General features: G+C 63.3%; 48 protein-coding genes (2 of these 48 running past the window's edge). 25 read left to right on the top strand and 23 right to left on the bottom strand.

The window, feature by feature from the left end; translation table 11 throughout:
* The 3 genes in view from LDZ27_RS21345 to tssK are tightly spaced (each overlapping or abutting the next) and all read right to left on the bottom strand, a layout consistent with a single transcriptional unit that may run on beyond the window.
* Positions 1-1,503, bottom strand: the 5' portion of a protein-coding gene (locus LDZ27_RS21345; RefSeq protein ID WP_244817789.1) for an OmpA family protein. The gene continues 177 nt to the left of window position 1, outside the view; the window shows 1,503 of its 1,680 coding nt (coding positions 1-1,503); its start codon is at positions 1,501-1,503; its stop codon lies off the left edge, out of view.
* Positions 1,503-2,240 carry a DotU family type IV/VI secretion system protein gene (locus tag LDZ27_RS21340; protein ID WP_244817788.1) on the bottom strand — a complete coding sequence of 246 codons (738 nt, stop codon included), beginning with the start codon at positions 2,238-2,240 and terminating at the stop codon, positions 1,503-1,505. Before LDZ27_RS21340 ends, LDZ27_RS21345 begins: the two co-directional genes overlap by 1 nt.
* Complete coding sequence (gene tssK, locus LDZ27_RS21335; protein WP_244817787.1) at positions 2,237-3,589, bottom strand: type VI secretion system baseplate subunit TssK; 1,353 nt, start codon at positions 3,587-3,589, stop codon at positions 2,237-2,239. The genes LDZ27_RS21340 and tssK overlap by 4 nt, the downstream gene beginning before the upstream one ends.
* 480 nt (positions 3,590-4,069) lie before the next feature.
* Here tssK and tssB point away from each other — a divergent pair, with 480 nt between their 5' ends.
* Positions 4,070-4,582 carry a type VI secretion system contractile sheath small subunit gene (tssB, locus tag LDZ27_RS21330; RefSeq protein ID WP_244817786.1) on the top strand — a complete coding sequence of 171 codons (513 nt, stop codon included), beginning with the start codon at positions 4,070-4,072 and terminating at the stop codon, positions 4,580-4,582.
* A gap of 38 nt (positions 4,583-4,620) precedes the next feature.
* A complete protein-coding gene (gene tssC, locus LDZ27_RS21325; protein ID WP_244817785.1) occupies positions 4,621-6,168 on the top strand; it encodes a type VI secretion system contractile sheath large subunit in 1,548 nt (515 codons plus the stop codon).
* A 114-nt stretch (positions 6,169-6,282) separates the two neighbouring features.
* On the opposite strand, the gene LDZ27_RS21320 is transcribed toward tssC, so the two are convergent.
* Together LDZ27_RS21320 and LDZ27_RS21315 are read right to left on the bottom strand one after the other, a co-directional pair.
* Positions 6,283-7,353, bottom strand: a complete 1,071-nt coding sequence (locus tag LDZ27_RS21320) for an EpsG family protein (protein ID WP_244817784.1) — start codon at positions 7,351-7,353, stop codon at positions 6,283-6,285.
* Between the two features lie 459 nt (positions 7,354-7,812).
* Positions 7,813-8,922 carry a glycosyltransferase gene (locus LDZ27_RS21315; protein WP_244817783.1) on the bottom strand — a complete coding sequence of 370 codons (1,110 nt, stop codon included), beginning with the start codon at positions 8,920-8,922 and terminating at the stop codon, positions 7,813-7,815.
* Positions 8,923-9,511: 589 nt separating this feature from the next.
* On the opposite strand from LDZ27_RS21315, the gene LDZ27_RS21310 reads away from it, so the two are divergent.
* From LDZ27_RS21310 to LDZ27_RS21290, 5 genes are all read left to right on the top strand, one after another.
* Entirely contained in the window at positions 9,512-11,752 is a 2,241-nt protein-coding gene (locus LDZ27_RS21310; protein ID WP_244817782.1) for a polysaccharide biosynthesis tyrosine autokinase, read from the top strand.
* 25 nt (positions 11,753-11,777) lie between these two features.
* A complete protein-coding gene (locus LDZ27_RS21305; protein WP_244817781.1) occupies positions 11,778-12,962 on the top strand; it encodes a glycosyltransferase family 4 protein in 1,185 nt (394 codons plus the stop codon).
* Between the two features lie 56 nt (positions 12,963-13,018).
* Complete coding sequence (locus tag LDZ27_RS21300; protein WP_244817780.1) at positions 13,019-13,825, top strand: class I SAM-dependent methyltransferase; 807 nt, start codon at positions 13,019-13,021, stop codon at positions 13,823-13,825.
* 69 nt (positions 13,826-13,894) lie between these two features.
* Positions 13,895-15,034, top strand: coding sequence for a glycosyltransferase family 4 protein (locus LDZ27_RS21295; protein WP_244817779.1), 1,140 nt, complete (start codon positions 13,895-13,897; stop codon positions 15,032-15,034).
* Positions 15,035-15,096: 62 nt separating this feature from the next.
* Positions 15,097-15,762: a YdcF family protein gene (locus LDZ27_RS21290; RefSeq protein WP_244817778.1), complete on the top strand. Its 666-nt coding sequence runs from the start codon at positions 15,097-15,099 to the stop codon at positions 15,760-15,762.
* Between the two features lie 118 nt (positions 15,763-15,880).
* On the opposite strand, the gene LDZ27_RS21285 is transcribed toward LDZ27_RS21290, so the two are convergent.
* From LDZ27_RS21285 to LDZ27_RS21275, 3 genes are all read right to left on the bottom strand, one after another.
* Positions 15,881-17,080 carry a right-handed parallel beta-helix repeat-containing protein gene (locus tag LDZ27_RS21285; protein ID WP_244817777.1) on the bottom strand — a complete coding sequence of 400 codons (1,200 nt, stop codon included), beginning with the start codon at positions 17,078-17,080 and terminating at the stop codon, positions 15,881-15,883.
* Positions 17,081-17,964: 884 nt separating this feature from the next.
* On the bottom strand, positions 17,965-19,149 hold the full coding sequence (locus LDZ27_RS21280) for a glycosyltransferase family 2 protein (RefSeq protein ID WP_244817776.1): 1,185 nt from the start codon (positions 19,147-19,149) through the stop codon (positions 17,965-17,967).
* 67 nt (positions 19,150-19,216) lie between these two features.
* Entirely contained in the window at positions 19,217-20,557 is a 1,341-nt protein-coding gene (locus LDZ27_RS21275; protein ID WP_244817775.1) for a lipid II flippase MurJ, read from the bottom strand.
* Positions 20,558-20,918: 361 nt separating this feature from the next.
* Between LDZ27_RS21275 and LDZ27_RS21270 the strand changes: the two genes are divergently transcribed.
* Both LDZ27_RS21270 and LDZ27_RS21265 read left to right on the top strand, forming a co-directional pair.
* A complete protein-coding gene (locus tag LDZ27_RS21270; protein ID WP_244817774.1) occupies positions 20,919-21,887 on the top strand; it encodes a glycoside hydrolase family 55 protein in 969 nt (322 codons plus the stop codon).
* Between the two features lie 78 nt (positions 21,888-21,965).
* Entirely contained in the window at positions 21,966-23,111 is a 1,146-nt protein-coding gene (locus LDZ27_RS21265; RefSeq protein WP_244817773.1) for a GNAT family N-acetyltransferase, read from the top strand.
* 54 nt (positions 23,112-23,165) lie between these two features.
* Here LDZ27_RS21265 and LDZ27_RS21260 read toward each other — a convergent pair whose 3' ends face one another.
* The 3 genes from LDZ27_RS21260 to tviB form a co-directional block, all read right to left on the bottom strand.
* Positions 23,166-24,371 carry a glycosyltransferase family 4 protein gene (locus LDZ27_RS21260; RefSeq protein WP_244817772.1) on the bottom strand — a complete coding sequence of 402 codons (1,206 nt, stop codon included), beginning with the start codon at positions 24,369-24,371 and terminating at the stop codon, positions 23,166-23,168.
* A 97-nt stretch (positions 24,372-24,468) separates the two neighbouring features.
* Positions 24,469-25,530, bottom strand: coding sequence for an SDR family oxidoreductase (locus LDZ27_RS21255; protein WP_244817771.1), 1,062 nt, complete (start codon positions 25,528-25,530; stop codon positions 24,469-24,471).
* Between the two features lie 36 nt (positions 25,531-25,566).
* A complete protein-coding gene (gene tviB, locus LDZ27_RS21250) occupies positions 25,567-26,844 on the bottom strand; it encodes a Vi polysaccharide biosynthesis UDP-N-acetylglucosamine C-6 dehydrogenase TviB (RefSeq protein ID WP_244817770.1) in 1,278 nt (425 codons plus the stop codon).
* Between the two features lie 566 nt (positions 26,845-27,410).
* On the opposite strand from tviB, the gene LDZ27_RS21245 reads away from it, so the two are divergent.
* From LDZ27_RS21245 to LDZ27_RS21235, 3 genes are all read left to right on the top strand, one after another.
* Positions 27,411-28,604 (top strand): glycosyltransferase, encoded by a 1,194-nt coding sequence (locus tag LDZ27_RS21245; RefSeq protein WP_244817769.1) that lies wholly within the window; start codon positions 27,411-27,413, stop codon positions 28,602-28,604.
* A complete protein-coding gene (gene asnB, locus LDZ27_RS21240) occupies positions 28,580-30,568 on the top strand; it encodes an asparagine synthase (glutamine-hydrolyzing) (RefSeq protein WP_244817768.1) in 1,989 nt (662 codons plus the stop codon). The genes LDZ27_RS21245 and asnB overlap by 25 nt, the downstream gene beginning before the upstream one ends.
* A 484-nt stretch (positions 30,569-31,052) precedes the next feature.
* The gene (locus LDZ27_RS21235; RefSeq protein ID WP_244817767.1) at positions 31,053-31,256 is read left to right on the top strand and encodes a hypothetical protein; all 204 of its coding nucleotides are present in this window, start codon (positions 31,053-31,055) and stop codon (positions 31,254-31,256) included.
* Between the two features lie 39 nt (positions 31,257-31,295).
* Here LDZ27_RS21235 and LDZ27_RS21230 read toward each other — a convergent pair whose 3' ends face one another.
* From LDZ27_RS21230 to LDZ27_RS21215, 4 genes are all read right to left on the bottom strand, one after another.
* On the bottom strand, positions 31,296-32,702 hold the full coding sequence (locus tag LDZ27_RS21230; RefSeq protein ID WP_244817766.1) for a hypothetical protein: 1,407 nt from the start codon (positions 32,700-32,702) through the stop codon (positions 31,296-31,298).
* Positions 32,699-34,081, bottom strand: coding sequence for a murein biosynthesis integral membrane protein MurJ (gene murJ, locus LDZ27_RS21225; RefSeq protein ID WP_244817765.1), 1,383 nt, complete (start codon positions 34,079-34,081; stop codon positions 32,699-32,701). The genes LDZ27_RS21230 and murJ overlap by 4 nt, the downstream gene beginning before the upstream one ends.
* Before the next feature lie 578 nt (positions 34,082-34,659).
* Positions 34,660-34,935, bottom strand: a complete 276-nt coding sequence (locus tag LDZ27_RS21220) for a cytochrome c (RefSeq protein ID WP_244817997.1) — start codon at positions 34,933-34,935, stop codon at positions 34,660-34,662.
* A gap of 38 nt (positions 34,936-34,973) precedes the next feature.
* On the bottom strand, positions 34,974-36,242 hold the full coding sequence (locus LDZ27_RS21215) for a sorbosone dehydrogenase family protein (RefSeq protein WP_244817764.1): 1,269 nt from the start codon (positions 36,240-36,242) through the stop codon (positions 34,974-34,976).
* A gap of 223 nt (positions 36,243-36,465) precedes the next feature.
* Here LDZ27_RS21215 and LDZ27_RS21210 point away from each other — a divergent pair, with 223 nt between their 5' ends.
* Both LDZ27_RS21210 and LDZ27_RS21205 read left to right on the top strand, forming a co-directional pair.
* Positions 36,466-37,710, top strand: a complete 1,245-nt coding sequence (locus LDZ27_RS21210; protein ID WP_370653474.1) for a polysaccharide pyruvyl transferase family protein — start codon at positions 36,466-36,468, stop codon at positions 37,708-37,710.
* A 134-nt stretch (positions 37,711-37,844) separates the two neighbouring features.
* Positions 37,845-38,531: an SDR family NAD(P)-dependent oxidoreductase gene (locus LDZ27_RS21205; protein ID WP_244817763.1), complete on the top strand. Its 687-nt coding sequence runs from the start codon at positions 37,845-37,847 to the stop codon at positions 38,529-38,531.
* A gap of 27 nt (positions 38,532-38,558) precedes the next feature.
* Here the strand turns inward: LDZ27_RS21205 and LDZ27_RS21200 are convergent, their stop codons facing one another.
* Positions 38,559-39,002, bottom strand: coding sequence for an SET domain-containing protein (locus LDZ27_RS21200; RefSeq protein ID WP_244817762.1), 444 nt, complete (start codon positions 39,000-39,002; stop codon positions 38,559-38,561).
* A 132-nt stretch (positions 39,003-39,134) separates the two neighbouring features.
* On the opposite strand from LDZ27_RS21200, the gene LDZ27_RS21195 reads away from it, so the two are divergent.
* From LDZ27_RS21195 to LDZ27_RS21170, 6 genes are all read left to right on the top strand, one after another.
* On the top strand, positions 39,135-39,305 hold the full coding sequence (locus tag LDZ27_RS21195) for a hypothetical protein (RefSeq protein WP_244817761.1): 171 nt from the start codon (positions 39,135-39,137) through the stop codon (positions 39,303-39,305).
* Between the two features lie 83 nt (positions 39,306-39,388).
* Complete coding sequence (locus LDZ27_RS21190) at positions 39,389-39,676, top strand: hypothetical protein (RefSeq protein WP_244817760.1); 288 nt, start codon at positions 39,389-39,391, stop codon at positions 39,674-39,676.
* Positions 39,677-39,769: 93 nt separating this feature from the next.
* Complete coding sequence (locus LDZ27_RS21185) at positions 39,770-40,117, top strand: cupin domain-containing protein (protein ID WP_244817759.1); 348 nt, start codon at positions 39,770-39,772, stop codon at positions 40,115-40,117.
* A gap of 130 nt (positions 40,118-40,247) precedes the next feature.
* Entirely contained in the window at positions 40,248-41,327 is a 1,080-nt protein-coding gene (locus LDZ27_RS21180) for an MBL fold metallo-hydrolase (RefSeq protein ID WP_244817758.1), read from the top strand.
* A 214-nt stretch (positions 41,328-41,541) separates the two neighbouring features.
* Complete coding sequence (locus LDZ27_RS21175; protein ID WP_244817757.1) at positions 41,542-41,865, top strand: DUF6723 family protein; 324 nt, start codon at positions 41,542-41,544, stop codon at positions 41,863-41,865.
* 140 nt (positions 41,866-42,005) lie between these two features.
* The gene (locus LDZ27_RS21170; protein ID WP_244817756.1) at positions 42,006-42,395 is read left to right on the top strand and encodes a hypothetical protein; all 390 of its coding nucleotides are present in this window, start codon (positions 42,006-42,008) and stop codon (positions 42,393-42,395) included.
* A gap of 36 nt (positions 42,396-42,431) precedes the next feature.
* Here the strand turns inward: LDZ27_RS21170 and LDZ27_RS21165 are convergent, their stop codons facing one another.
* A complete protein-coding gene (locus LDZ27_RS21165) occupies positions 42,432-42,734 on the bottom strand; it encodes a hypothetical protein (RefSeq protein WP_244817755.1) in 303 nt (100 codons plus the stop codon).
* A 453-nt stretch (positions 42,735-43,187) separates the two neighbouring features.
* Between LDZ27_RS21165 and LDZ27_RS21160 the strand changes: the two genes are divergently transcribed.
* Positions 43,188-44,999: an ATP-dependent DNA helicase RecQ gene (locus LDZ27_RS21160; RefSeq protein ID WP_244817754.1), complete on the top strand. Its 1,812-nt coding sequence runs from the start codon at positions 43,188-43,190 to the stop codon at positions 44,997-44,999.
* A 16-nt stretch (positions 45,000-45,015) separates the two neighbouring features.
* Here LDZ27_RS21160 and LDZ27_RS21155 read toward each other — a convergent pair whose 3' ends face one another.
* Positions 45,016-45,219 (bottom strand): CsbD family protein, encoded by a 204-nt coding sequence (locus LDZ27_RS21155; RefSeq protein ID WP_244817753.1) that lies wholly within the window; start codon positions 45,217-45,219, stop codon positions 45,016-45,018.
* A 122-nt stretch (positions 45,220-45,341) separates the two neighbouring features.
* Here LDZ27_RS21155 and LDZ27_RS21150 point away from each other — a divergent pair, with 122 nt between their 5' ends.
* Together LDZ27_RS21150 and LDZ27_RS21145 are read left to right on the top strand one after the other, a co-directional pair.
* Positions 45,342-46,550 (top strand): zinc-dependent alcohol dehydrogenase, encoded by a 1,209-nt coding sequence (locus LDZ27_RS21150; protein ID WP_244817752.1) that lies wholly within the window; start codon positions 45,342-45,344, stop codon positions 46,548-46,550.
* Between the two features lie 414 nt (positions 46,551-46,964).
* Positions 46,965-48,116 (top strand): porin, encoded by a 1,152-nt coding sequence (locus LDZ27_RS21145; protein WP_244817751.1) that lies wholly within the window; start codon positions 46,965-46,967, stop codon positions 48,114-48,116.
* A gap of 386 nt (positions 48,117-48,502) precedes the next feature.
* Here the strand turns inward: LDZ27_RS21145 and LDZ27_RS21140 are convergent, their stop codons facing one another.
* The 4 genes from LDZ27_RS21140 to LDZ27_RS21125 all read right to left on the bottom strand — a co-directional run bounded on the left by LDZ27_RS21140 (position 48,503) and on the right by LDZ27_RS21125 (position 53,756).
* Positions 48,503-48,880 (bottom strand): hypothetical protein, encoded by a 378-nt coding sequence (locus LDZ27_RS21140; RefSeq protein ID WP_244817750.1) that lies wholly within the window; start codon positions 48,878-48,880, stop codon positions 48,503-48,505.
* A gap of 8 nt (positions 48,881-48,888) precedes the next feature.
* Positions 48,889-49,806, bottom strand: a complete 918-nt coding sequence (locus tag LDZ27_RS21135) for a hypothetical protein (protein ID WP_244817749.1) — start codon at positions 49,804-49,806, stop codon at positions 48,889-48,891.
* Positions 49,807-50,305: 499 nt separating this feature from the next.
* Positions 50,306-52,696: an ATP-binding protein gene (locus LDZ27_RS21130; RefSeq protein ID WP_244817748.1), complete on the bottom strand. Its 2,391-nt coding sequence runs from the start codon at positions 52,694-52,696 to the stop codon at positions 50,306-50,308.
* Between the two features lie 190 nt (positions 52,697-52,886).
* Positions 52,887-53,756, bottom strand: a complete 870-nt coding sequence (locus LDZ27_RS21125) for a manganese catalase family protein (RefSeq protein WP_244817747.1) — start codon at positions 53,754-53,756, stop codon at positions 52,887-52,889.
* A gap of 296 nt (positions 53,757-54,052) precedes the next feature.
* Here LDZ27_RS21125 and LDZ27_RS21120 point away from each other — a divergent pair, with 296 nt between their 5' ends.
* Positions 54,053-55,222, top strand: coding sequence for a zinc-dependent alcohol dehydrogenase (locus tag LDZ27_RS21120; protein WP_244817746.1), 1,170 nt, complete (start codon positions 54,053-54,055; stop codon positions 55,220-55,222).
* 131 nt (positions 55,223-55,353) lie between these two features.
* Positions 55,354-57,132, top strand: coding sequence for a ShlB/FhaC/HecB family hemolysin secretion/activation protein (locus LDZ27_RS21115; RefSeq protein ID WP_370653473.1), 1,779 nt, complete (start codon positions 55,354-55,356; stop codon positions 57,130-57,132).
* A 13-nt stretch (positions 57,133-57,145) separates the two neighbouring features.
* Here the strand turns inward: LDZ27_RS21115 and LDZ27_RS21110 are convergent, their stop codons facing one another.
* Positions 57,146-57,671 carry the final stretch of a filamentous hemagglutinin N-terminal domain-containing protein gene (locus tag LDZ27_RS21110; RefSeq protein ID WP_244817745.1) on the bottom strand. The gene runs 1,820 nt beyond the window's last position, so the window shows 526 of its 2,346 coding nt (coding positions 1,821-2,346); its start codon lies beyond the right edge, outside the window; its stop codon occupies positions 57,146-57,148.

The following is a 57,671-nucleotide window of genomic DNA, read 5'->3' as shown; positions in this document are numbered from 1 at the left end:
GGACAGCGCCCGATTGCTCGCAGGATTGCCCGCGTTGTCCGTATAGCCGGCCACGAGGATGCGCTTGCCGGGGTGGGCCTTGATCATCTCGAGCGCACCGACGAGCGCCCGGTTGGAACCGGTCTTGAGTTGCGCCTTGCCGCTGTCGAACAGCGACATGCTGTCGAGCGTGATCACGGCGGGAGGCGGCGGTGGCGGCTGATAGCTGGCGATCGTGCGATCGAGGGCGGGCATGAGCGGCGCGCCGTGGTACAGACCGAACGACAGGCGCAGGGGCACGCCGGTGCGCGAGTACCGGTCGAGTTCGTCGCGGTCGGCGACCAGCGCGTTCAACGCATCGCGGCGCGCGGCATCGTGATCGGCGGGAATGGCCCCGTATCGTTCGATATCGCCGTCGACGCGCGCGAGCAGCGCCGTGTTGTTGCGCGCGGCACCCCAACATGCGACGGCCAGCGTAAGCGCTGCGATGCCGATGGCATGCGCGAACGCGGCTACGCGCGGTGAAACGCGAACGCGGCGCGGCGCCGGCTCGATCAGCGCTTGCGGCAGTGGCCAGGGCGCGGGCGATGCGGCGACGTCGCCGGGTGCGATCCGCGTTTGCAGCTGGACTTCGCGCTCCCACGGCTTTTTCGCGTTGCTCGCCGGGCCGCAATCGATCCAGCCTGCGCCATGAAGCGGCCACGCGGCGGCGGGCTGGCGCGGGTCGGTCAGCGTGCGCAAGACGACGCGTTCGGTCCAGCCGACGATGGAGGCAAGGCCCGCCGCGTGCGCTGCCGCATGCGGGTCGGCGGCGCAGCGCCTGGCGTCGGCTTCGGCGTTTTCTATCACGGCTGCGAAGCGATGCACGTCGATGGGCGACGTGCCGGACGATGCGCCGTACCATTGCGGGCCCGCCGCTGCGTCCCGAGGCGCAACACGCGTGAGCCGCTGATAGACGGCGATGTACGCAGGCAGTCGCGCGCCTGTCATGCGAGACGCATCCGCGAGCGCCTGACGCGCGATGCGCAAGGTTTGCGCGAGTGCGTCCTCGTCGTCATGGAGGGCGGGCGCAACGCTCAGGACGACGCCGTCGGGCGCCTGTCCGTCGCGCCATTGCATCATCGCGAGCGCCACGCGCGGCAGATCGGGCGCGCGATCGACCCGCACCCACAGCGCGCCATCGCCGATGAAAACGAGACGTTGCTTGCCGTCGGCGTGATTGAAGAGCGCGGCGAGCGCATCGCCTGTCACGAGCACCAGCGGCATGCGGGTGCGCAGTTCCACCGGCACATCGGCGGTCGCTGCGCCAAGGGCGTCGAGTACCCGAGCGCTGTGCGCGCGCGTCTTGGCGAGGCTATGCGTGCGCCATCCGATCGTCAGCATCGCAGCGAGCGCGATAAGCACCGTCAAGGACCACGCCGACGCGGGCGCGAGAGGGACGACGAGCCAGAGCGCAGCCAGGGCCAGCGCGGCGGCGAGCGCGACGACGATGCGAAGCGGATAGCCTGATCGCTGCACGGCCATCACGGCTTGACGGCCTTGGGGACGATCGCGGCGAGTTGCGCGTCGAGCGCGATGTGCCATGCGAGCCACACGGCGAGCGCCACGGCGGCGCCGATACCCGCAATCACCCAGGGCGAAAGCCGCCGGAACCAGTCACTCATGCGGGCGCCGTCATGCTCGATCAGAAACGTCGGCTGACGTTCCGGACGAAGGCGCTCGATGAGTGCCGTCAGTTCGGAGATCACTACGTCGCGCTTTTCCTTGCCCTCGATCGCGTATCGTCCCATGAAGCCTAGACCGAGCACGGCGGCATAGCATTCCAGCAAATCGACCTGAGGCGACGCTTCGCGCATGCGTGCTTGCAGGCGCTCGAAGACATATTCGCCGGCATTGTGATGTTTGAGCCGCTCCACCTGAAGCGGCTGGGTGACCCACTGCGCCTTGCTGTGGTCATCCAGGTAGCGAAGCGCGGTCTCGTCCAGAAGCGCGCATTGGGCGACGATCGCATCGTCGATGACGTCGCGTGTAAAGCCGCGCTGAGTCAGCCCCGCCTCGAACCGCGCGATGAGTTCGCCGCACCGACTGCGCAGCGCTTCATAGTCGCCGGCGCTGCCGCCCGTCGAGAGCGTGGATACGAGCAGTGCGGTATCGCGCAGCAGGTCGCGCATGCCGATGCCGGCGGCGCCCGGGGTGCCGTCCGTTGCGGACGCACGGGTTACGGGTTCCGCGCGTTCGCGTGAGTAAGCCAGTGTGGTCATGAGCGTAGCACCGCGTACAGTTCAAGCGTCGCATCGGGGATGGATGCGGGCAGATAGATCTTGCATGCGCGAGCTGCCAGCATGCGGGCATAGGCGGGACTCGCGGCGTCGAGCGCAAAGTAGTGGTTGTCCAGTCGCACAGGCATGGCGGACGGCACGCGCTGCACGGACTTGAGCCCGATGCCGGTGAGCGCGGAATTGACGATGTGCTCGACATCATCCGGCGCTCCGATCTTGCACAGCCGCGGAATGCGTTCGACGAGTTCGAACGCCGGCATCGACGCATTGACCGACAGATACCAGTCGGCCGCGTCGTCCACGATGCGATCGTCGAGTATCTGACCGGACCATGTGGAGGCATCCGCGTGCGTGAGTCCAATGGACACGACCCGCGATGGAATGATTGCGTCCAGCAGGCGACGAATCAGCGCTTCGAGTTCGCTCAGGACTTCGTCGGCGCGCGCGTGGTCGTACAGTGGAATATCGGTAAGTTGCGAGCCGGTGGAAAACGTCATGAGCGCACTGACGAGTTCCGCGAGGACGTTGTAGAGGCGCTCGGGCGGCTGGTCTGCATGCGACGCCAGAAACCGCAGCTTGGGCCACGCCGCATGAATGCAATGCAGCAGCCAGAAGAGCTGGACGTCCGCGACGCCGTATTCGGCGACCTGCTCGATGCGCTCGCTGCGGCGCGCGCCCAGCGCGAGACTTTTGGCGAGCAGAATGTCGCAGAGACGGTTGATGCGCTCGACATGCAATGCGTGACCGCTCAGGCTCAGGCATGGCGGGACGTAGCGCGAATCGAGCGCGAAGTGTCCGCTGGTCGAACGCGTGAGCCGGGCGATGGCGCACACCGTATCGTCCGCATGCGGCTCGAAGTCGAACAACAGGCGAAGCGCGTGGCGCTCGGCGGCAATCTCGACCTCGTCGCTTCCATTCATATCGACGACTTTCACGAACTCCCGATACGAGCGTCGAGGGCGCGTCGACGCGTTCTCGCCCATGCGGCAGTTGTTGCCGTTGGCATCGGGCAACGCCAGCGCCGCCAGCACCGTGACGCTCTGGACGTCGACGGGAATACCTTGCGTCAGATCGCGCGCGGGCGGAAGCGCGTGGGCCACGGTGGTGTCGATCGGCGTGCCATCGGGAAAGCGCAACTTCAGGCGCGTGAGCTTCACGCGGCCCGACGCGAGGGCGTCCTCGTCGATTTCCACGCCGAGCGTTCCCCAGGGCTGCGCGAGTGCCGCGCATGAAAGCTGTCGAAGTGCGAACTCGTTCCAACGCTCCTGCTGCTGGAAATGCTGCTGCGTCAGAATGAGGCCTTCGTGCCAAAGCGGTTTTTCGATCCGCATGTGTACTCGCGTTTTGCTTATTGTCGAATGAGGCGCGAGATTCTATCGCTCAAGCATTCGTTCGTATAGCTATCCATCCGAACGCGTTCGAATGATTTATCTCGTATGCGTTACGCGACGGGTCCTGCGTACCGGTCGATGTCAAATGATGTGGCAGGTTTGTGCTTCAAGTCTCGGAAAACCATCGCGACCGGCACCGGCGTCGGAGCAATAAGTCGTTGAAGATCAACAGCGTTGTTCGCAAGCGCAGCCGTTGATCGACGTTCACGCGCCGCTTCAGGCCGCGGTTGTCAGTCTTGCGCGAGAACTGTTCTAATAGCTCCCCATTAACACGAGAAGAAGTCGGCAGGCATCGATGCGTTCACGGGGAAAGGCGGTTTCTTTCGAAAGACAGGCGCGGTTTCATTCGCCCTTGTTAGGAATTCGTCGATGGTCCGGCTCAATTCGAGAACGCCTGCATTTATTTAGTGAGGACTATTAATGGACAGCTTTCAAAGGGAAATTCCCAAGAGCCGGGTATCGATCACCCTGGATCTCCACACCGGCGGCGCGCAGAAGAAAGTCGAGTTGCCGCTCAAGCTCCTCGTGGCGGGCGATTTCAGCGCCGGCCGTGAGCAGGCGCCGTTGTCGGAGCGCAAGAAGGTGAACATCGACAAGAACAACTTCGATGCGGTGCTGGCCGATTACGCGCCCGATCTGAAGTTCGCGGCCGACAACACGCTTGCCAGCGACGGCTCGGAATTGCCGGTGAATCTGTCGTTCCGCTCGATGAAGGACTTCGAACCGGAACAGGTCGCACGTCAGATTCCGGAACTGCAGGCGCTTCTCGCGGTGCGCAATCTGCTGCGCGACCTCAAGTCGAATTTGCTGGACAACGCCACGTTCCGCCGCGAGTTCGAGAAAATTCTAAAAAGCAAGGAGCTGTCGGAGAAGCTGCGCGGCGAACTGTCGCAGATCGCCACAGCCGCGACGCAGCCTGAAGGGCACGCGTAAGCGCGCACATCCGAGAAGCATTGCAGACAGGACTACACATGAGCAAGAACCCCTCTACCCGGCAAAGCGCGGCGGCGCAAACCGTCGTACTCGACGCATCGCAGGACACGAGCGTCTATGCGTCGCTGTGCGACAAGATCAATCTTCACCCGGTCGCGCAAGCGCGTCCGCTCGAAGCGTTCCGTGACAACGACATGCTGTCGGAAGCATCCGCTGACGAGCGTCTCGCGCGCGGCATGGGCGCGTTCCTCGATCTGGTCGCGCAGAGCAGCAAGCCGGTGGATCGGCTGGACAAATCCCTGCTGGATTTCTTCATCGGCCAACTGGATCGCCAGATTAGCAGCCAGCTCGACGCGGTCATGCACAACCCCGAGTTTCAGGCACTCGAAGGCCGCTGGCGCGGTCTGAAGATGCTCGTGAGCCGCACCGATTTCCGCAAGAACGCGCGCATCGAAGTGCTGGATGTGTCCAAGGACGCGCTCACTCGCGACTTCGAAGACGCGCCGGAACTGATTCAGAGCGGGCTGTATCGCCTGACTTACATCGAAGAGTACGACACGCCGGGCGGCCAGCCGATTAGCGCGCTCGTCAGCGACTTCGAGTTCGCCAATTCGCCGCAAGACGTGGCGCTTCTGCGCAACATCTCGAAGGTGGCGGCGGCGGCGCATATGCCGTTCATCGGGTCGGTGGGGGCCGCTTTCTTCGGCAAGAAGTCGATGGAAGAGGTCGCGGCCATTCAGGACATCGGCAACTACTTCGACCGCGCGGAATACATCAAGTGGAAGAGCTTCCGCGATACGGACGACGCCCGCTACGTCGGTCTCGTGATGCCGCGCGTTCTGGGCCGTCTGCCCTACGGCAAGGACACCACGCCGGTGCGCGCCTTCAACTACGAAGAGCAGGTCAAAGGCCCTGACCATGACCGCTATCTGTGGGTGAACGCCTCGTTCGCGTTCGCGGCCAATATGACGCGCAGCTTCGTCAACAATGGCTGGTGCGTGCAGATTCGCGGTCCGCAAGCGGGCGGCAAGGTCGAAGACTTGCCGGTGCATCTGTACGATCTGGGCACCGGCGTGCAGCCGAAGATTCCGACCGAAGTGCTGATTCCGGAGACGCGCGAGTTCGAATTCGCGAACCTCGGCTTCATCCCGCTCTCGTTCTACAAGAATCACGACTTCGCATGCTTCTTCTCCGCGAATTCGACGCAGAAGCCTGCGCTGTACGAGACCAAGGAAGCGACGGCCAATAGCCGTATCAATGCGCGCCTGCCTTATATCTTTCTGCTCTCGCGCATCGCACACTATCTGAAGCTGATTCAGCGCGAGAACATCGGCACGACGAAGGACCGCCGGCTGCTCGAACTGGAGCTGAACAACTGGATCAAGAGCCTCGTCACCGAGATGAAAGATCCGGGCGACGAACTCCAGGCGTCGCACCCGCTGCGCGAGGCGAAGGTGATGGTCGAGGACATCGAGGACAATCCGGGCTTCTTCCGCATCAAGCTCTTCATCGTGCCGCACTTCCAGGTGGAAGGCATGGATATCGGCTTGTCGCTCGTTTCGCAGATGCCGAAAGCAAAGAGCTGATTCGACGTAGCCAGAAGGCGTCCGATTCAGCGACCGGGACGGATCACGAAGCCGTCCCGGTGTCGCTTAGCACGCGGTGTGTCGAAGGACTGCCTTGCATCACCGCTCCCGCCACTACCTCAAGAAATACCAATACACGCCCTTCTGCGACGCGAGATACACGTCCGCCGCCATCATGCAGAAAAGCACCGTCGTCATCCACAGCGTAACCCCGTCCTTCACGCGAATCTCCTGCATCAGGAACGGCAGCAACAGCGAAATGTAGTAGAACACGCGGTCCTTGCCGAGCGGAAAGAAGACGAACGCGCAAACGAGATAGGCGAGCAGACCGAGGTGCATCAGCGCGAGATCACGCAGTGGCGCGCGCAGGCGCACGGCGCGCATGTACGGAAGCGACGCGATCACCAGCACGGATGCGAGCCCATAAGACAGCAGCAGCACGAGCAGGTTGACGGAAAACTCCGCCGCGTAATTCGCGTAGTCGTCCAGACGCCGGCCACCGAAGGTATCGAACAGCGTCTGCGCACTCGCGGCCAGCACCGTGCCCGCCACGACGACGACGGGAATCGCGATCCGGTTATCCGAGCCGCTTTGCCGCGCCACGGTGATCAGCAAGGCGGGGATGACGAACGTCGTGTGAATGGTGCTTGCGATCCACATGCCGAGCACCGGGCGGCGCAGCCCGATGGCGAACAGCATCGCCACGCCGAAGCCGAAGCCCTGGCGCAACTGGAAAAGTCCGATCGTAAAGAGCGCCGCCGGGACGACCGTCCACACCAACAGGCCGAGCAGCGGACGACGCAAGCGCGCAAGGGCGCAGAACACGAGGATGTTGGACAGCGCGACCGTCAGCCGGATGGCCGACTCCGGCGTGAAGCCGAACGAATTGACGAAGATGATCCACAGCCGCCAGCCGATCTCGTCCGTGATGATGTGCGGGATCAGGCCAAGACCCGTGCCCGTGTGCTGGAAATAGGCCTTGAGCCACGCCCAGTCGGTGTACTTGAAGTAGAGAAGATACGCATCCTGGTCCGCGACGGTATAAATCGATCGTTCGGACGTCGTAAGAAACCATATGATGTAGAACGACAGCAGCAAAAAAGCCCAACCCGCAGGCGTCGCGAAATAGGAACGATCGTCGCGCCGTACCTGATTCACATCCAGCAAACCGGCGCTTTTACGCAAGGCTAAATTCTTCATGGTCGTGGGTGATACGCGCGGACGCGTCGTCTATCATCATTATTGGAAGCTGTTGTAATTGGGTTCGTTTCCCATTCAGGAACCCGTACCCGATGATTCCGTCAAAGAAAAAGCAGAAACATGTAAAGCCTTTAAAATCCCGCGCGGTGTCAATAAACATAAATATCGAAATCTGATTAAAAACGTGCGGTGACGCACATATAAGTAATTCGACTTGTAGTAACCGCGAGGTTTTTACGATCCGCTAAATGCGAAACCGGCGGTCGGGGTTTTTCCCAACCGCCGGTTTGGCGCATGACGTATCGGCAAGAGACGGCGAATCACAAAGAGTCGTTTCGGTTAGATTCTGGACCCTGCTGCACTGCGGCAAACTCCCTGTTCAAGCGCTGGTGTTCGAGGTTTCCATCGCTGTTTCGGCACGGTAGTGCGAAAGGAATATCCTCATTAGCGCAGGCGATCGGGCGCAGCCGGCCGCCTTTCGGCGCGCGAGCCATGCCTGAGCATCCACACCGGAAGCGTCATCCAGAAGGGCGTTCTGAACCTCACCACAGCCGCATAAATCCAGAGATAGACGCCCGCGAAAGCCAGCGCGGCGATGCCGAGCACATACGGCGAATTCCAGAAGAACGTCGCCGGAACGATCGGAATGAGGCTCAGCATCCACAGATAGACCGAACTGACCGAGTTGCGGCGCGTGCACTGCTGCGGATCGCTGAAGGAGATGCCTTTGCGAGCAACGCGCTTGTAGATGAGCGTATGCAGGTGAAGCGCGTCGGGCGCATCGACGGCGCGCCCGCGCACGTAGCGGCGCCGGTAGATGGAGAAGATGGTCTCGAACGCCGGATACATCGCCACGATCGCGTAGAAGGCGCTGACGTTCGGGTGCCGCGCGATCAGCAGCACGACGAGTTCCGCCATCATGAATCCGATGAAGTAAGCGCCGCCGTCGCCCATGAAAACCAGCGCGGACGGGTAGTTCCAGACGACGAAGCCGCCGATGGCGCCGATCATCGCAAACGCCACGCTCGCCACGAGCCAGTCGTTGACGGAAACGGCCACATAGCCGATGGACGCGAAGATGAGAATGGCGACGACCGACGCGAGGCCGTTCAGACCGTCCACGATGTTCATCGCGTTCGTCACGCCCGCCACGGCAACCATCGTGAAGGCAATGCCGATCGGCGTGAAGCGCAGCAGGAAATCGACGGCGGGCAGATCGACGCGGTCGATCACGGCGTGCAAGGCGAAGCAGCAGGCGAGCGCCGCCACGAGCGCGCACAGAAGACGCACGCGCGGCGTCACGCGCTTGGTCAGGTCTTCCGCGAGGCCGCCGATGAACGCGGGCGTCGCGCAGCTCAGTAAAAGGAACGCTTCATACGTCGGCGAGGTATGAAAAACGGTGGACGTGGCGAAGGTGATGGCGGTGCCGCAGAAGATGGCGAGGCCGCCGACCCGCGGCACGGCCGTGTAGTGATTCCGCTGGACCGCGCGCAGGTCGAAGTCGAGTGAGAAGCGCGCACAGGTTCCCGCATACTTGACAACCAGCCAAGTCATCAAAAACGCACTTGCAAAGCCAACTGTCAAGTTAACCATTTGCTTCTCCGGGGGCTTTCGAAAGCGGCATGGTGCGCTGCGAAAGATTACACGTTGTCCTTCCTATCCGGCCATGCGGTTGATGCTGCTGTGACGCGCGGATTAACCGAAAAAACAAATAGGCGTTCAGTAATTGGCGAATTGGATTCGATGATCGATCCGACATCCGAAACGTATCGTAAACAACATCGCATTGCCATTCCAGAGTTTTTTTGCGCAACTCATACAGGATATCCCTAGTGAACAGCATCTCGAATGTTCAGAGGAACCAACTAAATGCATAAACCGTGTTGCCGTTTCCGACAGGCCCGGTATACGATACGGAGCACCGCACAATTAATTAGCGCGCTATGCAGTACGGCAGCTATGCAAAAGGTGGCCAGAATTATTACCGGGTCGTGTCCGAAAATTGGCAGCGCTATTAAGTCAGATAATTAGGGCGCCTAGCGGACATCGTCATCAGCAAACGGCAAGGGTTCCGGTTCTCGCGGGTGAGCCGGGCCATCGCGACTCCCCGTCGACAAGAAACGTCAGCTCTGAGGGAAAGACCATGGCCGAGTACATCGACCAACGTAACGCTGAGGTGAGCGGGCAGCCGCTTCGTTTCGATTTGGTCAGCGTCATCGATAGCATCTATTCGCACCGCTGGCTCATCATCACCGCTTTCGTCTTAATATTCGGCACGGGTTTTCTTTATGCCGTCATCGCCCCGCCGGTGTATCAGGCGCGAATCGTCGTTCAGCTGGAAGACGCCGGCGAGGGCTCGTCGCGTGCGTCGTCCAATGAATATGTCGGCGATGTGTCGTCCATCGTCGGCACGCGATCGAACGCGGACGGCGAAATCCAGATTCTCAGTTCGAAGCTCGTGATCGGCGAAGCCGTCGATTCGCTGAACCTTGCCGTCAGCGCGCAGCCGGTCTACTTCCCGATCATCGGAAAGGTCGTCGCGCGTTATGCGCAAGGTCTGTCGTCGCCCGGCATCTTCGGGCTGGGCGGCTACGCGTGGGGCAACGAGTCGATCGATGTGCGCGCGTTCGACGTGCCCAAGCGCGACACCGGCCGCGCGTATCGCCTGAAGACGCTTGCCGGCGGCATGTACGAGCTGTCCGGCCCCGATCTCGAAGCGCCCGTGACCGGCAAGGTCGGCGAACTCGCGACGTTCGACACGGGCAAGGGCCTCATCAAGCTGCGTGTCGCGTCGATCAATGCGGAGCCGGGCATCGAGTTCGCGGTGCGGCGCTCGTCGCGCCCGTCCGCGATCGAGGCGGTCAGCCGCGCGTTGCAAGTGGACGAGCAGGGCAACAAGTCCGAAGTGCTGGCCGCGACGCTTTCGGGCGCGGACCCGGTCGCGGTGGCCTCCACGATCAACGCCATCGGCCAGGCCTACGAGCGGCAGAACGCCGAGCGCAAGGCGGTGCGCGCGCAGGCATCGCTCCAATTTCTGAACTCACAGCTTCCCGCGTTGAAGCAGCAGGTCGAGCAGGCCGAGCAGCGCTACAACGCGTATCGCAACCAGCATGCGTCGGTCGATATCAGCGAACAGGCGCGCGTGCTTCTACAGCAGTCGTCGGCGGCGGAAGCCTCTTACTATCAGTTGATGCAGCGGCGGCAGGAAATCTCAACGCGCTTTGCGCCCACGCATCCGGAACTGATACAGCTCGACAAGCAGATCGAGACGACGCGCCGTTATCGCGACTCGCTCACCGAGCGCGTGCGCGAGCTTCCCACCGACGAGCAGAGCACCGTGCGCCTGATGCGCGAAGTGCGCGTCGCGACGGATGTCTATTCGACCATGCGCTCGAACATGGAGCAGTTGCAGCTCGTGCGCGCCGGCAAGATCAGTTCGGTGCGGATCGTGGACAACGCCGACGTGCCCGAAATGCCGAGCAAGCCCAACCGCACGGTGATCGTCGCGGTGTCCGCGGTCGCCGCACTCTTCGCGGGCCTGGGTCTTGCGTTCGGCTGGGACTTTCTGAAGAAGGGCGTCGTCGATCCGGGCGAACTCAGCGGCACGGGCTTGCAGTTATACGCAGCCATTCCGATGAGCACGGACGAAGCGCGTCTCGCCAAGAACCGCAATCCGACGGTGCCCGAGCGCCTGCTTGCCGCGAAGTGTCCGCAGGATCCGGCCGTCGAAGGCTTGCGCGTGCTGCGCACGGCCGTTCAGGTCGCGATGATCGGCGCGCGCAACAACGTGGTCATGCTGAGCGGCCCGATGCCGCGCAGCGGCAAGTCGTTCACATCGACGAACTTCGCGGCGGTGCTGGCGGCTGCGGGCAAGCGCGTGCTGCTCGTCGATGCGGACCTTCGGCGCGGCCATATCCATCGCATTCTCGGCGTGCCGTGGGGACCCGGCCTGACCGAAGTGATGCAAGGCACGCTGCGCATTCACGACGCCATTCGCCGCGACGTCGTGCCGAACCTCGATTTCCTGGGCGTCGGAAGGTATCCCGAGAACGCGTCCGAGCTTCTGCTGCGCGGCAACTTCCAGCGCGCGCTGGAAGAAGTCGACGACGACTACGACATTGTCGTCGTGGATGCCGCCGCCGTGCTCGCGGTATCGGATGTCGGCATCATCGCGCCGGCGGCCGGGACGATTCTTCTGCTCGCGCGCTATGGCGTCACGCGCGCGACGGAAGTGACTACGGCCATCCAGCGCCTGAACCAGGCGGGCTGCAAGGTGAACGGTCTCGTGCTCAACGCGGTGCCGGACGGCGCGGGCGGCTATGCCTATTCGCGACGCTACGGCGGCGGCGCGTACCGGGCGTACTACCAGGAAATGGACACATGACGCATCGACCGTTCACGACGCATCCATGAAGATAGTCCTGCTGGTGAGCTCGATGGGAACGGGCGGCGCGGAGCGCGTTGCGGCGACGCTCGTCAACGCGTGGGCCGCGCGCGGCGACGACGTGACGCTCGTACCGACGTTTGCCGGCGAGCGCGAGGTGTTCTATCCGCTCGACGAGCGCGTGCGCGTGGTGCATCTGGCGGATCTCGTCGCGCGCGGTGCACGCGGGCCGTTGCGTTACCTCGCGCGCGTCACGGCCTTGCGCCGGCTGATTCGCAAGACGCAACCGGACGTGCTCATCTCGTTCCTGCCGAACGTGAGCGTGATGACGTTGCTTGCGTCGCGCGGCTTGCGCGTTCCGGTGATCGCGTGCGAGCACAACAATCCATCGGTCGATGGACGTTCGCCGCTATGGACTCTGCTGTGCCGCGTGTTCTATCCCGGTGCGCGCGTCGTCACGGTGCTGACCGAAGGCGTCGTCGAGCCGTTTCGCAAGATGGTGCCGGGTGCGAAGAGCATCGTCGTCATGCCGAATCCTTTGCCGGATGAAGTGTTCGAGCGCGCGCTCGCGCGCCAGCCGTTTTCGGGGCGCAAGAAGATCGTATCGGTCGGGCGCCTCACCGGACAAAAACAGTTCGATGTCCTGATCGACGCGTTCGCAGCCATAGCGAGAGAACGCGACGATGTCGATCTTTGCATCTTCGGCGAAGGCGCTGACCGCGCGAGCCTCGAAGCGCAGATCGCGCGGCTCGGCATGAAGGAGCGGATTGCGCTTGCGGGCACGACCGACGCGCTGTGGGACGAACTCGCGACGGCGCGCGCATTCGCGATGTCGTCGCGCTACGAAGGCTTGCCGATGGCCCTGATGGAAAGTCTCGCGCTCGGCGTGCCGTGCGTCGCGTCCGACTGCCCGAGCGGGCCGAAAGAACTGACATGCGACGGGCGGTTTGGCTTGCTCGTGCCCGTCGGCGATCGCGAAGCGCTGACGCACGCGTTGCGCCGCGTGATCGACGACGACGGCCTGTGCCGCGAGATGGGCCGGCAGGCGTCGGAATCCATGCGCGAACGCTATGGAATGCAGGCGATTCTGCCGATGTGGGACCGCCTGTTTGCGCGCGTGGGCGCGGCGTCATCGAACGAATCAATGCGAACCAAGGCAGCGACGCCTTTGAGCGCGAGCAGGAATGCGGGTGCAGGTGCAAGCGACTGAACGGTCCTGTGCGTCATCCGATGTTCGGCATTTCCAACACAACCGGATTGCAAAGCATGAATCACGACGCCCTGAATCTGAAAGCCTATTCCAGCAAGAGCATCGTTCACGACTTCGAGAGCTATCAAGTCCTGCAAAAGGCGGAGGAAGCGATATTCGCGCGGCTCGCGCCGCAAGTCGCGGGCGGCGCCATTCTCGACATCGGCGTGGGCTGCGGCAGGACCACGCCCGCGTTGCTTGCGATGAGCGGCAACTACACCGGCATCGACTATTCGGAGAGCATGATCGACGTCTGCAAGGAGCGCTTTCCCGAGCAACGCTTCATCACGATGGACGCGCGCAAGCTCGACGGCCATTTCTCGCGCGACTACTTCGATCTTGTCGTGTTCTCCTTCAACGGCATCGACAACGTCGGACATGAGGATCGGCTCACGATCATGTCGAAGATTCATCAGGTGCTCAAGCCCGGCGGGTACTTCGTGTTCTCGAGCCACAATCGCGATTTCGTGAAGTTCGAGGACTTTCTCAACAGCCGCCCGAGCATCGCGCTGAGCCTCAATCCGATCACGACGCTGCGCAATCTCTCGCTCTTTCCGCTGCAATACGTTCGATACAGCAAGAACTCGCGGCAGAACGTGATCGAGCCGGACTATGCCGTGGTCAACGAGCCGGCAGCCGACTATCGCATGCTGCAGTACTACATCTCGATGGATTCGCAGCGGCGCCAGTTGCACGCGCTGGGCTTCGACGAGCGCGTCGATGCATACGGCTTCGACGGCCTGCTCACGGAACACGATCGCGAAAGCGGTTGGCTTTACTACGTGGCGACCAAACCCCTGCATGCGCGCGCGAACCTTGCGTGACGCATCGCGGCGTGCGGACAGCGCAGGCGCGGTGCCTATGCCGCGCGAGAAAACCAACGAGAAAGTGCGATGAAGATCGTCCTGTTCATCTATTGCATGCATTGCGGCGGAGCCGAGCGGACCACGGCCAACCTCGCCAATGAATGGGCCGCGCAGGGCGCCGATGTCAGCGTCGTGTCGCTGGAATCGACGCGCGTCGATTTCTATCCGCTGCATCCGGCCGTGCGCCGCATCGCGCTCGACCTTGCGAGCGAGCCGCAGGGCGCGCTTGCCGCGCTCGCGGCCAACGTGAGGCGCGTGCGCGCGCTGCGCCGCGTGCTGCGCGAACTGAAGCCGGATGTCGTCGTGGGCATCATGACGGTTGCATCCGTCGTGGCGATTCTCGCGACGCAGCGATTGCCCTGCAAGGTCATCGCGACGGAACACACGCATCCGCCGATGCTGCCGCTCACGCCGGTCTGGCAGCAGTTGCGCCGGTGGTCGTTTCGCGCGGCGGATCTCGTCGTCGCGCTCACCGGCGACAGCAAGCACTGGCTCGAAGAAAACTGCGACTGCAGCGACGTGCGCGTCATCCCGCCGCCTTTCACGCTGCCGATTCCGCGGCTCGAGCCAATCCTCATGCCCGACGCGGTCATCGCGCGCGATCGCCGCGTGCTGCTGGCCGTGGGCCGTCTGCACGATGCGAAGGGCTTCGACTATCTGATCGAGGCGTTCTCGCATATCGCGAGCGCGGTGCCGGACTGGGACCTCGTGATCGTCGGCGAAGGCGACGAGCGTCCGCCGCTCGAGCGGCAGATCAATGCGCTCGGGCTGAAGGATCGCGTGCTGTTGCCCGGGCGCGCCGGCAACGTCTCGGACTGGTACGCAAGAGCCGATCTGTACGTGCTCAGTTCGCGCTTCGAGGGCTTTTCGATGACGCTCGTCGAAGCGATGGCGAGCGGCATCGCCGCCGTGAGCTACGACTGCGATTGCGGCCCGCGCGACATCATCCGCCACGGGGAAAACGGCTTGCTGGTGAGCGAAGTGGGCGACACGCGCATGCTCGCCGAGTCGCTCAAGACACTGATGCAAAGCGACGCCGAGCGGCAGCTTCTCGCATCGCGCGCGTCGGGAGTCAAGGACGCCTTCTCGCTCGATACGGCGTTGTCGCTATGGCGCGCGGCGTTCGTGGCGGCCGGCGTGCGCAGCGCGCAAGGCGCGAGCGCGTGAGCGCGCGTCGTCCCGCGGGACATGTCGGCGTCGCGCGCGTTTCTTCGCCCAGGCGTCGCTCGATGACTCTATTCGCGTGGTCGGCGGTTCTGGCGGTTTTGGCGGCCGGATCGTGGTGGGTTGCCGGTTCCGGCGTGTGGGACGTGCCGCTTGCCGGCAATGCGTCGCGCACGGCGCCTGCATTCGGCGCGCGCAATGCCATCGTGCTCTTGAGCGCGGGCCTCGACCACTGGAAGCCGGACGCGCCGTTCGGCCCGACGACCGACGGCATGTCGCGCATTCGACAGGCCGCCGCCGATTACGCCGCATGTCGCGCGCAGGCTCGCGTGTGCAAGGTCATCATTAGCGGCGGCGATCCCGAAGGCCACGGCATCGCCGATGCGGAACTCTACGCCGGGGAGATCGCGGCGCTCGGCGTGCGCGAAGACGATGTCATTCGCGAAGCGCGCAGCAACACGACATATGAGAACGCGAAGTTCGTGGAGCCACTGTTGCAAGGCGGCCACTACGATGCCGTCGTGCTGGTGACGTCCGCGTACCACATGCGTCGGGCGAAGATCGCGTTCGATCGCCTCGGATTCGACGTCATACCGGATGCGGCGCCTGCGGATCGCGCCGAGTTCTCGCTCGTTCCGCGCCGGCAGAATTTTCGCCTCGCGTGGCGGGCGCTGCATGAGCTAGGCGGAATCGTGCAGTTGTATCTATACGACTGGACGAGCATCCACTGAAGACCGCATGCACGAATGCAGGCGCGCGCAACGCCAAAAAGGGAGGACTCCGAAACGAAGTCCGCCCTTTTCCAAAGCCAGGTTTTGCGCCGAATCCGTTTAGCGCATCCTTTGCCGCTCAGCCGATTTTGGGATTCACGACCGAGACCTTCGGGCCCTTGCTGTCCCAGTCGCCGAGGTACCAGTTCTGTTTCCAGACCGGGTTCGTGCTAGTGATCGCACCGGTGACGACGCGGCCATTCAGTTGCAGACCGCCGACGCCGAACGGGCCGATCTTGCAGTTGTCGGTATGGTTCGTGATCTGGATGTCGACGTTCTTCGACACCGGGCCGGGGAACGCGCCGAGGTAGACCTGGATGCCGGGGCCCGCGCAACCCTGAGTCGTCGGGCTGACGATCTTGATGGCCTGCAGCACGGCGCTGTTGTCGTCCGGCTCGATGTCGAGACCGCACGACGGCGCGGTGCCCGAAATGTTTTCCCACAGCGGATTGGTGAACGTGATGCCGTTGCCCGACGTGATCGTCGCGCCCTGACGGCGGCAGCCGTTCGCGTGGTGGCCGCTGATCGACACGTTGGAGCTGGTCTTGCCCGAGCCGCCCCCGCTATTGCCGATGTAGATGCCGTCGCCCCAGCAGTTGATCGTCGTCGGGTTCGTGATCGTGACGCCCGTCGCGCCGGTGATCGAGATGCCCATGCCGAATTCGCCCGAACCGGCCGAGTTCAGTTCCTTGCTGCCGTCGAGGTACGGCGCTTCGATGTTCACGTTGCTCACGTCCGCCACGCGCATCATCTGATACGTGCTGGTGTTGTGCGGTAGCATCTTGATCGAGGCGCCCTGCGCGAAGCGGATATGCGTGTTCGAGCGCAGCGTGAGACCGGTGGCATCGATGCGGCTCTTGCCCGTGATGAGGAGAATCTGTCCAACCGAGCCGTCGATGGCGGCCTGAAGCGCCGCGCGATCGTTGGTCGTGCCGTCGCCCTTCACGCCGAACGACTTGTCCTGCAGCACGCCGCTCGTGCTGGTGTTGGCGGTGCCTTGCGAGCCGGTGTTCGTGCTGGCTGCGGCAGTGGAGCTGGCCGTCGTCGCGGCGCTCGCGGCCGTCGCCGAGCTGGCGCTGCTTGCGCTGCTTGCTGCGGCTGCGCCCGAGCGTCGGCGCTGGCGATTGGCCACCGCATCCGCGACGCTGCCGTCGTTACCGCCGCCGCATGCGGCCAGCGCGAGCGAGCCGGCGCCGAGCACGAATGCGGAAACGAGTTTGCGGCGCATGGTGCTGGGCACTTCCAATACTTGCTGAATCTCGGTTTTCGTCGAAGCCATTGAGGTCCTCTGAATGGTGATAGGCGCGGCTCTATAGGCCGGGCTGATGAATGCCTGGAAAAATGGAGCCACAGGGAAGAGGCGGCGGTTTCGGCGCCTCCCTGTCGAGGTGCGGAATCACATCCGTTGGCCAGAACGTTGGCGAACAGCCGCATCCATTAGGAGTCCAGACGGGTAGACAGGCGAGCCGATTCACCGGATGACGAAAAGCGATCCGGTCACAACCTGATGCGTTTGCTGTTTCCCTCTAACGAGAGCCGTTACACATCGCTTGAGACTCGATCAGTCGATCGGTAAATCTGACGTCACGGTTGAAAAGGCGTTTCTGAAAGATCGTAAATTAGATCAGACGAAACACTGCTTTGCCGTGAAACTTGAGTTCGGGACGAATCATATCGTATGACGCAAGTAACGGATACCCGGCGAATCGTAACGGAATGTAAAAAAGTCCGCCGCCAAGGGAAACGAAAGTGGTTGAAACGATTTAAAAGGTAATTATCGGACGAAACGAACGTTCGGCGCGGTGCAACTGCCGCGCATCCGATCGGTAAAATAGGGACTATAGGGTTTACGTGCCGAAGCGCGCTTTTGGTGATGCGAACGAGCGTTTTGGCAGATTTTCGGCGGGGCGGTCCGGACGCGACAAACGGGCAAACTCAATCGCGCACTACTTTAATCAGCGGAACAGTTGTTAATCCTACGATGATATAAATCGCGTCGCGAGATATTAAGTGACGCATCGCCATTAATCCCTCGCGGCATTATGGATTTGACGTCTCGGGCCTTATTTTTTAACGCGAATTTTGAGTGACGGCACGCGTGGCCGGGTTGCAAATCGACGGAATAATTACCGTAGAGCGCATCGCTCGGACGATGGTCGCGCGTTATAGCTCGAAGAAACACAGCAGTTTCCAGAGCGCGTAATTGCGCGTGCGGAACGCGTGGTCGAGCGCGTCGTCGGCGCCGCTTGCAGCCCTGTCGCTGCTTTCGCTTCTGAGCGCCTCCATCTGGCGGCAGCAGAGATAGAACACGGCGCGCTTCACTTCGTCTTCGTAGTGCGCGAGCCTGAGATAAAGCAGCGCGCCGAACTGCGTCCTCACCTGCCTGAAGACGCGGCTGTCGAACGGAAGGCCGAGCGCCCTGCGGTCCGACAGCAGCTTCGATACGACCCAGTACGCGTCGAGCGTTTTCGGGTCTTTGGTGAGACGAGCCGACAGTCCGCGCGGATTCTCCCGGTAGTAGTAGACCGGCTGCCTCAGGCTGACATAGCCGTTGGCCGAAGGAAGAAGGATCAGTGCGACGACGGTGTCCTCATACGCCATGCCTTCGGGAAACTGCACGCTTCCGAAGAGATCGCGCTTGATGACCTTGCCCCACGGATAGCCCGAAAGCGCCGAAACGTCCGGGTCCGCGCGGGCCGCAACCACATCGTCGAACTGCTGCGTGCTGTGCACGGTGCCGCCCACATCGACGATCCAGTAACTTCCTTGCACGATGTCCGCGCCATCTCGCATGGCCGGAACAAGCAGGGTTTCGATGCAATCCGGCGGCAGATAATCGTCGGAATCGACGAACATCACATACTTGCCGCGCGCGCGCCGAAGGCCCTCGTTACGGGCGAGCGCGACGCCTCCGTTCGCGATGCGCACGACCGTCACGCGCGGATCGTTCGCGTATTGACCGAGGATGCGCGCAGACCCATCGGTCGATCCATCGTCGATCACGATGACTTCGTACTCGAAGGCCGTCTGCTGATCGAGGATCGAGTCGATGCACTTGCCGACATACGCTTCCGTATTGAACACAGGAACGATGACGGAAAGCGCGACACGCGATTCCTTGTCCACGCCTCTCAAGGGCGTGAGACTCGACGGACGGTACGGCCTCAATTGCTGAAGCTGCGCTTCGAGCGCCTTCTCGTCGATGGCGCTGGCGTTGGCGCGGCCATCGTGCGTGAGCTTCAACGCAGCGGCCATGCATGAAATGGGAAGGCGGGAGACGGCATCGACGCTTCTCGCAACGGCTTCCGAGCGCGTTGCCTTCGATACGTATCGGTAGACCTTGCTCATGCGCGCTCCGAAGAAATGAAGGCCGCATCGACGTCGAATGCTTCGAACGATCGAGCGGAAAAACGTGTTATCCGCGCTGCCTCGTGCATAGCAGATAGGCGATGTACACACCGGCCGCCGCGAGACCGGACGCAAGCAACACACCGTGAATGCCGACGAGACGCACGAGAATCACGTTCGCAATCAGCTTGATGACGAAGCCTACGACGGCGATGACCGAGATCAACCTGAAACGTCCTTCGCTCACGGACAACTGGATGAGCACCCAGCACGCGTAGGAAAACGGTATCTGCAAGAGGCCCGCGCGGAAAAGGCCGACGACCGCGACGGTATCCCGAGCCGTGAACGCGCCGCGCTGAAACAGCAACGCGACGGCGAACGGCGCGGCGACATAGGCGAACGCGGCTGCGAACGTGCCGACGACGAGCATCAGCAGCGACCATTTGAGCGTCGTGCTTCGCGCACGCCCGGCATCGCCGTGAAGCAGCATCTCCGAGATGACCGGAAGCGTTGCGCGGCTGATCGCGAGCGCGCCCATGCTCATGAGAAGCGAGATGAGGCGGTTCGCATAGCCGAGTGACGCGACGTTTCCGTCGCCCGCCTGCGCGAGAAAATATTGATCGACTGGACCCGACAGATTGCCGATGACGGCGCCGAGCATCAGCAGCGTCATCGCGCGAAGCAGGATCGGCCACTGTCGCGATTGCAGCGATAGACGCGTGGGAGCGCGCATCGCATCCGCGCGTTTCGCGAGAGCGCGAAGGGCGAGCGCCTGCGCGAGAAAGCCGATGCTCGTGCCCAACGCGAGCGGCAACACGGACGCGCCGTCTCCCGAAGCGAAGAGAAACGAGAGCAGCACGAGCGCGGGAATGCATTCGAGCAAAGTGCCGACATGATTTCCGCAAGCCTGCAGCCGCGCCGAGCCTATGCACGCGACGATGACGAGCGCGCCGACCGGCGCCATGCCCAGGAGCATCAGCCGGGCGGTGTCGCGCGTCGCTTGCGCAAGGTTGCTCGCGATGAGCGGGCTCAGGTGCGGCCACAGCGTGCAGAGCGCAACGGACAGCACGATGCCAAGCGCTGCGGCAACGCCCGTCAGTTCGCCGAGAAAGCGGCTCTTTTCCGCACGGTCGCTCTGCAATTTGATGAGCATGGGAACGAGCAGCCGCCCCAACTCGGATGTCAGCGTGACCGGGATCCAGGTGACGAGCGTGTAAGCGAGTTGATACGCGTCGACAGTCCCGCTTATTCCGTATCGATACGCGATCGTCATCTCCTTCGATGCCCCGACGATCTTGCCCGCCGCGACGAAACACAGTAAAAGCAGCGCGCTTCTCGCAATTCTCTTGTGGTCCCGATGAACGCCGAGCAGCCGCTTGCGGAACGCGCCGACCGCTGTTGTCAGCATGCGCTCGCTCGATGAACGTGCGTTGAAATACGCTTCGAAAGATGCGTCGTCGAGCGCGTGTGTTCGGTTCTGCTCATCTGCCTAGCCTCGAATGAAAACGATAGTCCTGCCGCAGCGCCGCAGGCAAAATCATAATGCGCAAGACCGCGGAATTCGCCTTCTCGCGCATTCATCGAATGTGCGTTGGGCCACACAATGACCGGATATCGATGGCACTGCCAATTGCATCGAACGGCGAGCGAAGGCACATTACGCGATCGGCTTAGTCACGCAGGTTTAATCGTTGGAGTGGTCGAATGATGCTAGTCTGCAAGTGAAGACCGTTCACCGGGACTTCGAAATATCCTCGACGTGCAATCGTATGAGTGTTGACGATTCCAGGGGCGTTGCGCATGCGGTGCGTGTGACGTTCAACGCGCTTGCAGTGCTGTCCGCTGGCGTGTGCAGCGTGGCGCTCGCGGTCGACTCGCCGGTGCCGCGCTCGGCGAAATGTCCGCTGACGTCGTTCGATGCCCCCGCGCTCAATCGCCCGAAAGACCCGCGTCAGTTCGGCGCGAAATGCGATGGCGTCACCGACGACAGCGCCGCGTTCCAGAAGGCCGTCAACGCCGGCGATGTCAGGATCGCGGCGGGCACCTGCATCATCGACAAGACGGTCATCGTCAGGGCGAGCCACCGGCACATCCGATGCGCGCCCGACACGATACTAAAGCGCACCGTGTCGGACGCGCAAAGCATGTTCGTGTACGAAGCGGGCGCGGGCGCGCTCATCGGCGACAGCATCGTGAACTGCAATTTCGTGGGCGCGAACGCGGTGCGCCCGCATATCGACTTCGATGCGCCGGGGCACTGGGACATTCCGGTATTGACGAGAGACAACGTCAGCAATTTTTTGTTGGCGGGCAATACGTTCAGGCAGTTCTACGGACAGGCGATGTTCCAGACGACCGGCGCGAACGGCGGCAGCGGCGACAGGATCATCTTCAATACGTTCAGGAGCTGTCCGTTCTATGGTCCGGCTTTCGTCGGACACATGCACGGATACGTGGCGTACAACGAGCTGGTGGACTGCACCGCCGGCGTGGAGAACGATCACCCGACGGACAAGACGGGCGGCAACATCTTCGAATGCAATCGCGTGAGCGCGAGCGAAGCGGTGGGATCGATCACCGGCGGCGTTCACGGCGGAACTTCGAACTACAGCGGGAATATCGTGCGATACAACGTCGTGGTGGGCGACAAGACGTCCATCATGATGAAGCCTCGCGAGGGCGGCCGCTCCGCCCAATACTACGGAAACTCGTGCACGAAAGGATGCCGCGTGGAGTAGTACCGAATCTGGTACGAAACCTAGTACCTAAGCGCATCCGGTCAGCATCTCGCTCAACTGCCAGAAGAGAGGGGCACCTTGAATACCAATTCCATCCGCTTCGAGACGATCACGACACTCGCGCGCTTCGAGTCGCTGCGGGACGAGTGGACCGCTCTATGGGTCCGTGCAAATGGCATTCATAACCTGAGCTTCGAGTATTGCCTGCATTCGCTGAAGGAAGTCGCGTTGCCCGACGGAGCGGAGGTCTTCTGTATCGTTGGCTTCGAAGGCGAGCGTCTCGTCGTCGCGTGGGCATTGCTGCGCGAGCGTGAAATGCTATGGCGATCCATTCGCGCGCTCGCGCCCGATAGCTCCGTGCCTTCGGAGGTTCTCGTCGAACAAGGTCCAGAGCATAACGAACTCATTGCTCGCGTATGGAAGGTGCTTCATTCGGAGAAGCGCGCCGACTTGCTGAATCTTCCCTACGTGCGCGCGGGGACCGAGCTTCATGCGCAGGCATCGAAGGTTCGCGCGAAAGGGCGCTCGGAGCCGCTCGAGATCGCTGTCGTGCGCCGCGCGCGCTGGGCCGACTGGGAGTCGTTGCGGCAGTCGCTGCCGACGAAATCGCGCAAGGAACTCGACACATGCAACCGGCGCTTGTCGAAGCTCGGCAGCGTAAGCGTGTCGATCGTGAATCCGGCGGAATCGTCGGGCGATTCGCTGATTGACTATCTCTTCGACTGGAAGAAAAAGTGGGCCGAGAAGACGGGCCGGCAGGGAAACTTCTTCGCGCCGCGCATTCGCAACTTCGCCGCGAGTCTTCTGCGCGATCCGCGCACGTCGGGGCAATTCCTGCTGTTTGCGTTATCCGTCGATGACGTGCCGGTCGCGGTCAACCTGGTCGCGGTGGAAAAGACCTGCGTGCGCGGCATGCAGGCCGCTTTCGACGATGCCTATGGCAAGTACACGCCCGGCGCGATACTGCTCGAGCATGTGGTCAAGTGGGCGTTCGACTCGAACCGCGACTTCGACTTCGGCGCGGGCGGCGGCAAGTACAAGAGCGTATGGGCAGGGGAATCGAGCTACGCTTGCACGGACTTTCGCATTGCGACGAGTCAATGGGGAAAGCTCGCGTTCATCCTCGCGGACGTTCGGCGCTGGTATCGCGCGAACAAGGCGGCGCCGTCGCTCAAAAGCACGCCGGCCGCAGGCAATCCGCTGCGCACGGACCTCGAACCGTGATTGTGATGCGCGCGTGCGCGGCGCACATGCCGCGCCGCGCACGCGCACGCGGTCTCAGGGCTGCTTGCTGGTGCTGAGCGCTTCCGCCGGTGATTCCTCGAAAGCGGCGCTACGGCGCGGCAACAGTTCGAGATACACGGAGAGCGTCTTGTCGATAACGATGCGCTCGTCGAATTCCTGAAGCACGCGCTCGCGCGCCGCCATGCCGAGCTTTCCTGCGAGCGCTCTGTCGTCATCGAGCAGGCGGATTGCGTTCGCGAGCGCGACGCTGTCGCGAACCGGCACGACGAGACCATCGACCCCGTTTTCGGTGACGACTTCGCGGCATCCCGGCGCGTAAGTCGTGACGAGCGGCAGCGCGCAGGCAGCCGCCTCGATCAGCGATTTCGGCAGCCCTTCGCGATAGCTCGGCAGCGCCATCACGTCGATTTCGGAGAGCAGCTTCGGCATGTCGTCGACATGACCGAGCCATGTCACGAGCCCTTCGCCGACCCAACTCTCGACAACGGACCGTTCGACCGAAGCGGGATTGCCGTCATCGGGCAAACCGGCGAGAAGGAACTGCACGGTGCGGCCTTCCTGCCTGAGCGCGCGCGCGGCCTCGACATATTCGGCGATGCCCTTGTCCCACAGAAGCCGCGCCGCGAGCAGGACACGCAAAGGCTTTTTCTCGCCGTCCGCAGGCTCTTGCGCGCGCATCTGAAAGCGCGTCAGCGAAACGCCCGAGCTTCGGATGAGCCGCAAAATGGATTCGTCGACGAGCTTCGTGGAGCGGAAGAACTCGAGATCGTCGGCGTTCTGCAGGATCAGCGCGCTGCCGCGGCCGCCGAACGCGAGGCGCATCGCGAGCGTGACGAGCGGCTTGAGCGTGCGCGCCTTCAGATCGCGGCTCGTGAACACATAGCCCATGCCCGCCACCGCGTTCACGCGAGCGGGCACGCCGGCGATGCGGCTCGCGAACGCGCCATAGACCGCGCTCTTGATGGTGAACCCATGCACGAGCGCGGGCCGCTCCCGAAACAGAAAGCGCGCGAGCCACGCGAGCAGCGCGGCTTCGCGCAACGGATTGAGGCTGCGCCGCGCCATCGGAACGGCGTGCCAGCGAAAGCCGAGCGCCTCGAGCTTCGGCCCGTATTCGCCATCGGGTGAAATGAGCACGACTTCGAAGCCTTCGTCGCGCAGCTTGCGGGCGAGCGAGAGGCGGAAGTTGTAGAGATACCAGTCCGTGTTCGCGAAGAGAACGACTTTCGGCGCGTCCATGCGGGCTCCTTCAGCGTGGCCTTGGCCGGGCGGCGCCGGCAGGCATCGTGGTTCGTCGTGTGGATCGATCGGTGCGCGGCGCGCAGGGCGTCGGCGATCAGGCTTGCCCCAGCGCCGCGCATGGCTCGCCGGCATGCCGGACGCTGCGGACGTACCAGGGCATCGTTCGCTGCAAGCCGTCGAGAATGCGGATGCGGTCCGTATAACCGAGCAGACGTTCGGCCTTGGCGACGCTCGCCTGTGAATGCCGCACATCGCCGATGCGGAAATCGCGGTACTTCGGCGTCTTGTCGTTGAAGATGCCCTGCGTGGCGAGCGCCTGCTGCAACGCCCGGTAAAGGTCGTTCAACGTGGTCCGGTCGCCGACGGCGACGTTGTACACCTGATTCTTCGCGGCGGCATCGGCGGTCGCGGCGAGGATGTTCGCCTTCACCACGTTATCGACGAAACAGAAGTCGCGGCTCGTCTCGCCGTCGCCATTGATATGCACGTCTTCATCGCGGATCAGCGCGGCCGTCCACAGCGGAATGACCGCGGCATACGCGCCGTTCGGGTCCTGCCGCTGACCGAATACGTTGAAATACCGCAGGCCGATCGAATCGAAACCATAGGTGCGCGAAAAGACGTCCGCGTAGAGCTCGTTGCAGAGCTTCGTGACCGCGTAAGGCGAAAGCGGACGGCCGATCTTGTCCTCGACCTTGGGCAAGTCCGGATGGTCGCCATACGTCGAGCTGGATGCCGCATACGTGAAGCTCGACACCTTCGCGTCGCGCGCCGCGACGAGCACGCGCAGAAAGCCGCTGTTGTTGACTTCGTGCGTCGTGATCGGGTCGTTGACCGAACGCGGCACCGAGCCGAGCGCGGCTTCGTGCAGAACGTGATCGACGCCGCTCACGGCGGCCGCGCAGTCGTCCGCGTTGCGGATATCGCCCTCGATGAAGCGGAAGCGCGACCACTGTTCCTTCGTGACGAGGCCGCGCACTTCGTCGAGATTGTGGCGGTAGCCCGTCATGAAGTTGTCGAGGCCGGTCACGCGCTGGTCGAGCTTCAGCAGGGCTTCGAGAAGATTCGAACCGACGAAGCCGGCCACGCCCGTAATGAGCCAGTGTCTGGGATCGCGCGCGAGCGCTTCACAGACGACATCGAAGCGGTTCAGCATGTCATCGGCTCCAGTTGGACGGTCGGGGCGTCGCGCTCAAAGACGCAGATCGCTCTCATGGCTTTCGAGGACATATTTGAGGTCGTAGAGAACGTGGTCCGTCTTGCCGTAGGCGCGCACCGTCGCCTCGTCCATGCGCCGGAATTCCTGATGCGCGACGGCGAGGATGATCGCGTCGTAGCTGCCGGCGCGCGGCGCGTCGATCGGATCGAGACCGTATTCGTGATGCGCTTCGTCCTTCGATACCCACGGGTCGAACACATCGACGCTCATGCCGTATTCCTTGAGCTCGCTCACGATGTCGATCACGCGCGTGTTGCGCAAGTCGGGGCAGTTCTCCTTGAACGTCAGCCCCATGACGAGCACGTTCGCCCCGGCTATCGGAATATTGCGTTTGGTCAGCGCCTTCACGAGCTGCGATCCGATGTACTTGCCCATGCTGTCGTTGAGCCGGCGTCCCGCGAGAATGATCTCGGGGTGATAGCCGATTGCCTGCGCCTTGTGCGTGAGGTAGTACGGGTCCACGCCGATGCAATGACCGCCGACGAGGCCGGGCCGGAACGGAAGGAAGTTCCACTTGGTTCCGGCGGCGTCCAGCACGGCCTTCGTATCGATGCCCATCTTGTTGAAGATGATCGCCAGCTCGTTGATGAGCGCGATGTTCACGTCGCGCTGCGTGTTCTCGATGACCTTCGCGGCTTCCGCGACGCGGATGCTTTCCGCCTTGAAGGTGCCGGCCTCGATGATCTCGCGATAGAGGTTATCGACCACATCGGCGACTTCGGGCGTCGATCCCGAAGTGACCTTGCGAATGTTGGTGACGCGATGTTCCTTGTCGCCGGGATTGATGCGTTCCGGGCTGTAACCGACAAAGAAATCGACATTGAATTTCAGGCCTGACATGCGTTCCAGCACGGGCACGCATTCCTCTTCCGTCGCGCCGGGATAGACCGTCGATTCGTAGATCACGATGTCGTTCTGCTTGAGCACCTTGCCGATCGTCTCGCTCGCGCCGATCAAAGGGTCCAGATTGGGCCGCTTGTATTGATCGATAGGCGTCGGCACCGTCGCGATAAATACGTTGCAGCCGGTGAGATCCTCGATGTCGTGACTGAATCTGAGCCGTCCCGCGCCGGCGAGTTCTTCATCGCTCACTTCGAGCGTGAAGTCGTGGCCCTCGATGAGCGCGGAAATGCGGCGGCGATTGGTGTCGAAGCCCACGACCGTGCGCTTCTTGCTGAACTCGACGGCAAGGGGCAGTCCTACATAACCCAAACCGATTACTGCCACATTCAGATCGCGAGATTCATACATGATCTGCCCCTGGAAAGACATTGTTCAATGGTATGAGGATCGAGTGCCGCCGATTGATCCAATGGTCGTTCCGGGTGTTCGGACCGCCGTCACCCGGTGAGAGAACTGGCGCGATGCATTCCTAATAATGTTATGAACGGGCGGCTTGGGAATACGCGCGAAGGTGCTGCGAAATCGCTCTTCACCCCTGAGCGCAGATGCCCGTCGAACAATTAGTAACACTAACGGTTGTCCTTGAAGCAACCGAAAAACGGCGGTGCGTGTATCGCACTTTAGTGCAATGCAATGCGACACGACGATCTTATACACGAATGCGTCGCCGAAGAGTAGGGCTTTCCTTAGGTGCGCAAATACAATACGCGTTAAGTGTTTTAGCGCACACAACTCACCGACTTTGCGGGCGTGTTATCGATTAAGCTCTCGAAGATTGATGAGGAATGTGCGCAAGCGCACTCGCTGAAAGTAACGCGAAATCGTGCATGCGCGCATCGGCATTCGGGCGCCGCGTGTTGCGTCGCACCCGCCAGCAAAGTCTTCGAGACATTCCACCGGCACAGGGCTATTGGATGAGGATCCTGCACATCATTTCAGGTCTTGGCGTGGGAGGAGCGGAAACCCTTTTGTATCGGCTGGCGCAGATGTCGCACGCAGCGCGTGCGCAGCATCTCGTCGTCTCGCTGTCATCCGTCGGCATCATGGGCGCGAGGCTGCAGACGCTCGGCGTCGAGGTGCGCGCGCTCGGCATGGGCAACGGCGTGCCGCAGCCGCTGCTCGTCCGAAAGCTCGCCGGCTGGATCGTCGATTACGCGCCCGATGTCGTGCAGACGTGGATGTATCACGCGGACCTCATCGGCGGCTTCGCGGCGCATCTCGCGAAACGCAGGCTCGCGGCGCGCAACGCGGCGAGCAGCCGCTTCGGCGTGTTCTGGGCCATTCATCAAAGCGAGTATCCGGTCTTCAGGTCCGAACCCAAGTTGAGCGTGGTGGCGCGGTGTTGCGCGGTCAGTTCGTCGAGGATTCCGGATCTCATCATCTGCTGCGCTGAGACGGCGCGGGCCAACCACGTAAGAGGCGGCTATAGCGCGTCTCGCATGCACGTCATACACAATGGTTTCGATGTCGACCTGTTCAGGCCGCGGCGCGAGGCGCGAAGCGATCTGAGACGGCTGCTCGGTATCGGCGACGATGTGCCGGTCGTCGGCATTGTCGGCCGGTATCACGCGGTAAAGGACTACGACAACTTCATCGCGGCGATCGGTCGCGTGCATCGCGAGATGCCGGCGTGCCGCTTCGTCATGATCGGACACGAACTGGTGAGCGAGAATCGCGCGTTGCAGCAGTCGCTGCACGATGCCGGCGTGACGGACGCGTGTCATCTGCTGGGACCGCGCGACGATGTGCAGGCGCTCGTGCCGGGCTTCGACGTCTTCTGCCTGTCGTCGAGGAGCGAGGGCTTTCCGACCGTCATCGGCGAGGCGATGGCCTGCGGCGTGCCGTGCGTGGCCACCGATGTCGGCGACACGGCGGTGCTCATCGGCGATACGGGCCGCGTCGTGCCGGCGAGAAATCCGGAGGCGCTCGCGTCCGGGCTTCTGTCGGTGCTGTCGTTGCCGCTGGAGGCGCGACGAAACATGGGCGAGCTTGCGCGAGAGCGCATCCGGTCGGTGTTCTCGATCGAATCGACGTGGCAGAAATACGAACGCGTTTATGCGGCGGTCAAAGAAGGAGCATGGGAATGTGCGGAATTACGGGCTTCCTGACTCGCGGTCGGCTTGACGAATCGAGCGCCGGGCCACGGCTGCGCGCCATGTGCGACAGCCTCGCGCGGCGCGGCCCGGACGACGCCGGATACTGGATCGATGCACAAGCCGGCGTCGCACTGGGGCATCGGCGTCTCGCGATCGTCGATCTTTCCGAACTCGGTCATCAGCCGATGGCATCGGCGTGCGGCCGATACGTGATCGTCTATAACGGCGAGGTCTATAACGCCGAAGACTTGCGCAAGGAACTCGACGCGCTGCCCGGTTCACCGGACTGGCGCGGCCATTCGGACACCGAAGTGCTGCTCGCGGCTTTCGCGCGATGGGGCATCGAGAAGACGCTCGACAAGGCGTATGGCATGTTCGCGTTCGCGTTGTGGGACCGCGATGAACGCGTGCTCACGCTCGGACGCGATCCGCTCGGCGAGAAGCCGCTCTACTACGCGTGGCTCGGCGACACGTTCGTCTTCGGCTCCGAGTTGAAGGCGCTGCGGCGTCATCCGGCGTTTCGCGATGTCGGCATCGACCGCGACGCGCTCGGCATGTACATGCGCTATTGCAGCGTTCCCGCGCCGCACACGATCTACGAGGGCGTGAGCAAGCTGCTTCCCGGCGCGCTCGCGACGGTCAGACCCGCTCATGGCGATGTCGTCGTTCGTCCGTACTGGCGTCTCGACGATGTCGTCGCGCGAGCGAAGGCCGAGCCGTTCACCGAAGGCGATGCCGTCGGCGAACTCGACAGCGTGTTTCGCAAGGTGCTGAGAGACCAGATGGTCGCGGACGTGCCGCTCGGCGCGTTCCTGTCGGGCGGCATCGATTCGTCGCTCGTCGTTTCGCTGATGCAGGCGGAAAGCGCGCGTGCCGTGAAGACGTTCTCGATCGGCTTCGATCAGGCCGGATTCAACGAAGCGACCCATGCGCGGCGGATCGCGCAACATCTGGGAACGGAGCATCACGAACTCTACGTGACGCCCGCGCATGCGCTCGCCGTGGTGCCGCAGTTGCCGCAAATCTACGACGAACCGTTCGCGGATTCCTCGCAGATTCCGACGTTCCTGGTCTCGCAGATGGCGCGGCATCATGTAACCGTGAGCTTGTCGGGCGACGGCGGCGATGAGCTCTTCGGCGGTTATAACCGCCACGTCGCGGCGCAGGGGCTATGGGACAAACTGAGCCGCGTGCCTTTGCCCGCGCGCGCGTTGACCGCGCGTTGCGTGCGCGGGCTGGGCGCGGAGCGTCTCGACCGCATGGCGGCGCCGCTCGTCGGCATGATGCCGCAGAGCATGCGTCACACGCAGGTCGGAGAAAAGCTGCTGAAGCTCGCGGACGCGATGAGCGCCGAAGGGTTGGAGGCATCGTATGAGCGGCTCGCATCCGCGTTCGACGCGCCCGAGCAAATCGTCCTTGGTTACCGCACGCCGTTGGCGGCGTCCGCGTTGAGCGGCTTGCCGGCGTCGCTGACCGACGCGGAGCGCATGATGTATCTCGACGCCGTCCGCTATTTGCCGACCGATATCCTCGCGAAGGTGGATCGTGCCGCAATGCATGTGAGCCTCGAGACGCGCGTGCCGTTTCTGGACCGGCGCATCGTCGAATTCGCGTGGCGCCTTCCGCTGTCGATGAAGGTCAACAAGGGCGTCGGGAAAGTCGTGCTTCGAGACCTGCTCGACCGATACGTGCCGCGCCAGTTGTTCGAGCGTCCGAAGCACGGATTCAGCGTGCCGATTGCTTCGTGGCTTCGCAACGACTTGCGCGAGTGGGCGTCCGACCTTCTCAACGGCGATCGCTTGCGACGCGAAGGCTATCTGAACGAACCGATGGTCAGGAAGATGTGGGACCAGCATTCGGCCGGAACGCATAGCTGGCACACGCGTCTGTGGGCCGTGCTGATGTTCGAGGCCTGGCTCGATGCGAACAAGTCCGTCGATGCGGAAGAGTTCGACCTGACCGATACGGCGAGCTGAGCGTCTGATCCGTTCGCTCGCATCGAGAAACATCACATCAAAAATAAGCGGCGCGCACGGTGTGGCGCCGCTTCGTCATTGCGCGATCCGCCACGGTCGTCGCCTCTAAAGTTCCGCACGCCGAAGCCGTTATACAAGTGCCTGGCCGGGAAAATACGCAGCCCCCGGCATCAGTCGTGCTTGCCGTTGCTTCGCGCTGCGAGATGAGCCTGTCGACGGGGCGTTCAATCGACGCCGCCGCAACGCCGGCAAAATCTACTCGCGATTTGGTAAAAGTCACGCGTCTGTGCAGCATCGCACGCATGCCATGGGTTGTCCGGCGTGGCCGCGATGGAGCATTGGACGTACGTGTGCTTCCGCACATAAGAAAGCTGCGTGATAACATGGCAACACCGGCGTGACCCTCCGTAGTGCGTTTTAAAGGACGGCACGCCATGCGTTTGGACCTTCACCGGATCCGGACAGCGCAACTCGCGGAGAAAACATGGATTGGCTCAACGTGATTGGGACTGTTGCGATCGGGGCCGTCGTGGTTTTAGCGGGGGTCGCCGTGTCCGATATCGTCCGTCTGCCGGGCGCGAAACGCTCGGCGCGGGACAATCGTCCGGAGAACTCGCGTCATGCGCCAGCGGGTCAGGAAGGCACGCGCCGGCAAGCGTTCAAACGCTCGGACGGCACCGACCGCTAGGCAAACCGCACACGCCAGACGGCTCGCTTCTTCCGCGAGCTAAAGGCGGAAATTTCCCGACTGCGCTTTCGCACGCCTGTACGCGCGCAGCTTGATGTCCACCACCGTGACTTCTCCTGTCCGGTTCCACGTATGCACGCCGGATCGCCCACGCGGGGCGTTCATCACCGACACCGGCGTTTCCGCATATCGCGACGCACTCATCTCCGTAATCTCGCAGAAGCGCAATGCCGCGCCGTACTCGCGCTCGCAATCCTGAGCGGGCCGGATAAGGCGCCCGTTTTCGTCCCTGAAAAGGTTGCCGGCCATTCGCGCGCCGCGGCAGTCCGACACGACCGGATTGCCCGGATGCGCATGCCACGGCCCGAAAGGGGATTGCGCATGAAAGAGATGCAACTCGTCCCAGTTCGGACCGCCGCCTTGCTCGATCGTGGTGAAAAGCCACCAGGTTCCGGCCTCGTGAAAGAGCGTCGTATCGGCGGCGACGATGTCTTCCATCAACGTCGCGTGATGCACCCACGCATCGGGAAACGGCGCCGCGCGATACACCTCGATCGTCCGATTGGCCGATGTCTCCGGAATCATGAAGACATCGCCCGCATAGTCGAATAGAAACGGATACGACAGATGGTACGGCCGTTCCAGGACGACGCGCGGCGCCTTCCACGACTCGGACGACTTCGAAACAGGATCGAGCGCGACGTGCGAAATCACGCCCTTGTTCGTCGCATACGGCAGGTCTTCGAAGAACAGGTGATAGCCGCCCGACGCATCGCGCCAGAGAAACGGGTCCGCGTAGAAGCGATCGTCCGGCGATGGAATGTGCATCTGCCATGTCGCTTCGCCTGCACGCGCCGCGTCGGATGAATCCTCGACGCGCCACGCGATGCCCCAGTGATCGCTGCGCGTGAACGCCCTGCGAAACTTGTTGACGGTTTTGCCGACCAGATGCCGGACGGCGAAGTGCAGCACGTCGGCGGGCGAGGGACGTGTGTCGGAGTCCGCAACATCGATGACGGGGAACGCGCCCGGATGTGTCGCCTCACGAAGACGCTCCCGCGCGCGCTCGCACAGTTGGCGCTGCCGGTCGAGCGCGAGCGCGAGCGACGCGCAGAAGAACTCGCGGTTCGGAATCGCGACGTGCGACTCCGCGATCAGACGCGCCGTTCCATCCGGCGCGCGCCACACCACCTGAAGGTGAGGCGTTTGCCGCCGCAGCAGCGTTCGCCACAAATTCGCGACGCCCCACGCGCCGTTGTACGCGACGGCGCATTGCATGTCGTCGAGGCTGTCCGTCGCGGACGATTCGAAGCCGCGCGGTGCGCGATACGCGGCGCGCTCCAGCGCCATCCACAGTTCGAGCGACAACGGGAAACGCTGCGCCGTGCGCGTCGCGGTTTGCGCGGAATGGTCGTCGAGGCCGCCGGGCGCGGAACGCGCGGTCATTCGCCGCTCACTTTTTGCGGCGGCATCGCGCGCGGCTCGCCGGACGGCTGCTTCAGGCACACGAGATAGCAGACGAAGCCCGCGGCGGTCATGAGGCCCGTCGCAAGCATCACGCCCTGCGCGCCGTACAGCGGCGCGAGAAGCACGTTGCCGCCCGCCTTCACGACAAAACTGATGACCGCGATGAACGTGAGCGCCCGATAGCGCGCTTCGCTCACGAACAATTGAATCACGACGAAGCCGCCGAACGCGAAGGGAACCTGAAGCAGGCCCGTGCGGAAGACGAGTGTCACCGCCTTCGCATCGTCCGCCGTGAAAGCGCCGCGCTGGAACAGCAACTGGACGATCCACGGCGCGAGCACATATGAGACGACCGCGCCGAGCGCGCCGAGCGCGAGCATGACGAGCGACCACTTGAGCGCGGTGTCGCGGGCGCGCACGAAGTCCTTCGCGGCCAGCATTTCCGCGAGGATCGGCAGGATCGCGCGGCTGATCGCGAGCGCGCCCATGCCGATGAGCAAGGTCAGCACGCGATACGCATAGCCATAGGTCGCGATGGCGCCGTCGCCGACATGCGCGAGGAAATACTGATCGACCGGCGTAATCATGCTGACGATGACGCCGCCCACCATCAGCATGCTCACCGAGTGCAAGGTTTTGCCCCAGTGCGGCGAGCGAAAAGAGAGACGCGGGCGCGCCTTCTGTCCATCGGCGTTTCTCGCGATGATACGAAGAAGCAGCGCTTGCACCGCGACGCCGAGCGAGGTGCCGAGCATCAGCGGAAGGAGCGAGTCGCGATGCGGCACGACGAGAATGAAGCACAACAAAACGAGCGCCGGAACGGATTCCAGCAGCGTGTTGATGTGCCGCTCGCGCGCCTGAAGCCGCGCAGCGGTGATGCAGACCGTGAAGCTCAGAATGCCGACCGGCGCGAGCCCCATCAGCAGATAGAGGCACATCGTGCGCGTGTGTTCGGATAGATTCGACGCGGTGAAATGCGCGACGAGCGGCCAGCTCAGCAGCAAGAGCGACGTCAGCACGACCCCGAGCAGCATGCAGACGCCTTCGAGTTCCGCGAGGAACTGCGCCAGTTCTTCTTTTTTATCGCGCATGCCGACGAAAAGCGGCACGAGCAGAATGCTCAATTCACCGATGAGCGTGAGCGGAAGCCACGAAACGAGCGTGAGCGCGAGCTGATACGCATCCACGGTGCCGCCGATGCCGTAGCGGTAGGCCACCGCCATTTCCTTGAACGCGCCCGTTCCCTTGCCAAGAAAGACGAACAACGAAACGATGGCGGCGCCCCTCGCGATGCGCCGGTGATCGGTATGGACGTTCCGGATGCGTCTTCTCAATACGCCGAGCGCGGATGTCAGCACGTAGGCTCCCCTTGGAATCAGACATCGTTCTTACGATTAACGCGTAGTCTCCGGATGAGTCGCGCGCGTTGCGAGCCGTCGCGGACGAATCCGACTATACCGGCGAGCGTCGCGCGCGTGTGGTCAATCCGGTGTCTTAAGCGATTAATCTGATTGCGTCTATCCGTCAGACGTTAAGCGCGTTTTGCGTCGCTCGTTCGCGCGAACAGGGAAAGCGTAATGCGCAAACGTGACGGCCATGCAGAGGGAAACGACTAATTGACACCCGTGCGCATAACGAACGAATTGCCGTTGATATGCGTTGCGAGCGATGACCTGGTGTGGACCGCTAAGAAGTCAGCGAGCGCGCCGTTTCGTGTGATTTTTGAAGGCCCGGCGCCGGTGGAATGCGCAAGAAAACGCGAGTCTGCTGCGGACGAAAAAAAAGCCCGCTCTGAGAGCGGGCTTGAATCCATATCGGTTGAGACATGGAGGAGACAGGAGCTAGTATAAACCCTTAGTCCGCCATGTCAAGCGTCGATTCGAAAAAATCTCATCCGGCGGGACGGGCGCGGCGCGAAAGTCCTCGCCGGCTGACGTTACTGCTTGCCGAGACTGTGGTAATACGCCGCGAGATTGCCGACATCCGTATCCGACAAGCCTTTCGCCACCACCGACATCATCTCGTTCTGACGCGCGCCCGAGCGGAAATCGCCGAGCGCCTTGACGAGATATTCCTCCGTCTGCCCCGCGAGGTTGGGCGCTTCGGGCAGCTTCGACATGCCGTCCAGCCCGTGACACGCCGAACACTGCGCCGCCTTCGCGCGTCCCGCCTTGATGTCGCCAGCGGCGAGCGACGCCTGCGAGAGGGCCATCAGCGCGAGCGCGAGCGCCGCCGTGCGGCGCGCGTCCCTCACTTGGCCCCCGTATAGGAGATGCGGTAGATCGCGCCCGCGTAGTCGTCCGAGACGAGGAGCGAGCCGTCCTGCAGCATCTGCACGTCGACGGGGCGGCCCATGTACTCGCCGCTCTGCGTGAGCCAGCCTTCCGCGAAGACTTCGGCCTCGCCCGCGGTGCCGTCGTCCTTGATCGGCGTGAACATGACGCGCGCGCCGATGGGCTTCGTGCGATTCCACGAGCCATGCTCCGCGTCGAAGATACCGCCCTGATACTTCTGCGGGAACATCTTGCCGTTATAGAACGACATGCCGAGGTCGGCGGCGTGCGCGGCGAATTCCACTTGCGGAAAGACCACGCCCGCCGGCGGATTCTGGTCCTTGTACTCGACCGTGCGAACCTTGCCGCCGCCGTACCACGGAAAGCCGAAGTTTTCGCCGGCCTTCGTCGCGTGATTCAGTTCGCCGGGCGGGATGTCGTCGCCCATGCCGTCGACTTGGTTATCCGTGAACCACAGCGTCTTGTCCTTGGGATTGAAGTCGAGACCGACCGAATTGCGTACGCCATGCGCGTAAACTTCGCGATTCTTGCCGTCCTGATCCATGCGGATGATGCCCGCCAGCCCGTTGCGGTCGAGTTCCGCGAGCTTGTCCTTCGGCGGCACATTCCACGGCTGGCCGAGCGCGATGTACAGCTTCTTGTCCGGCCCGATGCGGCAGACGCGCGCGCCGTGGTTGAAGCTCTCGAACTGCGTCGGGATCAGCTTGCCCTGCGCCACGACGACCGCCGCCGCCACGTCCGGGCCGCCTTCGCCGAAGAACTGCGCGGCCGGAAAGCCCAGCACGCGGTTCTGCTCGACGACGTAGAGCACGCCATCGGGCGAGAAGCACACGCCGTTGGGCACCTTGAACGTGACCGACGATGCGAACTGCACCACGTCGCTCGCCACGCGCTGCTTGGTCCTGTCCGTAACTTGCCAGACGCGATTCTTGCGCGTGCCGACGAACACCACGCCCGTCGATGGCTCGATCGCCATATGCCGCGCTTCGGGCACGACCGCGTACAGCTCAATTTTGAATCCGGGCGGCAGCTTGATCTGCTTGAGGTTCTCGCGCAGCGCGTCGGCGGTTTGCCCGGTCTGCGGAACGGTTTCGGGCGGCTGCGTGTTGCCGGTCTGACGGAAGTTGGACAGTGCGTTGACATTGTCCTGAGCGGCGTGCGCGGGCGGCAGGCAGGCGAACATCGCGCCGATGGCCAATGGCAAGAACTTGAGCGTTGCTTTCATCCGGTTGTCTCCTTGTTACGGCTTTTTGTGAGGACGGCTGGTGAAACGCTGAACCGCGGGGCGCGCCGCTGGCGGCGTGGAACGCAGTGAGAAGAATCTTAGAACACGATTCGCGCTATGTAAGCGCGGTGCGAAGTTTTTTCCCGGATGAGGATCCGACGGGCGTACGGCTTCCGCCCGAGCCATGCCATTCGTCGCGCGCACCGCGCAAACAGGAACCCGCTTGACCGACGCTCGCACGCACGCGCCCATGCCGCGCCCCATCGTCGTTTTCGGCGCGTTCGACCGCCATAACTTCGGCGACCTGCTGTTCGCTCACGTCGCCGAGCGGCTGATCCGCGAGCGTCGGCCCAACGCGCGGCTCGTCTTCGCCGGACTGGCGGCGCGCGATCTACGCGCGCACGGCGGGCATGGCGTCGCCGCGCTGGCGAGCGTCGCGGCGCGCTGGCGCGATGCGCCGGTCACGCTCCTGCACGCGGGCGGCGAACTGCTGACGTGCGACGCCTGGGAAGCCGCCGTCATGCTGATGCCGCCGGAAGACGCGCAGGCCTGCATCGCCCGTTACGGTGCGCGGGCGGACGAGCGCAGCGCGTGGGCGCGCGCCACGCTCGGCGTCGATGCACGCGCGCCCTATGTAATCGGCCGCGAGGCGTTTCCGCATGCGGCGTCGCTGTGTTTCGACGCGGTGGGCGGCGCCACGCTCGATGCCCGCGATCCCGACTTTCGCGCCGAGGTGCTGACCAAGCTGCGCGCCGCGGACGACCTGAGCGTGCGCGATGCCCGCACGCAAGCCATTCTCCGCGCCGAGGGCATCGCTGCGCGCCTCGTCCCCGATCCGGTGACGCTGGTCGCCGAACTGTTCGATGCGCGCATCCGCCAGCACGCGCGGGGCGCGGCCGTCGCCAACGTGCGCCGCGCATCTCCGCGCGGCTATCTCGCCGTGCAGTGCAGCGCCGATTTCGGCGACGACGCAACGCTCGCCCGGCTCGCGCGCCAGCTCCACGCGCTTTCGGCGGGCAGCGGCCTCGGCATAGCGTTCTTCCGGGCGGGCGCGGCGCCGTGGCATGACGACATCGCCGTGTACGGGCGCCTCGCCGCGCGCATGCGCCAGGGCGCCGCCATCCTCTTCGATTCGCTGAACGTGTGGGATATCTGCGCGCTCATCGCAGCAAGCGCCGGGTTCGTCGGGAGCAGCCTGCACGGTCGCATCGTCGCGATGGCGTATGGCAAGCCGCGCGTGAACGTGCTTCATCCCGATGACGCCGCCCGCACCGGAAAGCACACCGCCTATGCGCAAACCTGGGAGGGCGCGGGCGCCGCGCGCGTCGTGCCGATAGACGACCTCGAAGCCGCCGCGCGCGACGCGCTGAACGCCGAGGCGCACGCGCTGACGGAGCGCGCGTCGGCGCTCGCGCGGACGTATCGCGCGGGCGTGGCGCCGCTCACGCGCAAGCTCGTCGGCGAATGATCGGGCCGCGCGGCGGCATTTCCCGATCGCGCTGGCCGATGTTCCGTCCTATTCTTTTTGCCATCGACGTTGCGAACGCGCGGCGCGGCGATCGCCGACATCCGAACAATCGCTCAAGAAAAGGACGCGACACCATGACCGATCTCGACGGAATGCGCGTCGCCATCACGGGCGGCTTTGGCAATCTCGGCATGGCGACGGCGCGCGTGTTGACGCAACGCGGCGGGCGCGTCGCGCTGATCGCTCGCGGTGGCGCAAGAGACGGGCCGCCCGACGCCGCCTTCGCTGTGACGGGCATCGATCTGACCGATGCACGCGCCGCGCAACTCGCGCTCGACCAGATCGCGGCGCACTTCGGCGGCGTCGATGCGCTCGTGAACGCGGCGGGCGGCTTCTGCTGGGAGACGATCGCCGACGGCAGCGCCGATGCATGGGACGACATGTTCGCGGCGAACGTATCGACGGCGTTGCATGCATCGAAGGCCGCGCTCGCGCATTTCGGCGCGGGCGGGCGCATCGTCAACGTCGGGGCGGCCGCTGCGCTGAAGGCAGTGGCCGGCATGGGCGCTTACGCGGCATCGAAGGCGGCGTTGATGCGAATGACCGAAGCGCTCGCCGACGAACTCAAGGATCGCGGCGTGACGGTGAACGCGGTGCTGCCTTCCATCATCGATACGCCGCAGAACCGCGCCGATATGCCCAGCGCGGACTACGCCCGATGGGTGAGCGCGGAGGACATCGCGGGGGTCATCGCGTTTCTTCTGTCGAAGGACGCGCGGTGCATCACGGGAGCGTCGTTGCCGGTGACGGGACGGCTCTAGCGTCGCGCGCAACGCAACGGCATCGGCTTACCGCTCGCTCGACAACATCGTTCCGCGACACTCTTTCGCGAGACACCGGCACGCATACATCCGCTTGAGCGCGGCGGTGCGGCGTCCCTCGACCGTCAAGCAATAGTCGATGAAAAGTTCCTGCCCTTTACCGATGGGCACGATCGAACGGATGAACACGCGCTCGCCTTCCTGCTCGGCCTCGCAATTCGGCGCGCAACTGTGATTGAGCCAGCGCGCCGAATTGCCGCCGCGCGCGCCGTCGATGACGCGGCCATCGTCCAGTCCGAAGAAGAAGGTGTGACCGTCCTCCGCATTCGAGCGCTCGTAGGCGCGCTGCGCTTCCTTCCACGAAAGACGCTCGCCCTTGTATTCGAAAAGCAGCGTGCCGGCGGGCAGATCGGCCAGGGCAAAGACGCCGCGGCCGTGAACGGGAGAATGACGGACAGTGGTTCGGCGCATGTGTGGCGGATCGCAGTTTGACGGATTCGGGGTTTGAGTGCGGGCGTGAGCATCGCTATGATGACGCCGTCATGAATCGCCGTCACGCCTATGCCCGCAGTGTCCGCTCGCACGAGCACGAAACGCAAGCCGATGAAGCCCGCGAAGGGCGCACTCGCGCGCTATCGTAACCGCATCGTCGAGGTATTGGGAGAGGCGCGCGGCGAGCGCGTGATGATCCGCTCCATTCACGACGACGGCACCGAGCGGCGCACCGCGGTCAAATGGATGAACCTGCTTCCGCTCGATTCGGAACTCTTCTGACCGCGCCGACCGATCGCCTCATTCTTCGCTCATTCTCGCGTCGCAGAATGCCTTCATCGACGAACCGGAAAGAGGAGACTGCGATGAGGACGATCAGGAACATCACGCTGGCGCTCGCGTTGAGCGCGGGGCTGGCAACGGCGGCGCAGGCGCATCCGTTCATCGGCGTGGGCATCGTCGGCGGGCCGGTCTTTCCGGTCGCGTCCAGCGGACAAAGCGCGCCCCCGCTGCCCGTCTATCCGCACGCGGCCGTCTCCAGCCCGGCGCCTTTGCCGCCGGAAGCGCCGCCACCTTTCTACGCCGAGCCGGCTGTCGGCAACCTCGCGGCGATCATGGGCCATGCGCCGGGCGGCGGCGCCGTCGCGATGTGAACGCGCTTCACATGCACGCCAAAACGATTCGTTTGCGATAGCACGCGCGGCTGCGCTAGCCTCGATCGAAACCGTTGGGCAAAGGAGGCGCGCATGATCCAGCCAGTCGATCTCACCGCCATCGCGAACGCCGCGCGCGATGGCTATATGAACCGCGTCGTCGCGAGCGTGAACGATCACGACATCCACATCAGCGTGATGGACGCGCCCTACGCATGGCACATCCATCCGGACTCCGACGAGACTTTTATCGTGTTGGAAGGCACGCTCGTCATCGATTTCGATGACGGCGCGGCCGAACTCCGCGCCGGCCACATGCTGACGATTCCCGCGGGCGTGCGTCATCGCACCCGGCCGAACGGCGCGCGCTCGGTCAATCTGACCGTCGAAAAGAGGCACGCGACAACCGTCTTCTCTCACGACACCGAAGCATTGAAGTAAATGCTGCACGGCACATAGACGCCGCGCTTTCGGCGCATTTACTATTGAACTCAAGCCAGCTTTCCGCACGATTTCGGCACGATTAAGGAGCTTTCGGTTCCCTGTCGGTAGTCCTCAAAGGAGAGGTGTCATGAGAAAGGCTGGCCTATTCCGAGCGCTGGGCGCGACGCTCATAGCATCGACTTCGCTGCTATGCGCGTGCGGTCACGACCATAACGATTCCGGCCTTGCGCCGGCCAATGCAGCGGACGCGCCGCTCGCATCCGATCCCGCGTGCCAGAGCCTCACGCCCGCATCGCAGGGCGGGCCGCTTCCTCAAGGCGACACCGCCGTGCTGCGCTGGCTCGGCACGGCGAACTACGAGCTTGCGTATCACGGCGTCGTCGTCATCATGGACACGTATTACGAACGGCCCGCGCGCACGCCGTCGCTCGGCTTCACCGTATCGCAGGTGACGAAGGCGAACGTCATTCTCATCGGTCACGCGCATTCGGACCACATCAGCGACGTGGCCGCCGTCGCCGCGCAGACGAAGGCGCAGGTCATCGGCTCGGCCATCACGACGAAAGAAGCGCAAGTGCTCGGCGTGCCGGCCGCGCAGACCACGACCGTCAGCGGCAACAACACGGAGAAGTTCACTTACGGCGACATCACGATCAGTCCGACGCACATCATCCACAGCACGATCGAAGCGGGACTCACGACACAACTCGCCGCGCTCTACGCGCTCGATGCGCCGCCGCTCACCGCCGCCGAACAGCAGCAGCACGACGCAGTCGCGGCACGCGGATCGAGCGATCCGAACATCGTCACGCAAGGCACGATGGGCTTCACGTTCACGTTTCCGAACGGCTTCAGGATCGTGTGGTTCGACAGCGTGAGCAACCCGAGCCCCGAGGAGTTGCAGCTCGCGACGAGCGTCGCGCCGGGCGTCGATGTCGGCATCTTTCCGTGGACGCCGCATCCGATCGCGGAGACGCAACTCGGCTTCACGTTCCAGCATTTGCAGCTCTTCAAGCCGAAGCTCTACTTGCCGGACCATCACGACGCGATCTGGGGCGCATGGCTCGATAATGGCCTCTCGCCGCTTTTCATGAAAATCCGCGATGAACTTCCCGGCACCAAGTACGCGGAGCCGCTCTATCGTTCGCCGATCTGCATTCGCACGACGGGCAATAATCGCGACGATTTTTATATGGGCGGGACCTGAAATGCCGTTTCTGCTTCTTTCTTGACGACGCGCGGCGCCATTTCCGGCGCTGCGCTCGCCGGCGCACGACCCGGCTTGGCAATTGCTGGAGTTCGAGCAGCGGCTTTCCTTTCCTGCGTGAAATTTCCGGCGGCTAGCGCGTGCGTCCGTTCGAATGGCGAGACATTCGAGCGGGCGGGCGCGTCTCGCACGCGACCGGTCATGAGCGCCTGGAATGACGCGCTCTCAACTGGTGATTCCCGTGACGCATATGAGTGGCAGACGCCCCAAGCTCGTTTATTTTCCAACGCGTGTCGTCGCGCCGACACCCGGCGCAACCGCAAGCGATTTCCAGATTTATGCGTCGTATCGCGGCAGCGCGGCGAGCGGCTATTACGGCACGTTGAAAGTGGTGCGAAAAACGGACGGACGGCTTTTATTTCCGTTCGACGGAGCGGATACGCTCGGGCCTTATGCATCGAAATCGGACGCGATAGAAGCGGCGCAACGCCGGGGCAACGAAGTCGTGCAGGCCGATCTCGCGCGCCCCGAGCTTTAAGGCGGCTCAGCTCCCAACGACTGAAACGTTGTCATGGTTTGCCGCTCCGCCAAGCGGCAAACGCGGTCAAGCGGGATCGCGTCTTGCTCTGCGATAGCTTCGGATGGACGCGCGTTCGCTCGGCTACAGACTGAGAAACCATGACGATTCGACTCAGCGATGCATGCAGGTCACGCCTTTTTCGCGTGACATTGACTGCGCCCGTTCAGGGCGTGGCCTTCCTGATGGCGGACAGCCGGGAAGCCGCGTGGCGCATGAGCAAGACGGCGATTGCCGTGCTCAATAGCATCGTCATCTACGACGTCGCGTTGACGGACGTGCATTCGTTCAGCGAACTCGTGACCCAGGGCGCCGACGACGACGAAGACATGCGCGTCTTCGAGACCGGGCGCGGTAGTGCGGGCGATATCCAGTGGGCCGACGCGCCTTACTTCCTGACCAACGATTCTTCGCTGCTCGGCAAGTGGGCGGAACTGCGCGCGGAGTTGGCTGCGAACATGGCGCGCTCGGTCATCAAGCGCGCGAAATAGTGACAGTGACGAGAAACGGGCGGCGCGGCGAAAGACTCAGGCGGCGACGCGGCGGCTCTGTCTTTCCTGCGCATCGGCGGCGGCGGAACCGAGCGCCGAATCGAGCAGCGCGAGCTTGCGCTGAAGCATCGTGACGCGTTGACTTTGCGACGGAACGAGATCGTACTCGCTATCCAGTTGCGCGACGCGCATGTCCCAATAGCGCGTGGGCAGACGGCCGGGCGCCGTGCCGCCTTCGACGAAGCTCGCGAGAATCAATTCCAGGTGTTTGAGTTCGCGTTCGGCAAGTTGGGCAGAGCGGCGCTGTCGGTAGCCTGGATTTGCATGGAGGGCTCTCATTGTCGTATTCGTCCGGCGTAATTCAAGAAGCTAAAGATAGAGCAAAGGTCATACCTTCCGCGGCGTTTGCTTCGCGAAAAGTTGTTTCCTTTTGAAACCGCCCCGCCTGGTAAGGCTTGCGCGAGGGTCCCGAGTGTTCGCATTCCCACACAGACCTGGAGCGTTCCCGCGCAGACAACGTTTGCGGGCCTTTTGGCTGCATAGCGCAAACACGCAAACTTTTCATCGGTATTTTCCTTTATTCAAACTCCGCGCTGGGTCTGGGGTTTGCTCCATCGAACGAAGTCATTAACAAAGCCGAAGCATTTATTCAAATGCGAATGATTTCGATCGGTTCTCGATAAATAAGCGAGGTGTCCACCCCAAAACGCGAACGCCTTAATCCGCAACATCACTCGAAGCGAACAGCCGCAATCGCTGAACGCGCGACGCTCAATTCAAACGCAATACACAATGAACGACACTACTGGCAGCGTCGCCACCCGCGCGCGCAAACCGCTGGACCGCGAGCTGGAAACCGCTCTGCGCAAAGTCTTCGGCTTTCCCCATCTGCGACCCGGACAGGATGAAGTCATCCGCAGCGTGCTCGATGGCAACGACACGCTCGCCGTCATGCCGACGGGCGCCGGCAAATCGCTTTGCTATCAGTTGCCCGCGCTTCAGCTCGACGGCATGACGGTCGTGGTATCGCCGCTTATTTCTCTCATGCGCGACCAGGCCGCGAAGCTCGTCGAAGCGGGCGTCGCGACAGCGGTCATCAACAGCACGCTCACGACCACCGAAGAACGCGAAGCGATGGAAGCGATGACGGCGGGCCGCATCCGCATTCTGTTCGTCACGCCCGAGCGTCTCGTCAACGCGGAGTTCACCGCGACGCTCACGGGCAAGGACATGCCCGCGGTGCCGCTCGTCGTGATCGACGAGGCGCACTGCATCTCGCAGTGGGGCCACGATTTCCGGCCCGCCTACGTCGAACTGATTCACGCGGTGAAGACGCTCGGCCGCCCGCCCGTCCTCGCGCTCACCGCGACCGCGACGCCCGATGTCGTCGAAGATATCGTGCGCGAATTGCAGATGCGGCACGCGAACGTGATCCACACGGGCGTGTATCGCGACAATCTGCATTTCTCCGTCGAACAGTTGACGAACCCCGAGGACAAGCGCAAGCGCGCGATCGAACTGGCCAGCACGCTCGAGGGCAGCGGCATCATCTATTGCGCGACGGTGGCGGAGTGCGAGGCGCTGCATGCGGCGCTCGTCGAGGCGGGCGTCGCGGCGGCGCGCTATCACGGCAAGCTCTCGGCCAACGCGCGTTCCGAGGCGCAGGACGCGTTCATGGCCGACGGCGTGCGCGTGATGGTGGCGACCAATGCGTTCGGCATGGGCATCGACAAGCCCGACATTCGCTTCGTGCTGCACGCGCAAGTGCCGGGCAGTCTCGACGCCTACTATCAGGAGGCCGGGCGCGCGGGCCGCGACGGCAGTCCCGCGCAATGCATCCTGCTCTTCGAGCTGAAAGACAAGCAGGTTCAGCAGTTCTTTCTCGGCGGCCGCTATCCGAATCCCGAGACGATCCGGCGCGTCGCGGAAGCGGTGCGCGACCTTGCGCGCGAAACATCGACGCAAACGCTCGAAAAGCCGCTGGAACGCCTGCGCGAAGCGTTGCCGCATGTCGGCGTGAACAAGCTGCGCGTGGCCGCGACCCTGCTCAACGACATCGGCGTGACGCGCAGGACGCGGCGCGGCGGCATGAAGCTGATCGACGACGGCGGCGCCATCGCGCAACTCGACGATGCCGCGCAAGGCTACGCCGCGCGTGCCGGGCGCGACCGCGCGGTGCTGGAACGCATGATCACCTATGCGCAGAGCGCGCGTTGCCGCTGGCGCATTCTGCTCGACTACTTCGCCGCCGATGACGACGACACCCACGCGCCCGATGCGAGTAAACCGAAAGTGAGCTACCGCGCGCCCGACGACGAACTCGAAGGCGGCCAATGCGGTTCGTGCGATAACTGCCTGCATCCGCCGGAAGTGACCGAAAGCCCGCGCGAGATGCGCGAACAGGCGCTGTCGCAGCAGCACGAAGAGCAGGAGAAGGCGGCTCCGAAGCGAAGCGCACACGCGTTCGCGCAGGGCGAGCGCGTGCGCGTGCGGCGCTATGGCGAGGGTGTCGTGGAGATGGTGAGCGCGGATCGCGTGGCGGTGCGCTTTCCGGACGACGAAACGCGCACCTTCATCGCGCGCTATGTGAAGCGCGCGGCCTGAACGTCGATGCGGGGCGTCAGGTGTTCGTCGGTTCGCCCGGATCTTCGACGCCCTTCTCGATGTTGTCCTTCTGGTCGCCGTAGTCCTTGCGATTCGCGCCGTTGGTGATTTCCACGTCGCCCTTCAGCTTGCGGTCCTCGTTGCCGGTCACGGTGCCGACGGCCGTATCGACCCAGCCTTTCACCTGCTCCTTGATGCCTTCTTTCTGATCCTTGTTCATGATGTTCTCCTTTCAGGAAACGACATAACGCATGCTGCTTCGAGCACGCAACGCCTATGCCCGGAAACGGGCGCGCGCGTTGCTGCGGCTGTCGTTCGTGCGAACTCTTTGAGGAGCTGACGATGAAAGCAGTCGTATTCCATGGCGTAGGAAACATTTCGCTCGACAACGTCGCCGATCCGGCGATCCAGCACGATCACGATGCCGTCGTCAGGCTCACGTCGAGCGCCATCTGCGGCACGGACCTGCATATGGTCCGCGGCACGCTGTCCGGCATGGTGCCGGGCACGATTCTCGGACACGAAGGCGTCGGCGTGATCGAGGAAGTGGGCAAGGGCGTGCGCAATCTGAGGCGGGGCGATCGCGTGCTGATTCCATCGACGATATCGTGCGGATGCTGCGCGTATTGCCGCGAGGGTTACACCGCGCAATGCGATCTCGCCAATCCGAACGGGCCGTCCGCAGGCACCGCGTTCTTCGGCGGACCGAAGACGACCGGCCCGATCAACGGCCTGCAAGCCGAATATGCGCGCACGCCGCTTGCCAACGCGAGCCTCATCAAGCTGCCCGATAACGTCGATGACGACCGCGCCATTCTGCTGTCCGATATCTTCCCGACCGGCTACTTCGGCGCGCAGCTCGCGCAAGTGCGTCAGGGCGATACGGTTGCCGTGTTCGGCGCGGGACCTGTCGGGCAATTCGCGATCGCGAGTGCGTGGATGATGGGCGCCGGACGCGTGATCGCGGTGGATCGCCTCGCTGATCGTCTCGACATGGCGCGTGCGCAGGGCGCGGAAACCGTGAACCTCGAGGAGGAAGATCCGGTGCAGGCGATTCTCGAACTGACCAACGGCATCGGCGTGGATCGCGCGATCGATGCGGTCGGCGTGGATGCAGTGCATCCGCAAGGCGGACCGGCTGCATCGGCGGAAAAGGCTAAGCAGGCCGAGCAGGAAAGCCGCACCGTCACGCCCGAGCGCAACGAGGACGGCGGCAACTGGGTGCCGGGCAATGCGCCGACGCAGGCGCTCGACTGGGCCGTGGAAGCGCTCGCGAAAGCAGGCTCGCTTGGCGTGATCGGCGTCTATCCGCCGAATGACCGCTTCTTTCCGCTCGGCGTCGCGATGAACAAGAATCTCGCGATCAGAATGGGCAACTGCAATCATCGCGCGATCACGCCGGCGCTCATCGAGCGCGTGAGCAACGGATCGTTCGATCCGCTTCGCGTATTGACGACGCGCGAGCCGATGATGAACGTGATCGACGCATATAAGGCGTTCGATTTGCGCCAGCCGGGATGGATCAAGGTGAAGCTCGACCCCGCGGCATGAGCGATGCATAAAGCGAAGTGAATGCGGGGCGGCTTCCTCTCGCGAAGCCGCCCCATGTCCTCAGGCTGCAACTCGGTGTCAAACACTTCAGACGCCTAAATATTATCAAGCACCTTGACGCGGATAAACCCCGCTGCCTGCAAAGCACTTCTCCAGAACGCAAAGGAATCACGTCGCCCATGCGCAACACTCGAAGTCTTCAATGAGTTTGCCAAAGGACACTAAGCGCTTGAGGCTAAAGCATTATCAGCGGGCCGAGCATTCGCCTTGCATTTTTAGCAATAGATTCTTTCCGCGCAAATCGCGCGGAATGCAGCGACGCAGCGAAGAGGCTCGCTTAGAGTGTGTCCAGTTTTCCGAGGATGAACGCATCGCCTTGGGAAGCCTTTGCTCTAAACAGGACACACGGCAATCATGAAAAAAACTCTCCTCATTGCGGGCGTGCTCGGCGCCTTCGCTGCATCGGCTCAGGCGCAAAGCAGCGTCACCTTGTACGGCATGCTCGATGCGGGCCTCGTCTACACGAACAATTCCGCCGGGCATAGCAATTGGCAGCAAGGCAGCGGTTCCGTCTCCGATACGTATTTCGGCTTGCGCGGCAGCGAAGATTTGGGCGGCGGGTTGCACGCGCTTTTCAGACTGGAGAGCGGCTTCAACCTGAACAACGGCGGCTTCAATCAGGACGGCATGTTCAACCGTCAGGCGTATGTCGGCTTGCAAAGCAATCAATACGGCGCGGTCACGCTCGGCCGTCAGTACGATTCGATGGTCGATTTCCTCGCACCGCTCTCCGAAGCCGGCGCGGGCTATGGCAACAACCTGAGCGCGCATCCGCTCGACAACGACAATCTCGACAACTCGATCTCGATCAAGAACTCGGTCAAGTATCAGAGCGCGAATTACGGCGGTTTCAAGTTCGGCGGCCTGTACGGTTTCAGCAACGATGCCGGCCAGTTCGCGAACAACCGCGCATGGAGCGCGGGCGCTTCGTATAACAACGGTCCGCTCAACTTCGCGGCGGCTTACCTGCAAACGAACAACTCGCGTAACTTCAACACGGGCGGCGCGGTGTCGGCGGGACAAAGCGACAAGACGAACCTGACGGCCGATCTGCAGCGCACGTTCGGCGCGGGCCTGAACTACGCATATGGCCCCGCGACGGTCGGCTTCGTGTGGACCAACACGCACTACGACAACCTGATCGCGGCATCGGAAGGCGGCGCGGCGTTCGCCATTCCGAGCGGCACGAACCTGCATCTGAATAACTTCGAAGTGAATGGCCGCTATGCGCTGACGCCGGCCCTGAATCTCGATGCGTCGTACACGTACACCGACGGCAAGATCAGCGGTTCGAACGGCTCGGGCGATCCGAAGTGGCATACGGTTTCGCTGCAAGCCGATTACTCGCTCTCGCGCCGCACGGATGTGTACGTCGAGGGCGTGTACCAGCATGCGTCGGGTCAGCTCGGCAATGCGGGCGCGAACGTCGCGATGATCAACACGCTGTCTCCGTCCACGACGCAGAATCAGGTCGCGGCGGCGGTTGGGTTGCGGCACCGGTTCTAAGCGTTAAGCATCGGGCGTCAGGTAATGCGAACGGCCGCGATCGTTATGATCGCGGCCGTTTGTTTTTTTGGCGCTTTGGGCTCCGCATTTCGCGCAATGCGGATGAATAAGCTCAATCGGGAAGCGAGATGTCGCTGCATCCATCGACTGGACGCGAGACGCGCAAACGATCACTTATAAAGGTGACATACGTGCTGAAGTTGCTACAAGCGCGCGCGGCGCGTCGGTTGATGGAGAACCGGAACAGTCGGTCGAAGTCTCGCCGGCCCTGTTCGATCTGTTCGGCGGTACAGCAGTTATTGGGGCATTCGGAACCAAGAGTGACTTCCGCCCGCTGACCGCTCGGATTAAAGAATCTTCGCGGCTCCTCCACGCAACATGCACACTCATGCGCCCTCTTTGATTGCGAGGAAATCGAATTCAACGGCTATCGCGAATCCCGCTGTCGGATGCAAGTAGACAACATGTTGAGCCGTCCGTTTGCCGCGCAACGATTGCTTCAGAAGGCGCTGGGCGATTGCATTGACCTCCGTGTTGGGCTGAACCTCCTCCATTGATAGCACGATGTTGACGGTGCCACCATTCTCGATGCCAAGGCGAGTCATGCCTGCGAAGGCGATCGAAACACGACGATCAGCAAGGCTTAGAACCAGCGTCAACGTGTCAGGACAGGTGGATGCCTCATTGCCTTGCAATGCAATGCTGTCCACATACCAATCGTGAAAATAGTCGAACGCTTTCAGCGTCACATCAATGTCATTCACCGCTTACCTCAACGAGGAAAAATCGATACCGGCCAGCCTTGGTCGCGAGAAGTTCCGTCCCAATTGTGCGCATGCGGGTTCGGCTGTCCGTGATGAGAATCGAAGTCGATGTCGACCGCTGCCGATCCGTCAGGACCAAACATGCGCCATTGCTTTTTCATGCCCGGGCCACTTTCGACCCACGAGTTTGGATCGCCGCTCAAGCTGGGAAGCCCGGCGACATCGATCGCATCGCCATCTGGCGTTCCAGGCGCGTATTCAAAGGGCTGCGCGTCGCCGAGCGACAATCCGCTGTTGCTGTCGTCAGTATCGCTGAAGCTCCTGAGCATCGAATTGCCGTCGTCATCGACGCTCGAAGCCGCGCCACCGAACGCAGCCCCGGCTATTGTCCCCGCCGCGCCAAGCAAGTCAGAACCGCTTTCGCTACGACGCCCGCCGAGAAGAGCGCCCGCGCCCGCTATGGTCGCTGCTGCGGCCGCGGCTGGAACCGGAACGTAGGGCGAGTCATCGGCAAAAGACCCGTCCGCGTTGAGCGGTAAGTACTGACCGTTGCGGACCCCGAAGATGGTCGGCTTAGGGTCAGGTGCTCGCTTCGGCCAGCTTTGCGGTGCGTATTGCCGGCTAACCCGCCGACTGCCGCGCCAAGCACGGTCGATCGCGGGAATGAGTCGGCCATCGCGTACCGCATCGCGATAGATGCGCGTCAGGCCGTCTCCATCGACTGGACGCGAGACGCGCAAATGATCACTTATAAAGATGACATACGTGCTGAAGTTGCTAGAAGCACGCGCGGCGCGTCGGTTGATGGAGAACCGGAACAGTCGGTCAAAGTCTCGCCGGTCCTGTTCAATCTGTTCTTCGCGCTCCTTGCGTGCTTTCTGCCGCTCCTCGAAGGAAAGATTCCAACCGCGATCAATGTCCTGCAAGTCGCGGGCGGGTACGAGCGAACATTGCCAGCCCCTCGGGAGTGGCAACCGCAGCGCGTTGTATGAGAATCCCCAATTGGGAAAAGACATGTCACCCCCAACGTCAACAGGAGTGCAAATGGTATCGGACGGCAATGCGACGTCCGGAAGTGCATCTCAGAAAGGAAGCGTTGGCACGATCATGTTTGCGCTCCGAATTTGAACGCTTGCGCGGGAGCCTGGAGCCTTCGGGTGATGAACGCGAGCCGAAACGCGCGCGAGCGGCTCCAGTCGTTCGCCGTCGGCCAAAAAGGCATTCCGGCATCGGGGGCCCGTCGGGTGAAGGCTTCCCGTGAGCCTGATCGGAGGCACCCGGACCGCACACCAACGCGCTTTTAGCCAACACAGTATCCGCGGACCGAAGTTGATTGCCAGGACATCCATCGCGTGCACGAAGCGAGTGAGCTCCGGCAGGTAGCCGCGGCCTTTCGTCCTTCGACGAATGAAACAACGCCAGCCCCTACTTCCTCTCCTTCTCCGAACGCTTCACCAACTGCCCGATGTCATGTCCCGCGCCGCCCGTCCCCGCCGCAAGACGCGCGAGCGCCGACGCGGCCGTATCCCGCCGCACGCCGCTCTCGGGGCGAAACTGTCTCGGCAGGGCCATGAAGAAGGCCGCGCCCTCGTTCGGCACGCCTTCCGCCCACGCCTTGCCGCCGTGCCGCTCGATGATGCGCCGCACGTTCGCCAGCCCGATGCCCATGCCGGGAAACTGCTCGTTCACATGCAGCCGCTGGAACACGCCGAAGAGCTTGTCGACGTAACGCATGTCGAAGCCGATGCCGTTGTCGCGCACGAAGTACACCTCGTGGTCCGCGAGTTCACCCGTTCCCGAATAGGCGCCGACTTCGATCACCGGCTTCTCGCGCTGCGCACTGAACTTCACCGCATTGGCGATGACATTGCCGAACGCCACATGCAGAAAGACATGATCCGCTTCGACAGCGGGCAGCGCTTCCACGCGCCAATGCACGCGCGATGAGCTGTGCTCGTCGATATCGTTCTGGATGATCGCGTGCACGAGCGCATGCATGTCCACCTTGTGCGGACGCAGCGACGCGCGGCCCAGTTGCGCGAACGACAGAAGATCGTCGACGAGCCGCCCGCCGAAACGCGCCGATGTCACGACGCGGTCGAGATAGCCGCGCCCGCGTTCGGAGAGCTTGTCGCCGTCGATCTGGCGCAGCAGGTCAGCGAAGCTCACGACATGTCTCAGCGGCGCGCGCAAGTCGTGCGACACCGTGTACGAGAAGCCCTCGAGTTCGTGATTCGCGCGGCCGAGTTCGGTCGCGAGTTGCGCGATTTCCTCGGCGCGTCGGAGCACGATGCCGAGCATCGCCGCGCGAAACTCCAGCGCGATCTCGCGCTCGGCGGCGCGCCAGGCCAGCGAGCGGTTGCGCACGACATCGGTCCATGTATCGAAGCTCTCGCGCGGCGAAAGAGACGCGGCGAGGCCCGTCAGCTTCGCGCGCGGATCGCCCGCCCATTGGATCGTCTGCACGACTTCACGCCGGAACCAGATCACGTAGTTGCGATAGATCTTCGAGATCGACACGGCGAGAAAGCCCGCGATCTCCGATGTATCGCCAAGCGGCGGACACGCTTCCGATGCGCGGTCCGACATCACCACATCCTCGCTCTGATTGTCGAGCCAGTCGACGAGCGCGGTCACGCTCTGTTCGTTCGGCGTCACGCCGATGAGCGACGTGCGTCCCTCGAAGATCACCGCCGCGCCCGAGGAGCGCGTGAAGCCGAGCAGATCGGGCGCATCGTCGACGAGCGCCTCGACGAAGCTGTCGGTATTGGCCATCGACGAAAGCAGCTTCGAGAGCATGCGCCGCAATTCGAGGCGATAGTGCGCTTCGGCCTGCGTTTCGCGCGCCTCGATTTGCAGCGAGACGATCTGCGCGACGTGCTCGCACGCGGTGCGGACTTCGAACGGCGGCAGGCGCGGCGTCGCGTGATGGCAGGAGATGAGGCCCCAGAGCTTGTCGTCGACGAGAATGGACATCGACATCGATGCGAGCGTGCCCATATTGCGCATGTATTGCAGATGCACCGGCGAGACGCTGCGCAGCGACGCATGCGTGAGATCGGTCGGGCGGCCCGTCGTCGGATGAAGCGGCGGGATGAGCGGCGCGGCTTCGTAGTTCGCGTTCGAGATGAGACGGATGGGATTGCGCCGGTACAACTCGCGCGCCTGCGCCGGAATGTCCGACGCCGGAAAGTGCTGGTTGAGATAGGACGGATAGCCCGGCTCGATGGCTTCGGCGAGGACGTGGCCGTGGCCTTCGTCGTCGAACTGATAGACGAGCGTGCGGCCAAAGCCGGTGATGCGCTGAATCTCCGTTGCGGCGAACTGGCAAATCTGCTCGACCGTCCGCATGGATTGCACCTCGGTGACGAACGAGCGCACGAGCGGATACATGGTCGAGAACACGTCGGCGGTGTCCTGCGCCGGTTCGACTTCGACGAAGAGCAGCCCGTCATGACGATGCACGACGAGGGCCACCGGCCCGTTATGCGCCCACTCTTCGATGCGCACGTTGCCCGCGTGAATCGCCGAGCCATCGCGCGTGAGCTGGCCGAACGCGGCACGCGCGCGCTCGCTTGCATGCCGGCCGAGCACGATTTCGAGCGGCTGGCCGAGGCACGCTTGCGCGGACCGGCGCGCGATGGGTTCGATATTGCCGCTGATCTGCAGAATGACGCCTTCGGCATCCACGCTGAGAAGCACGCCATGCGGTTGAATGCCGCCGGGAATATGAATCGGTTCACGCGCGCATTCGGCATGAGCGTTTACATCTATCGCGCCGGCAACGGTGATGTCGGGAGTTGAGGTTTTGTCCATCGTCGTGTGAGAGAAGCGGCGTCGCGCGATTCGGTACGCACGGCGAACGTCGAGGTGTGCACGAATTCGACGGCGTCCGCGCGAAGAAAAATCGTGCTTGGCGACGATGGAGCGAATCGGTCCATCGGCCTATTCATGAAAGGCCGAGGACCGATGCAGACCAAGAAGGCTGACGGAGAAACGGGCGCGCTTAAACCGCCTTGCCGGAGCCGAGATCCGCGCCCGTGACCGGATCGGCGGTCGGGTCGGAAGCGGTGCGCGTCGCCATGTTGGTGAGCGCATCCTTCTCCACTTCGGTGACGTTCACGCTCGCGGTGCCGTCGCCGCCATCGACTGCCGGTTGCGGCGCTTCGACATATTCCCAGTCGCCGCCTTCGTTCCACGGCCCGCGCATGTCCTGGCCCTGCGACATGTTGAAGTACACGCTCGCGAACTCCGGCTTGCCCGGCAGCTTGCCTTGCGGAAAGTTCGGCTGAATCGAATGCAGCGCCTTTTCGAACGACTTCTGGTGCGCGATCTCGCGCGTCATCAGAAAGCCGAGCGCGTCCTTGATGCCGGCGTCGTCGGTCACGTTGATAAGACGCTCATAGACGATCTTCGCGCGCGCTTCCGCCGCGATGTTCGAGCGCAAGTCGGCAGTCGGCTCGCCGATGGTGTCGATGTAAGCCGCGGTCCACGGCACGCCCGCCGAGTTGGTGAGCGGCGTGCCGGCGCCATACAGGATTGCGGTGGTGTGCGAGTCGTTGCCGTTGCCGGTCATCGAACGGTAAAGCTCGGCTTCCTGTTCGACCGCTTCCGCGAGCGCGCCCTTCGCGCCCTTGTTCAGCATCGCGACGATATTGCCGATGATCTCCAGATGACTCAGCTCTTCGGTCGCGATATCAAACAGCATGTCCTTGCGGCCCGGATCGTCTTCGGTAACAGCTTGCGTGAAATAGCGCATGGCGGCGGCAAGCTCGCCCTGCGGTCCGCCGAACTGCTCGAGCATCAGATTGGCGAGACCGGGATTCGGCGCGGAGACGCGCACGGTGTATTGCAGGCGTTTGTTGTGTACGAACATGGCAGGCTCCTTCGATGAGAGTGCGGAAGTTCAACAAGCGATGTGGGGAAGCGCCATCGGGCGTCCCAGGCTCATGGCCCGGATGGGCGCAATGAAGTGGTAAGCACTGGGTATTCCCAACCGCATGCCGCGCCGTTGGATTTTTCCAATCGCGGCGATAGGGGCGCATTCGCGCGAGCGGGGTCGGCAAGCTGCCGAGGGAACGCGCGTTGCTGGAAGCGGCCTACGGTCGCCGCCTCTCACTGCCGACCGGTACGACGCGCGACACGACCCCTCACTCCCGCTGGAGGCAAGCAATGAAAGCGCTGATTTGGCAAGGCAAGAAGGACATCCGGTACGAGACGGTTCCGGATCCGGTCATCGAGCATCCGCGCGATGCCATCATCAAGGTATCGACGTGTGCGATTTGCGGATCGGACCTGCATCTGTTCGACGGCTTCATGCCTGGCATGGAATCCGGCGACATCATGGGCCACGAGTTCATGGGCGAAGTGGTGGAAGTGGGCAGCGGCAACAGCGCGCTGAAAAAGGGCGACCGCATCGTCGTGCCGTTCACCATCACCTGCGGCGAATGCGATCAGTGCCGGCGCGGTAACTTCTCCGTGTGCGAGCGCAGCAACCGCAACAAGGATGTCGCGGACAAAGTCTTCGGCCACACGACAGCGGGACTCTTCGGCTACACGCATCTGACGGGCGGCTATCCCGGCGGGCAGGCCGAATACGTGCGCGTGCCGTTCGCCGACCAGACGCACGTCAAGATTCCGGACGGCCTCACGGACGAGCAAGTGCTCTTTCTCGGCGACATCTTCCCGACCGGCTGGCAGGCGGCCGTGCAATGCGACATCGAGCCGACGGACACGGTCGCGATCTGGGGCGCGGGGCCGGTCGGCCAGATGGCGATTCGCAGCGCCGTTCTGCTCGGCGCGAAGCAGGTGATCGTGATCGACCATGTGCCCGAACGTCTCGCGATGGCGCGCGCGGGCGGCGCGATTCCGATCAACTTCAAGGAAGAAAGCGTGCTCGAACGCCTGCGCGATCTCACGCAGGGCAAGGGGCCGGAGAAATGCATCGACGCGGTCGGCATGGAATCGCATGCGACGCGCTCGATCGACGCCATTTACGACCGCGCGAAGCAGGCCGTGATGCTGGAGACGGACCGCCCGCACGTGCTGCGCGAAATGATCTACGTGTGCCGTCCGGCGGGAACGCTGTCGGTGCCAGGCGTGTATGGCGGACTCATCGACAAGATTCCGTTCGGCGCTTCGATGAACAAGGGTCTCACCTGGCGCATGGGGCAGACGCACGTGCGGCGCTGGACCGACGATCTTCTGAAGCGCATTCAGGAAGGCCAGATTGATCCGTCGTTCGTCATCACGCACACGGTGTCGCTCGCGGACGGCGCGCAGATGTACAAGACGTTCCGCGACAAGGAAGACGGCTGCATCAAGGTCGTGCTCAAGCCCTGAGCGCGTCGCGGCTTCGTGCGGCTCGGTGCGGCTCGGTGCGCGCGCGCGCGTTCGTCGCCGGCGCGATATAGTCGGCGGCCAACATCAAACCGCACCGGAGAAGTCGACGTGAGAACGCGCACGCGCCGCGCATGACGCGAGTCCTCGCTCGGATGCGGCGCGCCGCGTCCTTTGTCGCGATGGCGGCGGCTGCATCGCTAGCGATCGGCGATGCAGCGGCGCAGTCCTATCGCGATGTCGCGCCGATTGCGCCGCCCGCCGCCGCGCGTCCGCAGGCGGACGCGCCGCCGTCCGAACCGCGCGACGACTCGCAGGCCGTCGCGGTGGCGGCGCTGCGCGGCATCGCGTTCGCACGCGCCGGTGCCGCCGCCACGTTCGCCGATCAACGACAATCCGCCGCCGCCGACGCGATTACGTCAGCGAGCCTTCCGCTGCTCGATGCCGCATTCCTCGCGTCGTTCACCGCCGATCTGAATCGGCCGCTCACCTTCGCGCGCCTCGCCGAAATCCGCCGCGCCGTCGTCCAGCGGTATCGCGACGCGGGCCAGCCGCTCGTCGATGTCTACGTGCCCGAGCAGGACGTGAGCGAGGGCGTGGTCACGATCGACGTCGCCGAGTTCCGCGCGGGGCGCGTGATCGCGAAGGGCAACCGCTATTTCTCCGATGCGCTGCTCGCGCGCGAGATGCCGCTTGCAGCCGGCGAGCCGATCCGCGAGGCCGATGTCGCGTCCGGTCTCGCGCTGCTCAACGCGAATCCGTATCGCCGCGTCGATGTCATCTACGCGCCGGGCGCCGCGCAGAACACCACCGATGTCGTCCTGCAGACCGAAGACCGCCTGCCGCTGCGCGTGTACGGCGGCTACAACAACGACGGCGTGCGCGCGCTCGGCCGCGACCGCATCCTCGCGGGCTTCGACTACGGCAATCTTTTCGGCGCGGATGCGCGCATCGGCTACCAGATGACGGCGAGCAACGACCTCGTCTCCGGCAATCCCGCCATTGAAGGCAGGCCCGACCGCGCGCGTTTCATCGCGCACGCGTTCAACATGACCGCGCCGCTGCCGTGGATGGACCGCGTCGAACTGTTCGGCGTGTTCGCGCAAAGCACGCCGCGCCTGCCGGACAGTTACGGGCAGACCGGCCTCAGTTCGCAACTGAGCCTGCGTTACGACCGCCGTCTTCCGCCGCTCGACCGCGCGGGCGCGTGGGAGCAGCAGATTCAGCTCGGCTACGACTTCAAGCGCTCGAACAACAACCTCGAATTCGGCGGCTTTCAGGTGTTCAACGCGAACACGCACATTCACCAGTTCGTGCTCGCCTACGATCTCACCAACACCGACGCATCCGGCGAAACGCATCTGAACGCGTCGCTCTATGCGAGCCCCGGCCATCTCGACGGCAGCAACAGCGACGAAGCCTTCGATTCCGCGCGTCTCGGCGCGAAGCCGCGTTATCAATATCTGCAACTGTCGGCGCAGCGCGATCTCGCACTCGGCGGCTCGGGCTTCTCGCTATCGGCGCGGGGATTGTTTCAGTGGACCGGCAACACGCTTTTGCCGAGCGAAGAACTCGGGCTTGGCGGCGACGCCACCGTGCGGGGCTACGAACCGTATGCGGCGCAGGGCGATCGCGGCTGGAACGTGCAGACGGAACTGCGCTCGCCCGCCATCGCGCTCGGCGTCGCGGCGATGCAGCCGTTCGTTTTCTTCGATGCGGGCCACGCGTGGAACCGCATCCCGCAGGCGGGCGAGATCAACGACGCGTCGCTCGCGAGCGTCGGCGCGGGCGTCCGCTTCCAGATGGGGCGCTTCGTGAGCGTGCGCGGCACCTTCGGATTCCCGTTGAAGGCGGTGACGCCGAACGGGTCGAAGGCGCCGCTGGGGCAGGTATTCGTCGTGATCGGGAGCTAGGCCGCGCCCGGTCTCAACGCTGCTGCTGCCACTGAAGGACCGGATGCGTCGCGCCGGCCGGCATCGCCCATGCGCCGCCCGCGCCGAAGTTCCACGACGCGAAGCTCGCCTGCGCGCCCATCTGCGCGGTCGAAAGCCCGTTGGCATCGGGCGGCGCGGTGCCGCCGAAGTCGCTGCCCGCAGCGCTCGTGCGCGTCGTCGTCTGACGGTTCCAGTAGACGTCGCTGCCGACGGTGCCTTCGTTGATCGCGACGATGCCGCCATACGGCGAGCCGGGCGGCTGGCCGCCGCCGACTTGCCCCACCGCGAACGACTGGTCGATCACGCCGGTGCTGGCGTTGTCGTAGACGAGGCCCGCATCGCCGCTCAGCGCGCTCGTGCTGCCCGTCGCATACGACTGAGTGATGTGGCCGGCGTTATACGCGACGAGACCGCCCGCCGATCCGTGCGATCCGCCGCCCATGCTGCCCGTCGCATACGATTGCGCGATGGTGCCCGTATTGACGCCCGCGAGCCCGCCCGACCCGCCCTGATAGCCC

It is taken from the genome of Caballeronia sp. Lep1P3, from assembly GCF_022879595.1.
GTDB lineage: Bacteria > Pseudomonadota > Gammaproteobacteria > Burkholderiales > Burkholderiaceae > Caballeronia.
This window is presented reverse-complemented; position numbering and strand designations above follow the sequence as displayed.

Coding starts and splice junctions, on each gene's coding strand:
- LDZ27_RS21340 (WP_244817788.1), bottom strand. CDS start 2,240: ATGACCACACTGGCTTACTCACGCGAACGCGCGGAACCCGTAACCCGT.
- tssK (WP_244817787.1), bottom strand. CDS start 3,589: ATGCGGATCGAAAAACCGCTTTGGCACGAAGGCCTCATTCTGACGCAG.
- tssB (WP_244817786.1), top strand. CDS start 4,070: ATGGACAGCTTTCAAAGGGAAATTCCCAAGAGCCGGGTATCGATCACC.
- tssC (WP_244817785.1), top strand. CDS start 4,621: ATGAGCAAGAACCCCTCTACCCGGCAAAGCGCGGCGGCGCAAACCGTC.
- LDZ27_RS21315 (WP_244817783.1), bottom strand. CDS start 8,922: ATGACTTGGCTGGTTGTCAAGTATGCGGGAACCTGTGCGCGCTTCTCA.
- LDZ27_RS21310 (WP_244817782.1), top strand. CDS start 9,512: ATGGCCGAGTACATCGACCAACGTAACGCTGAGGTGAGCGGGCAGCCG.
- LDZ27_RS21305 (WP_244817781.1), top strand. CDS start 11,778: ATGAAGATAGTCCTGCTGGTGAGCTCGATGGGAACGGGCGGCGCGGAG.
- LDZ27_RS21300 (WP_244817780.1), top strand. CDS start 13,019: ATGAATCACGACGCCCTGAATCTGAAAGCCTATTCCAGCAAGAGCATC.
- LDZ27_RS21295 (WP_244817779.1), top strand. CDS start 13,895: ATGAAGATCGTCCTGTTCATCTATTGCATGCATTGCGGCGGAGCCGAG.
- LDZ27_RS21290 (WP_244817778.1), top strand. CDS start 15,097: ATGACTCTATTCGCGTGGTCGGCGGTTCTGGCGGTTTTGGCGGCCGGA.
- LDZ27_RS21285 (WP_244817777.1), bottom strand. CDS start 17,080: ATGGCTTCGACGAAAACCGAGATTCAGCAAGTATTGGAAGTGCCCAGC.
- LDZ27_RS21280 (WP_244817776.1), bottom strand. CDS start 19,149: ATGAGCAAGGTCTACCGATACGTATCGAAGGCAACGCGCTCGGAAGCC.
- LDZ27_RS21275 (WP_244817775.1), bottom strand. CDS start 20,557: ATGCTGACAACAGCGGTCGGCGCGTTCCGCAAGCGGCTGCTCGGCGTT.
- LDZ27_RS21270 (WP_244817774.1), top strand. CDS start 20,919: ATGAGTGTTGACGATTCCAGGGGCGTTGCGCATGCGGTGCGTGTGACG.
- LDZ27_RS21260 (WP_244817772.1), bottom strand. CDS start 24,371: ATGGACGCGCCGAAAGTCGTTCTCTTCGCGAACACGGACTGGTATCTC.
- LDZ27_RS21255 (WP_244817771.1), bottom strand. CDS start 25,530: ATGCTGAACCGCTTCGATGTCGTCTGTGAAGCGCTCGCGCGCGATCCC.
- tviB (WP_244817770.1), bottom strand. CDS start 26,844: ATGTATGAATCTCGCGATCTGAATGTGGCAGTAATCGGTTTGGGTTAT.
- LDZ27_RS21245 (WP_244817769.1), top strand. CDS start 27,411: ATGAGGATCCTGCACATCATTTCAGGTCTTGGCGTGGGAGGAGCGGAA.
- asnB (WP_244817768.1), top strand. CDS start 28,580: ATGTGCGGAATTACGGGCTTCCTGACTCGCGGTCGGCTTGACGAATCG.
- LDZ27_RS21235 (WP_244817767.1), top strand. CDS start 31,053: ATGGATTGGCTCAACGTGATTGGGACTGTTGCGATCGGGGCCGTCGTG.
- LDZ27_RS21230 (WP_244817766.1), bottom strand. CDS start 32,702: ATGACCGCGCGTTCCGCGCCCGGCGGCCTCGACGACCATTCCGCGCAA.
- LDZ27_RS21220 (WP_244817997.1), bottom strand. CDS start 34,935: ATGGCCCTCTCGCAGGCGTCGCTCGCCGCTGGCGACATCAAGGCGGGA.
- LDZ27_RS21215 (WP_244817764.1), bottom strand. CDS start 36,242: ATGAAAGCAACGCTCAAGTTCTTGCCATTGGCCATCGGCGCGATGTTC.
- LDZ27_RS21205 (WP_244817763.1), top strand. CDS start 37,845: ATGACCGATCTCGACGGAATGCGCGTCGCCATCACGGGCGGCTTTGGC.
- LDZ27_RS21200 (WP_244817762.1), bottom strand. CDS start 39,002: ATGCGCCGAACCACTGTCCGTCATTCTCCCGTTCACGGCCGCGGCGTC.
- LDZ27_RS21195 (WP_244817761.1), top strand. CDS start 39,135: ATGAAGCCCGCGAAGGGCGCACTCGCGCGCTATCGTAACCGCATCGTC.
- LDZ27_RS21190 (WP_244817760.1), top strand. CDS start 39,389: ATGAGGACGATCAGGAACATCACGCTGGCGCTCGCGTTGAGCGCGGGG.
- LDZ27_RS21185 (WP_244817759.1), top strand. CDS start 39,770: ATGATCCAGCCAGTCGATCTCACCGCCATCGCGAACGCCGCGCGCGAT.
- LDZ27_RS21180 (WP_244817758.1), top strand. CDS start 40,248: ATGAGAAAGGCTGGCCTATTCCGAGCGCTGGGCGCGACGCTCATAGCA.
- LDZ27_RS21175 (WP_244817757.1), top strand. CDS start 41,542: ATGACGCGCTCTCAACTGGTGATTCCCGTGACGCATATGAGTGGCAGA.
- LDZ27_RS21170 (WP_244817756.1), top strand. CDS start 42,006: ATGACGATTCGACTCAGCGATGCATGCAGGTCACGCCTTTTTCGCGTG.
- LDZ27_RS21165 (WP_244817755.1), bottom strand. CDS start 42,734: ATGAGAGCCCTCCATGCAAATCCAGGCTACCGACAGCGCCGCTCTGCC.
- LDZ27_RS21160 (WP_244817754.1), top strand. CDS start 43,188: ATGAACGACACTACTGGCAGCGTCGCCACCCGCGCGCGCAAACCGCTG.
- LDZ27_RS21155 (WP_244817753.1), bottom strand. CDS start 45,219: ATGAACAAGGATCAGAAAGAAGGCATCAAGGAGCAGGTGAAAGGCTGG.
- LDZ27_RS21150 (WP_244817752.1), top strand. CDS start 45,342: ATGAAAGCAGTCGTATTCCATGGCGTAGGAAACATTTCGCTCGACAAC.
- LDZ27_RS21145 (WP_244817751.1), top strand. CDS start 46,965: ATGAAAAAAACTCTCCTCATTGCGGGCGTGCTCGGCGCCTTCGCTGCA.
- LDZ27_RS21130 (WP_244817748.1), bottom strand. CDS start 52,696: ATGGACAAAACCTCAACTCCCGACATCACCGTTGCCGGCGCGATAGAT.
- LDZ27_RS21125 (WP_244817747.1), bottom strand. CDS start 53,756: ATGTTCGTACACAACAAACGCCTGCAATACACCGTGCGCGTCTCCGCG.
- LDZ27_RS21120 (WP_244817746.1), top strand. CDS start 54,053: ATGAAAGCGCTGATTTGGCAAGGCAAGAAGGACATCCGGTACGAGACG.
- LDZ27_RS21115 (WP_370653473.1), top strand. CDS start 55,354: ATGACGCGAGTCCTCGCTCGGATGCGGCGCGCCGCGTCCTTTGTCGCG.